Origin of the sequence: Acetoanaerobium sticklandii (assembly GCF_000196455.1) — a bacterium.
Taxonomy (GTDB): Bacteria; Bacillota; Clostridia; order Peptostreptococcales; family Filifactoraceae; genus Acetoanaerobium; species Acetoanaerobium sticklandii.
This window is the reverse complement of the sequence record NC_014614.1, coordinates 421,199-478,869: the sequence shown is the minus strand read 5'-3', so window position 1 is coordinate 478,869 and position 57,671 is coordinate 421,199. Positions and strand designations below refer to the sequence as shown.

Genomic DNA, 57,671 nt, shown 5'->3' with positions numbered 1-57,671 from the left:
CAATAGCTCCTACACCTAGCAGAATCAATACTAGCGGAATAGTTAAAAGCTTTGTTTTTATTGAATTAGATTTATTTTCATTGGATTTTATATTATCACCTGAGTTTTTCTTAAACCTTAGCTTAGCTTTATTTTTTCCTTCTTGCTTATTATCAATTACATCTAATTTTTCTATGTCATTTATTATTTCTGTTGTTTCATCTAACTCATTATTATCAAGATTACTCATATTGTCTGCATTATGTATACTTTCTAGGTTTTCTAGAGCTTTCTTATCATTAAGCTTATCCATTTATTCATCTCCCTTTGTTAAATAATATTTATCTATTTTATATAGATAGGATACCATTTTTACTACAAAAAGTACACGCTAACCTTGAAGTTACTTTATTAAAACAAATATTTTCCAAATGATAATTTTGATATATATAAAAACCATTTTAATTTAATCAGTATATGTAACAAATTATTATTCCTATTTATTTTTTCCAAAAATTTATATACAAAAATAGGCTGAAATAATAAGTTACTACAATATATCAAGGTTCATGATACTCAACCAATAAATTGTAAGCCTTCTTATTACTGTCAGCCTATTTTAATTCATTATTTATTTTGTTTTTTAACTACACTCTAAACTTAGCTACTAGAGACTGCAGCTCTTCAGCTATAGATGCTAGTGATTCTCCTGAGTTTGCTATTTCTTGAATAGTAGCAGACTGCTCTTCCATTGAAGCTGAAGCTTCCTCAGTACCTGCTGCATTTTCTTCTGATATTGCAGATAAGTTTTCAGTAAGAGAAATAATTAAATTCTTGTTTTCCATCAGCTGTACAGATGATGAGTTTAACTTTTCAATTATAGTATTTACTGAATCTATAGCACTCGCAATAGCTTCAAATTTACCTTCTGTATCCTTTACACTTGATGTTTGATCCATAATAGTATTTTGAACTATATTCATAGTGTCTACAGCACTTTGAGACTTAGACTTAAGTTCATTGATTACTTCTTTGATATCAGATGTAAAATTATTAGATTGCTCTGCTAGCTTTCTGATTTCTTCAGCAACAACTGAGAATCCTCTTCCTGCTTCTCCAGCTCTTGCCGCTTCTATAGCTGCATTAAGCGCTAGAAGATTGGTCTGGTCAGCTATGCTTTGAATCATTGTACTTGCAGTGTCAATTTTTTCTGCGCTTTCATTGTTACTCATTATAATCTCATATACTTCTCTTGCTGATTTTGTACTTTCATTAGTCTTATTAATTAGTACGCCAAGTATTTTGAAGCCTTCTTCTTTTTCTTTTTCAATTAGGTTTGCTGCTTCATTCAGTTCTTTTAGATACTTCTCATCTTGCTCCATAAGGTTACCCATGACATTTACATTTTCAGCAGTATTTTCTGTATCCTTAGCTTGGGAATTAGCTCCATTTGCTATTTCTTCTATAGCTCTTGCAACTTCTTCAGATGCCGATGCTGCCTGCTGTGATGTAGCCGTAAGCTCTTCAGACGATGCCGCTACTTGACTAGATTTATCCATTACTTGAGATACAATATGTCTCATAGAATTTTGCATATCACCTATAGCTTCAGCTATATCTCCAATTTCATCGTTGCTCTTAAGTAGCTTTTCATCTATATCATGACTGAAATCTCCATCAGCCATATATCCAACTTGTCCTTTTAAGTTCTTAATAAAATTAAGTACTCTAGTTGTAGTTACAAATAATATAATCCCAAGAAGTAAAATAATTCCAATGCCTATAAGGGCAATCATCATTCTATTTTTAGCTACTGCATCTTGAACATCCTTTACCGAGAAACCGATATTTACTGCTCCAATTACAAAACCGTTTACTTCAACAGGATACACTACATCATAAACATCTACTTTTTCCGCTTCATAATAGAACTCAGACGAAAATACCTCTTTATTTTTTATAGCACTTATTGCACCTTTGTCATCTTTTAAATCTATTCCTATTCTATCTTTATTGCTATGTGCTACAGCTTTATATTCACTATCTATGTAAAGTGCATAAACAATATTCTCATTTGATACTATGTCTTCTACAGCTTTTTGGTATCCGAACTTTTCAGTCATTGCATTGATGTCGTTTGCAAGTAAACCAACTTGAACCATTCCACCATTTGGATTAATTACATATCCATATTTATAATAGTCATCAGTTTCGCTACTTTTTCTTATGTTTTCCATAAGCTCATTTTGCTTACCTGAAAGCATAGGATAAGATATGTGATCAGCTCCAAAATTATAACCCAAGCTGCTTTCTAGATTTGAATAAGTAATATTCCCATTTGCATCGGTGTAGTTGATTTCATCTACGCCCATATCATTTGCTAATTTTATTAAATAATCATTGCTTAGCTGTCCTTGATTAGTAATTACAGTGTTTCCAACACCTCTAATTATTGCTTCTAACATTACATTTGCATTATTTAATGATTGCTGGTTATCAGATACTCTTTTTACAAACTGCTCTGATATAAATATTCCATTCTTTCTCATCTGGTCAAATAAACTTTCTTTTGTGTAATAAGACGATAAAAGACCAATTACAATTACTCCTACCATTATTAGAGCAATAGGCATCATTAGAAGCTTTGTTCTAATAGTCCCTCTTTTACTCGGTTTAGACTTCTGATTATTTCTTGAAGTCGCATTTTTGATAATTTCCATTTACCAATTCTCCTTCCAATTACTTAAGTACAATAAGTTGTTTACCTATTTTGACATGCCTAGATGATGAATTAAACCGTTATCTGTATCTGATAAACGTTTAACTTAAATTTCAAAATAGTAATTATTATTTACCCAATGAAATAGGTATAATTACCCTTAAAAATTATACCATCTTACTAGTTAAAAGTATATCATTTTTGTTGATATTGAATTTAATACAAATTCAGAGTATCTGTTTCTAACAGAAAGACATAAAAATAAATTTATTCAAAAAAATCAGCTATATATAATTACACAGCTGATTTTTAGCGTAACTACAATAAGGCTCTTATGAGCTATCAACAAAATTTGATTTCTTAATCTATAAGTTGATGATTTTTTTATTAGTTATCAATCATATTTATAAATACTTCAGCCACTCTTGAATCAAACTGTGTTCCAGAGCAGTTTTTTAGTTCTTGAATTGCTTCATTTTTTGTAAGGATTTGCCTATATGGTCTCTTGTGAGTCATTACATCATAGGCTTCTACAACTGCAAATATTCTCGCAATAAGTGGTATTTCTTCACCTTTAAGACCTTGAGGGTATCCCTTTCCATCCCAGTGCTCATGATGAGCTAGTATTCCTTTTCCTACATGGGAAAATTTCACAGATGAGCTTACTATCTTAAAGCCAAGCTCTGGATGTCTTTTTATTTTTTCCCACTCATCATGGGTAAGAGGGCCTTCCTTTAGAAGAATTTCCTTATCAAGTCCAGCTTTTCCTATATCATGCAAATCTGATAATAAGACAAGCGCATCTAGATCCTCTTTGTCCAAATTCATTGCATATCCTAATTCCAAACATAGAGCTTTAAGTCTGTCATAATGCTCAAGGCTTTCATATTCATTTTCTAGTATAGCTTTTTTGAATGAGCCTATTACTTTATCATAGGTATATTCGCTTTCATCCATTTTATTTTCATACATCTTTTCTTCGGCGCGTTTAAATAACCTGCTAAAGCTTTCATCTTCATTTATTTTTGTGGCTGCACCAAGAGCAACTAGCGGTCTTATAGGCTCTTCTTTTGAGCTAATAGTTGCTTGCTTTATCTTCGCTAGTATATCTAGACTCTTTTTTGCATCAGTTTCCGGCATGATGATTATCATTTCATCTCCGCCTATTCTGCAAGCTATATGGCTTTCTTCTATATTGCTTTGTATCAGCTTTGCCATTTTTATGATCAGCTTATCTCCAGCTTCATGCCCAAAGGTGTCATTTGTTATCTTTAGGCAATTTAAGTCTGCTAATATGATTGAAAGAGGAAGTGGTTTACTTTGAATTTCCTCTAAAATCTCAGAAAAATAAACTCTATTGTAAAGCCCAGTTAGCTCATCATGATAGGTTTTATAAAGTAGCTCCTGAGTAGAAACCTCTAAGGCCTTAGTTTTTTCTTTGACAGCTTTTTTTAAGCTGGCATTCCAAATAGATATAACTATAATAATAATGCTAAGACCTAAAAGCAGAGTGAGCAAGCCAAACCAGAAATATCTGTTTTCAAACAAATTTTTCCTCTGAAGAGGCATCCACCTTTGCTCTATTTCTTTTCTTTCTTGCTGACTTATTTGAGCTAATCCCTTATTAAAAATAGTGCTCAGCATTGGCCAGTCATTTCTAGTAGCTATAGAAAGACTTGACTCATACGGTGTCTCGACATTTACTACTAGATTTGTTATATTATCTCTTTCTATAGTAGCCGATGCACTCATTATCTCAATAATCATAGCATCAGCCTCACCAAATGCTACCATTCTCATGCCATCACTAGGAGTTTTAACTGTTTTGTATTCAAGCTTTGGAAACCTCTCGTTCAAGAACTCAATAATGTCATAGCCTTCTACTACTAAAATTTCCATGCTTGTATTGGCAAGCTTTTCAAAGGTTAGATTTTCAGAAAAATTCTTTCTAGTTATAATAACATTTGGATTGAGTATATACGGCACAGTAAAATCTAGATACTCGCTTCTCTCTGGGGTTTTAGTTGCCGCAGTAATTCCAGATATTTTTCTTGATTTAGCTTGCTCTATCAGTTCATCCCAGTTATCAAACTCTACCATATTTATTTTGATTCCTAATTTTTTCTCTAGTAGCTTGAAATAATCTGCTGACATACCGACGTATTTATCATTATCCAAAAATTCAACAGGAGGATAATCAGTTGTATATCCAATTTTTATGTCATCTTTATTTTCGTTTAGCCACTTTGTTTCTTCTGCTGTTAAAAATATTTCTTCTTCTGGCTTTTGATTGGAATTAAAGGAATAAATAGTTCCAGCTATCCCTATAACAAAAAGTATTAGTAAAATAGTAATTTTAAATTTATTAGATTTTAAAATGATTAGCCCTCCTCTCAAATTTGATTATTTTACTTAGTTTTTCATATCATCCTCTAGTATTTCTAAAAGTGCAATTACTACCTCTTCGTCTAGCTGAATACCTATGTTTTTTAGAAGTTCTTCTCTTATTTCGGCCTTAGTAAGTATCCTATCTCTGTATACTCTAGCTGATGATATAGAATCATAGGTGTCTGCTACAGCTAAAATTTTGGCCTCTATTCTAATATCCTCACCTTTAAGTCCTTGTGGATAACCTCTTCCATCTATTCTCTCATGATGCTCGAGCATGATATTTGCTGGTTCTTCGAGAAAATCAATTTCTTTAATTATTTCAAAGCCTATTTCAGGATGCTTCTTTATTATTTCGTACTCTGCATCCGTAAGCGGACCTGGCTTATTTAAAATCCTATCACTTATCCCAATTTTCCCTACATCGTGAAGTATGCAGGCAAACCGCAAATCATTTTTTTGCTTGCTTGTCAAATTTAGCTTATCTGCTATTTGAAGCGCAATGTCTCCAACTCTATCGCAATGACCTCTAGTATATTCGTCAGATGCTTCAATTGCATTGGCAAGGACTGTAACCGTTTTAATATAATTTTCATCCCTTTGGGTTAGTAGATTTTCTATATCGTCAAGCATTGAGTTGAAGCTCATAGAAAGTACTGAAAATTCATCATTCGAAGTGACAGTACTTCTGACTTTGAAATCTCCATCGCTGACTTTTTCAGTAGTTAAAATAAGTGACCTAAGGGGTTTTAGTAGATTTCTTGATAGGATAAGCGACATCAAAATTCCAATTATTATTGTTAATAAAACTATAGTTAATATCCTGTCACGAATTAAATTAAGCTCTTCATTTAAATTCGTCTGAGTAAGAGCAACTAGCTTCCAATTATTTATACTGATAGGCACATAGGTAGATACATATTGGATTTTATCTAGAGTAAACAGCTCTTGCTCACCGCTTACAGCTTTCTTAGCGTATATGCTTAAATTTTCTGAAGCATTTTCATTAGATGCCAAAACCTCTAATTTTTCATTTAGTAAAAATATATTGGATTGCTTTGAATAGCTAAGGCCTTCAATTATTTCTGTGAATTTTTCAAGCTCAATATCTAGTCCAATAACTCCCCTGAGTTCATTATCTTTATACACAGCTTTTGAAACAGTCTGAAGTAGCTTACCAGAATTTCCAGCATCTATATAAGGCTCGGTCCAAAAAATTTCCCCATGCTTATCTACTGTGCCTTTATACCAGTCTCTGCTTCTAGCATCGTAATCAAGAGGCATAGTTTCATCAACAGGCGCAATATATATAGAGCCGTCTTCCTCTAAAGCATAATAGAACCAAGTTACATTTTTCATCGATTCAGTTAAACCTAGCCACTTTTCATAAATATTTATAAAATCTTCAGGAATACTTCTTACATAGAGCTTATCATCAGTCTTAGTGTAGTTTATTATCTCTTGATTATTAGCCCATATATTAACTATATATTCCATGTCAAATATGAGCTTCTCGAAATAATACTCATTTATATTTTCTAGTTCAGCCTTATTGTTTCTTTTAATAATATCTATTGCGAGTTTTTCTGAATCCATGTAATTTACATAGCCTAGAAACATACCTGATAGTATAACTAGTGACATCATACTGATGATAACTTTCGTCCTTATGCTTCGAACCATATAGTGCTCCTTTTGTGACAAATTTTATAAGAGTAATTATTAAATTAAAATAATTCTTACAATCTTATCTAAATTTTATCACGTTTTAAGATAGAATAAAAAAATAATATATATCAATATAATCTAATTATTAAACCTTATCTTCCAGAGCATAAACAGACCTATGATTTTTTACTTCCATTTAATCTCAATAGATTCAAAACCATAGGATAAAAATAAGTTTCTAATAATAAGCTTGGTATTTTCTTTTGATTTTTCTATAATTCCACTGTCCAGTGCTTGTTTTTCGATATCCTTTTCAAATAGTTCAAGTGCTTTTAAGGTATCTTCTGTAGTTACCTCGTTAAATAATCCATTCTTTTCATCATAAACCTTATACGACAGTATTTCCTTTGATGTAATCTTTGGATTAGGTAGCTTAATAATCAAGCTCTTTCCAGAAATAGCGATATCTCCTTCATCAATACTGCTAAGATCAACTCCTGCTTTCACTTTGCTTTTTACAGTAAAAATAAAGGATTTTTCAGTGAAAGGTATTTGGAAGTTGTTGAATAGCTTAGCATTTTTAAAATCTATGATTTCATTGAAATACATTTCTACAGTATTTAATTCCGAAATATCCTTTACCTGTTCCAAAACTCCAGACACTGAATACAGCTCTTGCTCGTGAAATTTATTGGTTACAAAAAATGTAACCGAGATAGTTGCTAGTATCACTATCAACATAAGTAGCATTGTTTTATAAATCTTTTTCATTTTTTCTCCTTTTAATAAAATACTAATATATTACTATTATAGTATAAACTAAAGTATCTTGCATCGTTAGAATTATTATTTTAAAAACAACAAGGCACTTAGAACTAAATTCTCAGCTCTAAGTGCCCTTGATTAATCTAATATTATATTTACTAAAGTACTTCTAATTTTTCATTATAGTTACAGTTTTTGTAATATTGTCCCATTTAAGCTCAGCGTCAAATACATCTGCTAGAAAAGCAAGAGGTATAAATGTTCTGCTATTGCTTATAACAGCTTCTGTATCCATTTCTTTTTCTTCGCCATTTATGTTTAGAATCTTACTTCCAATAGTCATAGTAGCTTTTGTATCACCTGACTCTACAGTAACCATTTTTTTGTCTGTATCATAGCTTACTTTTGCATCTAGAGCCACTCCAGCAGCTTTAACTGACATCATAGTTCTGTTATCTTGAATATATGGTGCTACATCAAAAGTCTCTACTCTGTTTATTCCATTTGTAGTTATAATAAAGCTTGGACTTCCAATGATGAACCGACCTACATATTTAGCTTGTCCTTCAGAAGGTTTAGATCCTGTTGCAGTAAATAATACTTCTTCATCTACCTTAATTTGATCTGATTGACCATGATTAAAAATAAGCTCGCCTTTATAATCTCCTAGATACCCAAATTGATCAACAGTTACCTTGATATCATTAATAACTATTTTTGACGCTCTAGTAGATGCTGATTTTACTTCAAATACAAATTTTCCATCTCTATATTCAAAGTTATCAATATCAATATTTCCTTCTGTTACATTAAGCTTTGCATCTGTAAATACTAAACCTTTGTATTCTGGATTTATAGCTATAGTATAAACTCCTTTTAGAAGTGCTCCTCTTTCCATTTCAGTAATTTCTATACCAGCAACATCTTGATCTTGAAATCCAAGACCTATGCTAGTAGCTGTACCTGTCATCATATCTACATTTTTAAGAACTGTTCCAAGTGTAATACTATCCTCTACGCCTCTTCCTTCTAAGTTAAGCACTATATCTCCTTCATATTCTTTTTCAGGAGTGATAGTGAATTTAAGCTCCCATTTACTTTTACCAGGAGTTTTGTCTACATTTAGTTTAACGTAATCTCCATTCATAGTAGATGTTAACTTCTTGTCTCCAGTTAATCTTTTAATTTGTATGCCCTTAGCTTTGTCAATTTCAGCATTTTCAACTTCTAAGTCATATGTTTGTGTATCAACTAAAGAGCCATCTATGAATTCTTCTAGATACACTACTACATCTTTGCTTCCAGGTTTAATAAAGTTAAACTCTGCAATATCAGAGCTTGTCAATTTTGCTCCATAGTCCTTGATTTCAGCAACTACTAATTCTTTATCAGAATCAGCAACATCGCCTCTATAAACTCTAAGAACTAAATCTCCTTTTTCTACGCTACGCTCTATATCAAAATATGGATCTAATACAATTCTGTCTATATTTTTTGTATTTACTAACTTAATAGTTAAATCTCTGCCATCAACATCCGCCATGTTAATTAATCTAGCATTGATTCTTGTGAATTTGTTCCAAGAAACTCCATCAGGCAATCTAAGTGTCAGATTTTGAGTATCCTCCCAAGCATTGTTACTATCTTCCGTAAATGTAACTAAAGCAGCGTGCTGTGCCTCCATATTACCAACCCACACCTTGTCACTTACTCTAACTTTGCTAGCAGGTGTAGCTGCAAATGTTGATTGAAAAGGTATCAGCGTAAGAACAACAGCCATAACTGTAATTAAAGATAAAAGTTTTTTCATTATCCCTTTTCCTCCTTTTTATTTTTAGCCAAAAGGCTTTCTATTTAGTTATACCCTATATACTTTTGAAAATAACTAAAATTGTATTACAATTTTATAACATAAAAAAATGTCCTGAATTATAGGACATTTTACTTTAAACAAAAATTCATAAGAATCATCTATCGTTTCCTTATATCATTTTAAGCTTTTTTCTGTTCTAATTTATCTCTATAGCTTGGTATTAAAAATTTAATTCTTTGCTCTAGCTGAGAATAGTTTCCTTCGAATGTAGATTCTATAATTCCCTCTAAACTTTTTCTAGTGAAGTCATCATCCTTATCAAATGGCTTTCCTACAAAAATCTTTTCATGTTTGGTATCTAATATGCCTTCTTCTGCAAGGAGTAGCTCTTCAAATAATTTTTCTCCTGGTCTAAGCCCAGTAAATTCTATATTTATATCCTCATAAGGCTCAAATCCAGACAGCCTAATTAAATCCTCTGCTAAATCAACTATTTTAACAGGCTCTCCCATATCCAGAATAAATATTTCTCCACCCTTGGCCATAGAGCCCGCTTGAAGCACTAATTGAACTGCTTCTGGAATAGTCATAAAATATCTTATGATGTCAGGATGAGTTACAGTAATAGGTCCACCTTTTTCAATCTGCTTTTTAAATAACGGAATAACACTTCCATTGCTTCCTAGAACATTTCCAAATCTAACTGCTACATACTCAGTTGAATATTTCTTGTTCATATCTTGAATGACTAGCTCAGCAAGTCTTTTACTAGCTCCCATAATATTTGTAGGGTTGACAGCTTTATCAGTTGAAATTAGCACAAATCTTTGAACTTCATATTTCCCAGCTATTTCAGAAATATTCTTAGTTCCTACTGTATTGTTCTTGATAGCTTCAAAAGGGCTATCTTCCATAAGTGGTACATGCTTATGAGCTGCCGCATGAAATACTAGCTGTGGCCTGTATTTCAAAAAAATCTCATCTAGTCTATTTACATCCCTTACAGAGCCTATAAGCACTTTTAGGGGAAGTGTAGGATATTTAGACTTAAGCTCGTTTTGAATATCATATACTGAGTTTTCATATATATCAAATATAATAAGTAATTTTGGTGAAAAACCTGCTATCTGTCTACATAGCTCCGAGCCTATAGAGCCTCCCCCTCCAGTTACTATAACTATTTTGTTTTTTATATCTTCTGCTATTTTAGTATTATCAAGAGCTATAGAATCTCTTCCTAGTAGATCCTCAATATCCACGTCTCTGATTTTTTTGATATCTACTTGTCCGTCTATAAGCTCGTATATCCCTGGAAGAATCTTCATTTTCACACCAGAGTCTTTATATATTTCTATAATTTCTTTTCTTCTCTTATGAGTAATAGAAGGCATCGCTAAAATAATCTCATCTACATCATCTAAAAATTTTACTCCTGAGCTTATATCAGCTACAATAGGAATCCCATTTATTTTTTTCCCTATTTTATTTGAATCGTCATCTACAAATCCAACTAAAACCTTATTCATATCTGGAGTCCTAAGAAGTTCTTTAGCAGTCATAACTCCTGCTTCTCCCGCTCCTATAATAAGTACCTTTGACAGAGGCCTATTTAGTTTATTAGTCTGTAGCTTTCCCATTTCTATACGTCTAAGCACTCTATATGAAAACCTAAGCCCACCAACAAACGCAGCCATAGTAAACATATTTATTATATAAAAGCTTCTAGGCATATTTACATCAAGCAGTAAAAAAGTAATATATGTTGCTATATTAGACCACAAAGCAGCTAGTGCAATCGACATCATTTCATTAATGCTTGCATATCTCCATAAACTTCTATAAAGTCCAAATAAGTAAAAAATCACCAACACAATACCCGTATATATAACAAAATGATCTATAAAAGCAATTTTATATTCTATATTGCTTCCTGTAATATAAAAATCAAACCTAATCTCTAAGGCAAGTAGTGCAGCTAGATTTACCAGTGCAGCATCTGCAAATAGAAGTACTAGTTTTCTTATTAATTTATTTGATAAAATCTCCCTCATATCTTAGTTCCTTTCAAAGCTTACTTATTTTAATTATACATGAATTTACTAGCTTCTTCAAAATAAATTAACCTATTTAAGTTGAATATCTCACTCTAATTAAGATGATAGGAACTCATGAAACAACGGAAAATTAAGTTATTTAATATCAATCCATGATAGTTGCCTTCTAATTGAGGGTATCTAGCAAGAATAAGTTAGTTTCTTACAACATTTCTAAAGGAGGACATACATGAAAAAAATCCTAACTACTATTCTTGCATTTACTTTGTTATCAAGCTTTTCATTTGCTTTTGCTGATTCTACTTCAGATTATATAGTAATAGATGTGCCTTATGTTTCTCAGCTTTATCCTACTAGAGCTGTAGTTGGATGTGAGCCTACTGCTCTTCTTATGGCTTTGAAATCAAAAGGTCTAACAAATGATATAACCCTCAAGGATTTTTTAGATGCCATGCCAAAAACTACCACTGATCCAGCTAAAGGCTTTGCAGGCTCTCCATATTCACCTAGTGAAAAAATAAGAACTACAATATATCCTAAGCCACTGTCTGAGTACGCTAACACATATATGCCAAGTATTACTAGAGACATCTCAGGCTCAGAGCTAGAGGATATAAAAAAAGAATTACTAAGTGGCAATCCCGTAGTTATATATGCCACGATGGGATGGGTAAAGCCTTTTTATAGACAATTTGATATAGAGGGTGAAAAGCAGTGGCTCCTTAGAAACAACCATGCAGTTCTTCTGACAGGCTATGATGCTCAAAATCAAAAATTTTATGTGGCTGATCCCTACAATAAAAAATCCCCAACAAAGCCTTATTTCTACTGGATATTAGAATCTAAGCTTAAGCCTATTTACGACGAAAGAAAATGGGCAATTGCAATTGGCGAAGCTCCAAAACCTCCATATCCCGAGTCACTAGAGGATATTTCGCCAGATGAATACAAAGCTGTATCAATAAATGAAACTAGCTATCAAGGCATCATGTTTGATGAAGATGTATATCTAGATCTTGCCCTTATCGTGCAAAGCGAGTTAGATGCTTCATACAGCTATGACTCGTCCCTAAGAAGCGCTCTTATATCCTCAGGTAACGAGGATTACACTATTAATTTTATTAATGGAAGTGTCTATAAAAATAACTCAAATATAGGAAAACTAAGTGAAAAGAAGCTTAAACTAGATGAAAAGCTATATCTTACTATACAAGATATTGAGCTTCTTTTAACACTTTTAAAATAGTATCCTTTATTTTAATTTCATCATCCTAGATTAAATTAATTTTTAGCACTCTTATATTGCTCTAAATTAAACCTTCTATAAGAGTTTTTCCCGCTTTTTTTAGCAATGTACATTGCAAAATCTGCATAATCTATAAGCTCGTAAACACTATTAGTATCTTCAGCATACACAGCCATTCCAGCACTGCAGTAAATAAAATGCTTATTATCTTGTATCTCAAACTGGGAGGAAAGAATTTTATTTTCTATCTCCTCCCATACTTTCTTTATATCATAATCATTAACTTCATCATATCCATGTATATACACCCCAAATTCATCTCCTGAAATTCTCATAAAAATAGCATTTTCAAAATTTAATTTGGACAACCTTTTCGCAAATATTTTTAGATAAATATCTCCCACATTATGACCATAATTATCATTTATTCTCTTAAAATCATCTATATCAATAAAAGTAAAAATACCTTTTTTCTCTGGCGAGGTTTTTATTAGCATATCAATTTCTTCTCTGTATTGATATCTGCTTACTAGCCCTGTGAGTGCGTCCTTTACTAGTCTGTTGTTTAGGACCTCATTAGCTCTTTTTAACTGCGCATTTGCTTTTTGAAGCTGTCTTTGAGTGTTAAGCAAATCATTGTTTAGCTTTTGAATCTGTTCGAACTGAAATCTCATGATTCTTTCGTTATCGGTTATTACTTTCCCGTCATACATATGAAGAACTTTCATAAAGTTATAAATCATCTTTTTTAAAGCTGGAATAGCAGATTCTATACCTAGCTCCATAACATCTATCCCATGAACTAAAATGGATTTTTCCGATGCTAAAAAGCAAACTGAAATTTGTCTTTTCGGACTTCTTAGCTCTAAATTTTTGCTGCAGTAAAGCATTTCGCTTACATCTTTTGATTTAACAAGCATAGCTTCTAAATCCTGAGTAGCATCCTCTGAAAATAAATCCGTTAATCTTTTCTGATATGGAGAAACTATATATGTCGGCTCATTCCAATATACATTTAAAATCTTACCATTTTTGTCACATTCTAACAAAAATCCTGTTAAATCCATCCCTAGTTCCCTCCATATCAAGCTTTCCTAGCTTACACGTAATCCTTATGTAGCTCTGTATTTTATATCATCGTCACATTTAGATATTTTCTTTTGCCCATTCAATAAGATCAATAGCCTTCCTAGAATAAAAATCTATTGGCCACTTTTCCCATAAGCGCTCTGTTGGAATAAAAGCTTGCCCTCCAACTGCTATTTTTATAGCCGGAAAGTTTTTTCTAATTGAAAGCACAACGCTTTCACATTCTGTAAGATACGGCTGCATGGTTACAGATAGAGCTACTAAATCTGGCTGATGCTCTTTTATAGCATTTAATATTGCATCTTCTGGAAGGGCAGCCCCTAAATAAATAGTGTCCCAACCATGATATTCAAACATATCCGAAAGCATCCTTACCCCTATCTCATGAAGCTCACTGCCCACAGCGCACGACAAAAGAGTCTTACTCTTTCTAGGCCTATTAAATATTTCATCATAAAACCTTGACATTATTGACTGAGTAATTGATGTAGCATAATGCTCTTTATCAACTGTTATTATGCTTTTATGCCATAGCTCTCCCACTTCGTACAATACTTTTGACAATACCTCTTCATAAATATCCACTAGTGATACTCCAGAGGCTCTAGCATCCTCAATTATTCTATAGGCTTCAGTAGTTTGACTCTTTAAAAGGGCATCTAGATACTCTTTTCTAAGCTTTTTATACTTTCCTTTTTCAAATGAATCTGAAAGCTCAATATTTGTAACTGCTTCCTTTGTAACCTTAATAGCTATTTTAAGATAATCCACTGCTTTTTCAAGCTCTTTTTCGCTAAACATCTCTTTTGCATCAGCTTCTAGCACCTCAGCAGTTATAGTATAATGGTCAACCATCATCTGCATTATTCTATCTCTGTCAAAATCCTTCATCAGATTGCAAAGTAGTTCATACACACACAGAGCATAGTTTTCAAAAATCTTCTCATCTGAAAAGTAAACCGCTGTCATCAGATGGCTTATATTGTAAACAACATCATCATACATAAGCTTCTTTCTTCTATTATCTAGCTGTGCTTTGAGTTTTGGGTCTCTTCTAAATTGCTCTTCAAAAATCTTTTGTGCAATATCAATAAATCTTGAATCATTATAGTTTACAAATAGACTCATTTAAAACTCCTCTCAAAATTTATTCACCCTTACTATCTCTTTACTTTATAATACAATAGTACTATTAATTGTCAAAATATTTTTACCCATTCCCTTATTTTATAAAACAACTCCTAGAATACACTCAGCTTTTCAAAGTTTGATATAAATTAAACTAATTCTATCTTATCTTAATAAATTCTTGATATAATAGTATTAATAAAAATTTCAAGGAGGGTTCTATGATAAAAAGGCTTTTTACTCTAACAATTATGATGTGCATACTATTAGTATCTTCTACTTTGTCTTTCGCTTCATCTCACCACTATTATACTAGCCAGAAATTCAGCAATGGAAAAACTGCGAAATACGTGTTACTTAATTTAAATGCTACCGATATAAGTCCTGCAATGGGACTAGCAAACAATAAAATTTTGGCGGCTGATAGCCTTCAAAACATCGTAAACACTAGAGCTATTGAAGGTAAAAAAGCTTTTGCCGCAGTAAATGGTACATATTTTAGTGCATACAACGGAGTCCCTGTTCCATATGGAACAATAATAGATAAAGGAAAGCTTCTTCACATTGGAAACTACGGTGCTGTGCTTGGTATAACCAAGGATAAAAAGCTAGTGATAGATAATTTAAATATAGAAATCACAGGAAGCATAGACGGTGTAGAAAACCAGTACTACACTTGGGGAATCAATCATCCTAGAACTGAGCCTGACGCTATTATGATATTTACTCCTGATTTCGCTAGCTCTACTCAAATGCCAGACGCCCAAAATGTAATAGTGAGAAATGGTAAGGTTTCTCAAAAAAATTCAGGAAATACAGCTATCCCAAGTGATGGATTCGTAATATCCTTCAACCCTTCCATGCACTATCTAATGGAAAGATTTAACATAGGCTCTACAGTAGATTATACTCCAGAGTTTCGCTCAACAAGAGAAAATGCTACTGAGGCCGACTACGCAGTATGGAAGGATGTAGTATACGCTGTAGGTGCTGGTCCAAGTCTTATATTAAACAACACTATAACAGCCGATGGTACAAAAGAAGGTTTCACTGAAGCCAAAATCAACACCCAAAGATCTCAAAGAAGCTTTGTCGGCTATAGAGAAGATGGAAGAGTAATAATCGGAACAGTGGCAAATGCCTCAATTACTGAGCTATCTCAAATCTGCAAGGAATTAAACCTAAAAAGCGCTATGAACCTAGATGGCGGAGCTTCTTCAGCTCTTTTGTACAATGGCTCTTACAAAACAAATCCTGGCAGAAATATAAACAATGCATTGATATTTTTTGAATAAAGCAAGACTAGCAACCTTTTTAGGTTGCTTTTTTGTTATATATTTAATAGTAAATTTTCATATATCAATCTATTTTGTTTTTAAATACTTGTTATAAAAATAACTTTGTTGACATATGACGGACAAATTCATAAAATAATATAGTCTCAAGTGTAAATGATGAACTTTACAATATATTTTCAGTAAATTTCAACACTTCAGAAAAGCAACTATATTATATTTTGAAAGGACGAAACTTAATGCAGCAAACTGTTAAGCTACAACCAAAAGAATCACAGCCTTCTAACCAAAATCTAAAAAAACAAGTCGGAGCACTTGATGCTATTACTATGGTAATAGGTATAGTAATAGGCTCAGGCATATTCTTTAAATCATCACCTGTTTTTAGCAATGCTGGCTCTCCATTCCTAGGAATTATGGCTTGGATAATAGGAGGACTGCTAACTGTAGCTTCTGCTCTTACAATCAGTGAAATAGCTACAGCAATCCCTAAAACAGGCGGACTTTTTGTATACATAAAAGAATTATATAGTGAAAAATGGGCGTTTTTATTCGGATGGGTACAGTCATTCATCTATGTACCTGGAGTTACTGCAGCTTTATCTATAATTTTTGTAACTCAAGCTACTTTCTTCATTCCAATGTCTGATTTTACTCAAAAAATACTAGCTATATCTTTAATCTTTTTTCTAATTTTAGTAAATATAGCTTCTACAAAAATAGGCAGTAAAATTCAAGTTGTGGCAACTATTGCAAAGCTAATTCCTATAGTAATTATAATTGCTTTTGGCTTTATGAAAGGCACTGTAGGAGGAGTTAGCGAGGTTTCTAAGGTTTCACTTTCTGGAGCTAGCCTTGCTGGATTTGGCTCTGCTATACTTGGAACCCTATGGGCATACGATGGCTGGGTAGGAGTTGCAAACATGGCTGGAGAGCTTAAAAATCCATCTAAAGACCTTCCTAAATCTATAATTTTAGGTCTATCTATAACAATGATAATCTATGTCCTTATTAATATAGCTATAATAAATGTTATCCCTGTGGACGCTGTAATTGCTTCACAAACACCTGCCTCAGACGCGGCTGTGCTGATGTTTGGAAAATCAGGAGCTATTCTTATCTCTGCAGGAATAATGATTTCTATATTTGGGGCTATGAACGGCTATTTATTAACTGGTGTAAGAGTTCCATTTGCAATGGCAAGTGAAGGCTTGTTCCCTTTCGCAGATAAGCTTAGTTATCTTCATCCACAATCTAATACTCCTGTTTTAGCTTTCGTATTAGAAGGAGCATTGGCTGTACTTTATGTTATGAGTGGATCTTTTGAAGTTTTAACTACCTTGGCAATGTTTATGGTTTGGTTTTTCTTCGTAATGGCAGTAGCTGGAATATTTGTCCTAAGAAAAAAATTCTCTCATTTAAATCCAGCCTACAAAGTACCATTTTATCCTTTTGTTCCACTAGTTGGAATAGCTGGAGGAATATATATTCTACTTAGCACCCTTGTAACTGATTTCAAAACTGCAGTTCTAGGAATATTAATTACTGCTCTAGGAGTTCCAGTTTACAACCACATCACAAAATCAAAAAGAGCTTAATATTTTAGTTTACAAACCAAATTATCTGTGATATCATACCTATTAATTTAATATTATGCGTAGATGGAGAACGGAATTTATATGCTTTGCTACAGAGAGTCGATGGCTGGTGAAAATCGATGCAATAAATAAATTCAAATCCCTCCTGAGCAGTATTCTTGAATCAAAGTGTAAAGAATACCGGCTAGCCTCGTTACTGGCTTAGGTTTGATAGAACTGAAATGAGGTGGTGTAATTAATACACAAGCAAGGTGGTACCGCGAGATAATCTCGTCCTTGAAAGCTTAGGCTTTTTAGGGCGAGTTTTTTTATGCTAAAAACAAAGGAGGAATACAAATGGAAAAGAACTATGATGCAAGCTCTACTGTATCCAATATACAGTATATTTTTAATTTTGAAGGTGCTCACAAACGAATCGAGCAAGTACTAAGACCAACCAACCTCATTCATAGCACTTTTTTTAGCTCTTACTGCTCAAACAACGTATACATAAAGCCTGAAAATCTTCAAACCACTGGAGCTTTTAAGATTCGTGGAGCCTATAACAAAATCAGTAAACTAAACTCAGAACAAAAATCTCAAGGGCTTATATCATCCTCTGCTGGCAACCATGCTCAAGGAGTTGCCTATGCTTCAAAAGAGCTTGGAGTCACTGCAACCATTGTCATGCCAAAAACCACTCCACTTATCAAAGTAGAATCCACCAAAAAATACGGCGCAAATATAGTTCTTCACGGAGATTGCTATGATGAAGCCTACGAAGAAGCAAAGCGTCTTGAAAGCAGTGAAAACATGCTGTTCATTCATCCATTTGACGATGCTGATGTGATAGAAGGTCAAGGAACTATAGCCATTGAAATATTAAAAGAAGCTCCAAATCTCGATGTAATTATTGTTCCAGTAGGTGGAGGAGGCTTAATTGCTGGAGTAGCTGCCTGCGCAAAAGCTCTAAATCCTAATATAAAAATTATAGGTGTAGAGCCAGAGGGCGCAAATGCCATGTCTTTATCCATGAAAAATAATAAACTCACTTGCCTAGAAAAAGTATGTACGATAGCTGATGGAGTAGCTGTTAAAAATCCTGGCAATCTAACCTATGAACTAATAAAAACCTATGTGGATGAAATAGTCGAGGTATCCGATTTTGAAATAATGGAGGCATTTTTGCTACTGATGCAAAATCATAAATTAGTTGGAGAAAATTCAGGAGTCCTGCCATTTGCAGCCCTTAGAAAAATCAAAGAAAAAAATAAAAACATAGCCTGCATCATCAGTGGTGGAAACATAGATTTTTTAACTATTTCCTCACTTATCAATCAAGGACTTGTATCTATGGGAAGAATATTTTGTTTTTCTGTAAACCTGCCTGATAAGCCTGGAGAATTGGCTAAAATTTCTAATCTACTAGCAAAATTAGGAGCAAATGTAATCAAGCTCGATCACAATCAGTTCAAAGCTTCAAACAGATTCATGGATGCTATGCTAGAAGTGACAGTAGAGACAAACGGTCATAATCATGTGGAGCTAATATACGATGAAATGAAAGCCCTTGGCTATACCATAAAAAGAGTGTACTAAAAAAGGGACCTGCCGGTCCCTTCCTATAAAAATCTAGAATTCTATACTATTTTCCAAGACATTATCCATACATTAGATATAATTAAACAGATTTATATATAAATTAACCAATAAATTTAATACTCAATAGTTTCATTATCCTTTAAAGATATATATAACTGAGCATAAGTCGCTTCATAATAGGGATTTACAAACAAAACTCCAATTCCTAGCATCAAGGTTCCTAAAATATACCAGCCTAAAAATGATAAATCTAAAATAAACATATTCATTTTATGTCCCTGTGTCATTTGAATACTTTGTCTTATTGCCTTAGAAGGTTCAATATTTGGATTTTCAACTAAAATATAAGGAACCATCATATAGGAATAATGCTTTATTATTCCAGGAATTATCAGTAGCAAAAACCATAAGAAATTATATATTCCAGTTAAAAACATAGTAATTGATATATTCATGTATGAACCAGATTTAAATACCCATCCAAGTGATTTTACATCTGGTTCTTCATTAATCCCATCTAGGAAGAATTTTCTTCCTCCTATTTCAATTGGAATTCCAATAAAAAATCTAAATATAAGAAAAAATCCAATCACAAATAACACTATCACAATAGAAAGAGCAAGTATTCCAGGCATTCCCATCAGCTCTGTAAATCTTCCAACAAAGGAATTCGGGTCATCAACTATAATTTGCCCGCCTTGATAATGAGCATCTTGCCCTCCCCTTCCAGAGCTTCCTCCTGAATTGAGGAGCATATTTTGGTTTCCTCCTACTATAAATATCATAAAAGCAACCAAAAAAGCTTTCCAGTAATACATTCTCAAAAAATCCTTAGCCTTTAATTTTAGTTCCACTCTAGTCCACATAAAAATCCCCCATTTAGTTATTATATAAAATATTATATACCCTTATCTATCAATAAATATTCTATGATGATAAGAACTATACTTATTAATTTGAGTTTAAGATGGCCCATGTTTCTCAAAAATCTTTATTAGGAGCATAACAAAAAGACCCATGAATTTTTTCACAGGTCTTTCACTAAAAAATCTATTATCCTATAATATGCAAAGCTCTTTATCTGCTTTATTTAGCACTTCGCAACCATCTTCAGTAACTAGTACTAGGTCTTCTATTCTTACTCCTATTTCTCCTGGTAGATAGATACCTGGCTCTATAGAGAATATCATTCCTGGCTCAACTTTGTCTGTGTTGATAGCAGAAACATCGCCGTAATCATGTACATCAATACCTATAGAGTGTCCTGTTCTATGAGTGAAGTATTCACCGTAGCCTTTAGATGCTATGTAATCTCTAGCTGCAGCATCTATATCACAGAATCTAACTCCAGGCTTAACAGTATTAATAGCTCTTTTATTAGCTTCTAGTACTATTTCAAATACCTCTTTAGCCTTGTCGCTAGCTTCCTTTAAAAACACTGTTCTAGTCATATCTGAGCAATATGAATTCTTTGCACAGCCTATATCTAGAATGATGCTATCCCCTATCTCAGCAACCTTATCAGTATTTGAGTGGTGAGGGTTAGCTGCATTTGCTCCAAATCCTAAAATAGGCTCAAATGAGAATCCATCAGTTCCTAGCTCTTTGTAAATCCCTTGAAGCACCTGCATCAATTCCTTTTCGCTGTGACCTTTAGTTACTTCATTTTTTAGCTTTTCCATTGCTAAATCATTAAGTCTTGAAGCCTCTCTCATAAAGTCTTTTTCTGCTTCATCCTTAATCATTCTCACTCTGTCTACGATTAATGAACCATTTACATATGAGCTTCCTGCTTTTAGCTCCATTAATCCAATTAAAAATCTAGCTGGCCAGTTTTTGTCTACTCCTACTGACTTGTCTTTTAAAACAACCTCTGATAGTATTTCTACAGCATTGTTTGTATCGTCAAACCAAACTATCTCTACTCCTAAATCCTCAGTTATAGGGAAAAGCTTGTTTACAAACAGCTTATGCTCACCTCTTGTGCTGATATAAAGAGCTAGCATTCTCTCTCCTGGATGAATCCATTTACCTGTTAAGTAAAAAATTGATGCTGGATCAGAAATTATCATCTGCTCCAGATTCTCTGCCTTCATTTTTTCTAAGATACTTTCTAGTCTGTTTAATTTCATAGTCTTATCTCTCCTAAAAAAATAATTCAAAATAATAAGTAAGCTTAACTTTTCAAAATCATAAACCAAATTTTATTATAATATCAGTATACCCATACAGCATGAATATTGCCATATGGGTATACATTTTTTTAAATTTTATGATACTAGAGCATCCTCTGCATCATCACTGTCATCTTCAAGTAAAGTAGTAAGCTTTTTGTCAAATACAAACAGCATCACAGCAGCTACAAATAATATTGCAGGTATTACTGAATACGCTTGAATAACTGAGAATTTTGAAGCAAATTCATATAGATATCCGTATGATTTACCTGCTATAAAAGTTGCAAATATCCATACTCCCATAAGTACTGACACCATTTTATTAGGAGCATATTTAGATACAAATGAGTTTCCTAGAGGCGAGAAGAACATTTCTCCTACGCTTAGAAGTAAACCAAAAGCAATCAGCCAAAATAGGCTTGCCTTAGATGCATCACTTGCACCTACTCCTCTTGAAAACTCTGCAAACACTAGCATTAAAAATGCCGCTCCTAGAAGTCCAAGTCCTATACCAAGCTTTTTAAATAAACTAAGGTCTCCTCTTGCAGTCTTTGATAATTTAAACCAAAGCACACCAAGAACTGGCCCTAAAGCTATACAAGCCATAGAGTTTAGTGAGTCAAACCATGAAAGTGGAACATTAAAACCACTTACATTCATATTAATAAACGCTGCACCGTAATCATAGGCAGCTAGATATGTAAGATACCAAAATACCCAGAAAATAACTGAAAAAGTTGAAATTAGTATAATTGCAAATACCTTTTTCTTTTCAGACTTAGTAAGAGGTTTATTTTCTACTACTACATCTTTATCTACTTCTTTTCCTAATTTAAATGGTTTCTTACCAACTTCTCCTAAAAACTTACTTCCAAATAAGAACCATACTAAATCAATTGCACAAATTGCAGCACAAACTTGAAATGCTGCTCTAAAGCCTTGTATATCACCATGTGCAAATGTCTTAGTTACTAGCAATCCTACAGCTGTAGTCCCAATAAATGCTCCTATATTAACAAAAGAGTACTGAGTTGAAAAAGCAGAATCAAGCTGCTCTTTATCATCAAATAAAGCACCGCTAATAGCTGCAACATTGCCTTTGAATAACCCTGTTCCAATAGCTACAAGAGTAACCATTATATTCATACCTACAGCATCAGTTGCTGACGCTCCTATCCAGTATCCAGCAGCCATAAGAGCTATACCAACTGGTACGCAATACCTTGCTCCTATAAATCTGTCTGAGATATATCCACCAATAATAGGTGCCAAATATGTAAATGCAACAAGGTTTGACTGGATATATGCAGCCTCTACTTTTGTTAATCCTAACCCTCCAGTAGCAATAGTTGCTGCAACAAACACATAAATTAAGTATTTTGCTGAATAATATGCCATTCTTTCAAACATAAATGCAACACTGCATACGTAGAAACCAAATGGTCTTTTGTTCTTTACTACCATATCGCTCATTTACTTCCCTCCATCAGTATGATTTCATATAAAATGATATTTCCTAGAAAAACAGATTACAAAATCGTTTTCCTAAAAGCTAAAAACAATTGTGTGAAAAGTTAAAACTATCACAGTTGTTAATCTAGACTAAATTATATATTGTATAACTATAATTTTCAACTATAATTTTAATAATACTGTAAATTTTCTATATATACAGTAAATATAGCTAAGTTTTTTACAGTAAGATTGAAATAAGACAAACTTATATGGTATTATTATCCTATATTTATTATTAACTAATTGGAGACAAAAAATGGAGATACTAAGCGAAATAGCAGATAAGATAAAAGAACTAAGAAAAGAAAAAGGATATACACTTAAAGATTTAGCTGATAAGACAGAGCTTTCTGTAAGTTTTCTATCCCAAGTTGAAAACGGCTCATCCTCACTTGCAATTACATCACTAAAAAAACTAGTTGATGCATTTTCAGTTCCTATGACCTATTTTTTCTACAGCATGGAGACTCATAACTATCATGTAAAAATCGATGAGCAAAAATCTTTTAAAATGGAAGGTCTTCCTTCTGAATTTGTAAGATTGAGTGGAGATTTTTCTGGCAGAAGCTTGGAATCAATGATAGTAACTATTCCTGGAGGTCAAAAGCACGGACATAAGTACAACCACCCTGGCGAAGAATTTGCCTATGTATTAGAGGGTGTATTAATCGTGGAAATAGAAGACAAGGAATACCTAGTTCAATCAGGTGACTCTATACACTATCCATCTACAATGCCTCACCAGTGGAGAAACCCTCTAGGATCTCCTGTGAAAATTCTTTCAGTCATAACTCCAGCTGTATTTTAGTACATTAAAATATTGCCTCAAAAAAATCTTATAAATACGGCTGATGAATCATCACTTTTTTTCAGTCTTGGGTATCTTATGCATTCAGAATCATTTGACTCAATATCTCTAAGAAGATTATAACATCCAACTAATCCATTTTTTTCTACAAAATTAATAATTTTATATTTATCAACTTTAAGATATTTTTGAAATAATATTGAAAAACCATCAGACATTAAAAGACATTTTGCCTCTTGATCTAAACAAATTTTTCCTTTTTTCGCCATATCTACAGCTATATCATCGAACTCTAATGACCAATAACCTTTTGGTTTATTTTTCATTAACCTATGCTCTACCAACATACTTGTAGCCTTGTCTCTAGCTTCATCATGAGTTAGTCCATTAATAATTTTCTCATTCGTCATTAAATCTATAACTTTATCATCAAATGGTTTTAAAGCCTCATCACTAATATGAACTAAATTTGTTTGTCCGTTCTGAATCAAAATCTCACAATCTCCTAATAAAAAGTATTCTATATGATTACTATTCCATCTTATTAATGCTATCGTTGCTGATGGGAAATCTATTGGACTAATCAATAAATCTTCTTCTTTCTTAACTAAAAATCTATATTTATCATATATAGATTCTATTCCTAATTTAATAATAGTACTTAGGTCAAAATTATAATTCTTAATATTAGAAATAAGATATTCATTCCATTGATATACAAACCAAGATGCATCAGTTTTATCCTTAAGCAAGTTTCTACCACTCAAACCTGTCGCTCCGTCAATGACCCATGCCCAAGAATCTCCAATATATGATATGTCTTCATTATATTTTTTTAATGATTTAGAAATTGAATCTTTCTGAATAACTTTCATTTTCTTCTCCTTAATAATATGCTATCAAATAAAACTTAATCCTAATATTATCATAACAATCCCCATTATTCCTGTAAATAAATTACTCATAAATCTATTCTTACCATGAAGTATTGTCCCAAAACCTCCTAACACAATTAATAAACTCCCTGCTAGCACAACAATAAGCCTAGCAGCATCTCTTACATCTTGACCGTTCGCTATTTGAATTGAGCCAATTGTGAAACTGATTATCGCAGTGAAAAATCCCAGAAACTCTAAATTATTGGTTTTCTCATTCTCAAGTTTTTCTCTTGCTTCAATGATATCAGTTTTTACTCCTTCTACTTTGTTTTCCAATAATTTTTTTATATCGCTAAATTCATTTTTACTTTTTTTAAATTCAACATTCAAGAGTTGCGTCTGATAATCTCCAATGCTGAGAGCATAGCCAAGTTTATCTTTATCTTCCTTATCAATTGCATTTCGAATATTTTTTTTGGCTTCATCATATTTTCCATCAATACAAAGAAGCCTACCGTAAGTTGAATAAAATTTGGCAAAATCTTCTTTATTAATTATCCTCTGAGCTATTTCAATTGCATCATATAATTCCTTTTTATTTTCTTCATTATTAATATCATATAATTCTTCCTCAAATGCCATAGCAACTACAACTGCATAGCTATGGAGTACTCCAATATTATTAGGAAGATTATTTTTAGCTTCTTTTGCTAAGTTAATAGAATCTTTCAAATCTAAATTATATCCTATTTTTCTTAAAGATATTATTTCCCTTAAACACATTGATTTAAGATGAGGGAAAGTATATTGGGTTTGAAAATCTTTGGTATAACTATCAATTAGCTTATGATATTTGCTATATTCTTTATTTCTTCTATACAGTGTACAAAGGCTATAAAATGAAGCATATTTTACTTTATAGCTAAAATTACTATCTAATAATATTCTGTCAAAAACATTTTCTAAATATTTATCTATTTCAAGTTTTATTAGATTACCTATTTGAATTTCAAACTCCCTTTCTTTTTCGTCAGATATAAATTCAAAATATGCCTCTACATATTTAATAATATCTTTGCTTTTATTGCTAATTTTATTTTTTATAATTTTTAATATTTTATCTATATCATTAGTCCCTGCTGATGACTCAACTAAATCTTCCTTGTTTATCCAGTTTATAAATAATGAAATACTACCTAAAAGTTCTAATGTCATATTGTCTAATTTTTCAGACATAATAGCTTTCATGTCAAAGTTAAAAATTTTTTTATCAGTAATAAATATCCTTTCATCATATTTAATACTATTAAATTTAACAAATTCTAAGATTGAATTATTTCTATTATTCTCAAAATAGTATCTTCCTAAAATATCACTATTGTTTAACTTTGTAGTTACAAGAAAAAAGATATCAGTTTTACCACCTTTAATAAGATTTCTAGCTATTCCTAAAAAAAATATTTCATCAACATATTCATATTTTAAATTAAATTCTTTTTCCAATTTTTTACAAACTAAATTATTGTCTATAATATCTTCAAGCATAATTGAATCTGCTATCGATGGATATAGATTTTCTTCTCCTATAATACCATCTGATTTTATCTTTTTAACAACTAGACAATTATCACCAGTAAATAATGCTATAGAAATATCAAATTGATTGGCTAACTTTGAATTACTTATTTCATCTAATTTGCCATTATTATGCAGTAATTCTCTTAATGATGTATAATTATTTTCACTCTTTAAATCTATTATACTATTTGTATGGATACAATCTACATAGTTAAGCATTTGAATTTCTAGTTCAAGTTTATTATTATTTTTGATAATATCAAAAAGCCTCAGTCTTTTTTCTGCTAGCATTTCCTTAATATTATTATCAGTACAATACTGTCGGAACATTTCTTCAGTTAAAGCTAATATCTTCTCTTCAACCATAAAATTATTATAATGAATTCTAAAACTAATATCCTTAGCTGAAATACTATGATATAGATTATCATAAATAATTACATAAGGCAGTTCTAAAATCTTTCCATCTAAATTAATATTAAGTAATTTTTCATTGTAATAATATTCACAATATTTCTTAAAATCCGCTGAAATTTTGTTTCTCAAAACTTCTCCTCCCCATAAAATATACTTTTTTTTTCAAGAAGTATATTTCTTATCTAAATTATTTCTAATGTATATTTATCTATATCTAAATGTTCCAAATTTCTTCATTACCTCGTCCATATTTTCATCACTTAAAATATTTGGTGTTCCTAAGGTTTTTGTAAGGTAATAAACCTCTGAGACAAATTCCAAATGCTCAGCTGTAGAAAAAGCTCTGTCAACATCTTCCCCTAGAGCAATAAGTCCGTGATTTGCGAGAAGAACAGCGTTTGAGTCTCCTATTGTCTCAAGAGCTTTTTTAGCTAGTTCATCAGAGCCATAAGTGGCATATCCGGTGCATTTTACTCTATGCCCAGCCATTCCTATTAGGTAATGTACAGCAGGAAGCTCCCACCCCATGCAAGCTATTGCTGTTGCAAATTTAGAATGCGTATGCACTATCCCGCTTACGTCAGCTCTATTTTTATAAAATGCTAAGTGCATACCTGCTTCACTCGATGGTCTATTCTTTCCTTCCACTAGGTTGCCATCGATATCTAGGATTACTATATCTTCAGGTGTAGTTTCATAGTAATCAAGCCCACTTGGACTTATAGCAACTAGATTCTGCTCTCTGTTATATACACTGATATTCCCTCCAGAGCCTGTAGTTAGTCTCCTATCAATTAGCTTTTTCCCATACCTTACGACTTGCTCTTTTTCATATTCCATCATCTTTATATTCACCTGTTCCCCTAAATCAATTTTTTAATTTTATCTATCAAAGCTACATAATCCTCGCCTGTCTTGATTTTATATCTATCTTTAATTAAGCTCTTTCCTAAAAGAATTAAAAATTTATCCATATACACTCTAGCTTCTATGCTTTCAATGGATTCAATCTCTTTAACCTTTGAATCTCCTATTGTCCTTCTTATTACTTCTGTTCCAGCCATTCCAGCAGCATCCTCTAGTATGCTAGCTATCATCCATTTTTTATATAGAGGATTTTTTGCCATAGGGTCAATTACTTTTTCATCATAGGCTCTGCCAAACTTCTCAGTAAACTTTTCCACTATTTCAGCTATAGTAGTCTCTAGGTAATTAAGATAAGCTCTCTTTTCGACTTCATTACTCATAACTATGTCTGAATGAATATAAGAAAAAAATAAATTTCCAACCACATTGCCAAGGTCATAGCCTATAGGTCCATAAAATGCAAACTCAGGATCTATAACTTTAGTTTTTGACTCAGTCACAAAAATCGAACCACTATGAAGGTCTCCATGAAGTAAGCTCTGAGGATTGTTCATAAACTTATACTTGAGTTTTCCTGCCTCAAATACTAGCTCTTCATCATTGTAAATTTCTTTTTTTACAAACTCACTGCTTTCATCAAGCACAATATTTGTTCCAAAATGATTTGTGTATGGGTCTGTAAATACTAATTTTTCAGTAATATCACATAGTTCTACATTAATATATTTTTTTACATCTTCTTTTTTCTTCCAAGGATTCATTACTATATCCATAGTAGAAATCAAAGTGTTTACCATGAATGTTGTGATATCCTCAGCAAAGTTCTTATATATCTTATTTTTCATAAGTCCATGTCTTAGGTTTTCATATTCAGATATATCTTCCATAGTAAGCGCGCACATTACTTCATCATAATGATAAATTTTTGGAACATAGTCGCTTGCAACCTCTCCATAAAATTTTAGCACCTCGGCCTCGATTCTGTTTCTATCTACATCAAGAGGTCTTCCAGAGCTTCTAAGCAGTTTATCTGCCTGCTTTATAACTACAGACTTCTTTGATTTTATATCCTCAGCTCTAAAAACATAATTGATATTCCCATCACCTATTTCACTGACCTTTATATCCTCTATATTTTCAAAAAGCTTGAGCTTTTCAGCTACATATACCCTTATAGCTTCTTCATCCATCCTAAAATGCTCACTAAATCTATCCATCAGTCACCCCTAATAGAATTTTTTTACATCCGATTTAAAATATCTTTTTAAGTCATAAGGTGAATATATTCCTTTATTTGTAACTACTCCGCTGATTAAGTGAGGCGGCGTAATATCAAACGAAGGATAGTAGCCCTTTACTCCATCTAAGGTATTTTTTATCCCTCTAGCTTCTAGTACTAAAGCTGGGTCTCTTTCTTCTATCTTTACTGTATCTACAGTAGGATTATCAATATCTGGTATTCCTGTCACAAAGTATGGAACCTCGTGATATTTAGCAGTGATTGCAAGCTGATAGGTTCCTATTTTGTTTGTGATATGACCATCTAGGCAAATCACATCTGCAGCTGATGTAAATAAATCAATCTTATTAGTTTTCATAACAAAAGCAGGCATATTATCAGTGATAACAGTGGTATCAAAGCCTTGATCCTGGCTTACGCTAGCAGTTAGCCTTGCTCCTTGAAAATAAGGCCTAGTTTCAGGAACAATAACTCTTATATCCTTATTTCTATTTTTTGCTTGTTTTAACATCATACCTACAATAGTTTCTCCAAAGCATTGAGTCATAATTGTCCCTTTATTTGGAAACATATCAACTAGGTAATTTCCTACTACTTCCATATTCTCATATCTTCTATTTAGTGAATCTATAGTAGAGTTAAATATCTTTTCATCAACTTGCTCTCCGTTATCAAGCGCTTTTCTTGCAACCTCTAGGCATCCACTCGTAATAAGCTTCATCCTGTTTACAGTAGTCGGTCTAGCGTGAGATAGTGTGTATGCAGCTTTTTCGAGATACTCAAGCTGTTTTTCCTTGCTTTCATTTCTAATTTCATATGCAGCTAGAGCCATTCCCATACCTGCAGCCGTATATGGTCCAGCACTTTGAGTTACCATATCTGCTATAGCCTTGGCTACCTCCTCATGCGTACTGCAGGTCACAAAACTAATCTGTGTAGGATAAATTCTCCTATCGAGAATCTTTACCTTACCGCCCTCATACCAAGCTACATTTTCATATTTTAAGATAAAACCTAGGCCTTCATCTTTTCTAATCATATTTATTCAAACCTCCAAGTTATATAAAAAATTAATTCTCTTTTTCAAGAATTTCTAAAATCCTTGATTCATATTTTATTATTAACTCGGCTAGAATCATTAATTGAATTGAGACTTTATTATCCAAAATATTCTTCCTACAAAATTCTAAAACAGTTCTTCCAATCCCTTCATTTATATCTATGTCTATTATTAATCTATTCCCAGCAATTCCTAACTCCTCTTTTTTTATTTTATCATTATTTATCACTTCTGAATCTAAATCTAAAAAACTAATTCCAAAAAAATCAGGTTTTCCACCCCTCTCTAATAATCTAACATATCCTAAGACAATTGTTTTAATATTGTTATTTAATTTATAATTATTTTCCTCACAAAATTCGCGTTCCATTGCATTAATTATCAGTGAGTAAAAATCTGTACTTTTATTTATATCCTTATAATTAACTGATCCTGAACCAGATGGAGCGTATCGTCCTGAATTAGCTTTTGAGTATTCTCCTTGTTTACCAATTAATATATGTTTTCTATTAACTACAACTAAGGTTGATGCCCCTATGTAATTTGAACATGAGCTGTGCTCTAGGTCAAATAAAACATTGTCTTTATTTAGCATTAAACATTCTCCTCTAAAAGGTTCTTCTATAGAGTGATTGGATTTGATCTGTTTGTATACAATTTCATTAGTACATTGCCCCTCAAAATATCTTGTTTTTTGCATATTTATTGCTGTACTCTCTAAAAATAAATCACTTGCCATTCTTACAAGTTTTCCATTAAATATAACTTTGTCACTTAAAAAAGTTCTCCTCATTATACTTGGAACAAAACTTTTTATTTCATCTGCTATTTCAAATTTATAGTCAATGATATTTATATTTATGGTACTGCGTTCCAATAACATTATATTAATATAGTCACTCATCACGAACTTTTCTTGAGTTTTCCCATTATGAAAAGTCCTTATCCTGTAACCATTATTAAGATATTTATCACTTAGTTTAATTTTTTCTATTATCTCTTTCTTATTATAACTATCGAGTATAATAGTATATTCATTTGATGTCTTTAAATATTTAATTATTGAATAAATCATAGTCAATCCAGTTGAAAGTATAGTAAATAAGATTGGTACTTTTTTATAAAAATCCTCCTTTAAAAATTCTATTCCAAATATATTTTCATTATAAAATAGATTTATTAAAGCAAATAACCCTATGCAAAAATTAACAAAATATCCTTTATTTATACCAAAAGCCATTATAGAACTTTGAATTTTTCCATAAAGTCTATGCAATCGTATATTTAATTTAGTTAGAAACTTATCAAAAATTTTATCCACAATAATTATCTCCTTTAATTTAGTCTCTTATCTCATAATTCAAACTTTTTTATTCTTTTCCTATCTTATTATAACTATAACTTTCCTATTATTGTTCTACAATAACTAAAATAGTTCTAGTTACAAAGTTATTTATTTGTAACTAGAACTATAACATATATGTCTTCTGACTTTAATTTAGCTTTATTTCAAGTATATTATAATCATAGTCTAAAAAAAATTATATGAATCTAAGCTATTAAGAAATCCTTCAAAATCATCATATGCCTCTTGAATCAATCTTTCATCTTGAGAATCAAGCACCTCTTTAAAATTACTCACTTGAGCCGCAATTATATCTCTATTTATTCCCAATAATTCTTGGTATAGCCTATCAGCCCTTGCCAATATAGCAATATTTTTTTGTTTATCCCTTGGATGTACTTTCAAATAACTTAGCTTCTTCAATCTTTCCTGAATTTCCTGTTCTGTCATATAACCAGGGCTTTTTTCAATAATATATGATTTTACTAATTGTGTAGAAAGAACTTTTGCCTCAACTTCGAGCAAACCATTTCCATCATATGTAAACCTTATATCTACTTTTTCTTTTCCTTTGTCATTTGGAGGAACTTTTATTTTAAATTCTCCTAATTTTAAATTATTTACTAAATCTATACTTTCACCTTGAAATACTTCTATCTTGATTTCTTTCTGTTTATTATGACTTGTAGAATAAGTTCCTACTTTACTACAAGGTATACAAGTATTTCTTTCTAAGATAGGCGAAAATATACTTTCATTTTCATTACTATCTAGAGAAGAAATGCCTAAAGTATAGGGGCAAACATCAGTCATAAAAAGCTCTGATACGGCTTCATTTTTTTCTTTCAAAGCAGCTTGAACAGCTATCCCAAGAGCTATAGCCTCATCTGGATGAATAGTAACAAAAGGTATTTTGCTAAACATTACTCCTATGACACTACGAATAATTGGCATACGTGTAGCCCCACCAACCAAAATTATGCTATCAATATTTGATGTATTTAGCTTTGCATCTCGAAGTGCTCTTTCGATGGGCTTTTTCAATCTTAGAATCAATGGTGCTACTAGCTTTTCAAATTGATTTCGGCTATATTCCAAAACCCTAGATGTTCCTCTAAAATTATACTCTATCTTACAAATTTCTTTATCAGATAAAAGTTTCTTACAAACCTCTGCCAATTTTTTTAACTGTCCACCTTCTAAAACTGATATATATTTTATATCAATATTTTCTTGCTCACATATAGCTTTGAATATGGCTTCATTAAAGTCTTCTCCACCTAAAAATACATCTCCTGCAATAGATCTAACTTCCATAACTCCTTCAAACATTTCCAGAATCGAAACATCAAAAGTGCCTCCACCTAAATCCAGTACCATAAATTTCGCTTCGGCATCTGCATTATGTAATCCATATGCTAAAGCTGCTGCTGTAGGTTCAGTAATTAATTTAACTACATTTAACCCAGCCATCTTCCCAGCATTAATAGTTGCAGTTCTTTGAAACTCATTAAAATATGCAGGAATACTTATGATTGCATCACTTACTTCTTCATTAAAATAGTTCTTTGCATCTTCTTTCAATGTACTAAGCACAAGGGCTGAAAGCTCAGTAGGAGAAAATGTATGCCCTTTAATATTATATATCTTTTCTGTCCCCATAAACCTTTTAAAACAAATAACTCCATCATTAGAATTATTTACTAACCATTCTTTTGCTGGCTGTCCGACTAATACTTTATTATCATTGTCAATTGCAATAGCCGATGGAGTAAGAAAAGAGCCATAATTGTTTGGTATTAGCTGTGGTTTCCCATCATTCCAAAATGATACTAAACTATTTGTAGTTCCTAAATCAATCCCTATTGTTGGCATGAACAAAAAACTCCTTTTTAATATATTTATATAAGTAATATATAATTGCAATGATAATTATAAATGGATTGGATATTAAAACTGATATAACAACCATAGAGTATATAATTATAATTCCCCACCTTAATATCCTATTAAATAAATACGAAAACCCCCGCCACTTAGGTTTTGAAAGTAAATCAAACTTTTTCAAAAATTCAACTTGGTTCTTTTCAATATAATCTAAACCAGTCAAGTTCATATATTTTTTGTACAATCTTCTAGTAGCCCTTTTTTTATTTCTCTTACACCCTAGCTTCATTGATAAAATAATATACAAATTGCTTTCCTTATTTTTTCTCATTTTTTTTAATATCTTTTTACAAATACAAAAAAATTCTTTCTCTATAAATAAATCAAATAGATACAGTAATATATATTTATCAATACTTTTGTCCTTTAAAAGCTTTGAAATTAATAGCTTAAACTTAAATCTACTTACTAAATTTACATTTACTTCAGCTTTTAATATTCTTTCGCTCCAATATCCTAAGTATCCATTATCTTTAATTTCTAAATAAATACTTTTTGCTTTTTCAAAATCACAGTTGTTAATACTTAAATGGAGCTCTGATATCTTCTCATACAAACCCTCAATATTTTGATTTGAACTAAAATTTTTACCAAATTTTTCTGTAAATGAAAAACTCAAAAACCTATCGATTATCATAATACAATTAGTTATTCTTTTATATTCATCTTCATATTGTAATGAAGAATAAGTATTATGAGCCACTACATATTCCTTTATAAAATGCCATACTTCACAAGGCAACACTGGCATTTCTTCTATAAAATTAAGCAACGATATAAAATCTTGATAATCTAAGCTAGCACTAATATTTCTATTAGAAAAATACTCTATCCAAGAGTCCACACTCATCCTAAACTCAAAATTCTCTAGCTTATCTTCTAAACATTCTTTGTACAGATAATGCTTATAATCCTCATAATCAATTTCTAAATCAGTATCATCTACTATAGATTCATAAGTAAAATCATGATTTACTTCATCATTATGTTTTATGTCGTCATTTTCATTTTGTATATACTCATTTTCTAATCCTTCAGTTTTAATAATTTCTTCTTCATACTCATAAGTATCCAAATCTATGTGATTTAGCGCAGCAGTATAGGCTTCTCTTAATTCTATAAACTCTTTGTGATGAATATCAGTATCCAAAGCTTTAAGTTTTTTAGAATATGCTCGCTTTATTATTTTTTCTTCTGACGTTGCTTCTATCCCCAAAACATCCCAAATACTCATCATTTTTTTCTCCATTCAAATTATGCTGTAATAATTATAAAGCCTACTTATTTGATTCTAAGTAGGCTTTGGGATTACATAATAACTATTTTAATGAATTACTCAGTTGCTATATCATAATCAACTAACCCATTAAATACTTTTAGCAACACGTACTCAGGATTCTCATCATCAATCACTTCCACTATTGAATTAACTTCATATCCCAATTGTTTAAAATACATAACCATTTCCATAGAAATCATTTCCATATATTCAATATAATATGCCCACTCATCTGGCTTATTTATCATTTCATGGACTTTCTTATTCGTGCCATCACCTTCAAAGCTCAATACCACAGCGCCTTCTTCATCAGAATATGCTATTGAAAAACTCTCAAAATAGTCTTTGACAGGTGAATCTTTAAGTATACTCTCAAAATCTTCTAATTCGGCTGCAAATTCAGGATCTAAATCTGTAGATGGAGTGTCTAAATACACCCATCCATCCTTATAAGAAACATCATATCCTAATGCTTCAGCCATAAAACGAAGTGGCACCATAGTTCTTCCGTTTACAATTTTTGCTGGCACATCTAAATTAACTGCGTAACCATCAACATAAGCAGTATATTTATCTACTGTAACCGATGCAGAAAATTCTCCTAAATGAGCAGTTGCAGTCTTAGTTGCTTGATTCCAATCCACAGTAGCTCCTATAGCTTCAAGTACGCCCCTTACAGGAACGAGAGTTCTTCCATTTTCAATAATAGGAGTTCCATCCATACTAATTTGCTCTCCATCTAATATAACTCCCTTGGAAAGCGTATTAGCTTCTACCACTGTTGGTGAAAACCCCAATAATGCAAATACTAAAGTCATAGCAAATAAAATCTTTTTCATAAACCCATTCCCCCTAACATAAATCTATTTTCTAGTAATTCTTTGACTTCCACTCCATATATTTCAAAATACTCTGTAAATGAAAATCCCTAGTTGATTATACTATAATTTTCCAACAATATAAATATGAAACAAAGACAATCGAGAGAGATGGTTCTTTTTCATCACTTCAATCATGAGGGACGGTTCTTTTTGACCACTCTAATGTAATTCTATTGTTATCTTAAATTGTTTTTTAATAGAAAAATACTCATTAAGAGCGGTCCATTTTGATTCTTATGCAAAAATCAAAAAGAACCGTCCCTACTGATTTTGATTTCGTGGAGGGACTCGAGGGCGAGAAGGATTTCTCTATCTTCTCCCTGCTGAGCTAGGTCTTTTTGGTTTACGTAATCGTTTACTCCGTCTTTTACATCCTTGCTATATAGCACTACGTTGTTTAGAACTGAGCCTACCTTTACTCCTCTGAGCTTTCCTATTACAAATAGCGATGAGGTCTCCATATCTGAGCCTAGAACATTTTTCTTGTTCCAAAATTCCATTTTTTCTATCTCATCATCTATATAAAACGAGTCATGGCTTCTGGTTATTCCTACATGGTGCTCATAGCCTAGTTTCACAGCGTTGTTTTTTAGGGCTGTCAATATTTCAAAATCAGATACTGCTGGATAGTCTTTATTGACATACATAGCAGATGCCCCATCTTCTCTTACTGATGCCATGCTGATTATAAGGTCCCCTATGTTTATATCCTTTTGAACTGCTCCTGCGCTTCCTATTCTGATGAAGTACTCTCCCCCGCAGTTTATCAGCTCTTCTAATGCAATCACAGCTGAGGCTCCTCCTATTCCCGTAGAAGTAACAGTAACCTGCATCCCTTTATAGCTTCCTGTCAAAGTCTTAAACTCTCTATTATTTGCTATGACTACAGCATCGTCCAGAAAGCTTCCTACTCTATCTACTCTTTGAGGATCACCTGGCAGTAGCACCATCTTACTTACTTTATCACACTGTATATGTGGCTGAATCATAAATTTCCCTCTTTCTAATCAATTATTGCATCTATCAAGGCTTCTGATAAAGTAGGATGAATAAACAGACTCCTTTTTATAGCTTCTACGCTCACTTTATTATCTATCCAAAGCCCCACATTTCCTACCAAGGCTCCTGCATCAATAGAATTTATCCATATTCCTTTGACTATCTCATCTTGTATAATTATCTTCATAAACCCATCATCATAGCTAGAATCAAGTCCTCTAAAGGTATCCTTAAAATATAGCTTTTTTACTACGCAGTTCTCAAGCTCGTGCTCTTGGCAGCCTGCTCCAGCTAGTTCATTTATGGTAAATATACACCTTGGAAGTGAGCTGTACTGAGTTGATATCTGCTTGCCCTCCCAAATATAATCAGCTAGCAAAATCCCTTGCTGAAGTGCAATATGAGCCATCCCATGAATCCCATTTATATCTCCTACAGCATAAATAGAAGCCTTGCTAGTCATGAGATTTTCATCTACCTTAATAAATCCACTTTTCATATCTAGCTTTAGCTCTTTTATCCCTTTTGGAATATTAGGCTTTCTGATTCCAGTCACAAGAATGCTTTTTACTTTTAGACTTTCACGATTCGAAAAGTTAATTACAGCTTCCTCTTCTATCTTTTCAATAGCCGTAACCTCAGTATTTAAAATCAGCTCTACTTCATTATTAATAAGCCTAGCTTTGATATTTTCAATCAAATCCTCATCATTGCCCTGTAATATCTGAGCTTCCTTTTCTATTACTTTGACCTTTACTCCTAGCTCGCTAAGCATAGAGGCAAACTCTATCCCCTCTACGTTTCCTCCTAGTATAGTCATTTCCTCAGGTAGTTGCTTCATAGTAAGCAGGCTTTCATGACTGAGTATCATCTCATGATCTATAGGGGCAAATCCTTCTACTGTAGAGGCAGTAGTTCCGGTAGCTAGGATAATATTTTCTGTCTCAATCAGAGCTTCATTTACCTTAACTCTAGTTTCACTTACTACCTCTCCCTCACCTATATATACATCTATATTATTTTTGCTTAGCTTATCACTTATAAAGCTCTCTATATTTTCCAAGGATTTTATCCCTGCCTTAAAAAGCACTTCCTTGTCTGAATTTAGCTTAAGCAGATTTTCATTTTCCAGTGCCTTTGCTTTTTCATAGCTTTTAATCTTATCCATTATCTTCTTAACTGGAAGGCAGCCCGTTGCAAAAGCAGTCCCTCCTAGCTGAGCTTTCTCAACTAAAGCAATTTTTTTGCCTTTCTTGCTTGCAGATAGAGCAAAATACAGTCCAGCAGCTCCAGAGCCTATAACTACAGCATCATACCTCACTTTAGTTCCCCTTTCTCTTCATCAGCTTCTTTTGTGCGACCATAAATAGTACTAGCACAGTTGCAACATAAGGAATCATCTGAGTAAACTGCGAAGCTATTCCTAGTGACTGCATCCTGATTCCCAGCGCATCAAAGAATCCAAAAAGCAAGGATGCTCCATAAACCTTTATAGGATTTGACCCACCAAAAATAATAGCCGCTAGTGAGATAAAGCCTTTACCTGCACTCATATTTTCAGTAAATAGAGTAAGATATCCCAGCGAAAGATGAGCTCCTGCTATCCCACAGAAAACTCCACCTAAAATAGATGAAATGTACTTTATTTTCTTAGGATTAATCCCTGCCGTCTCTATAGCCTCTTCATGCTCTCCTACCCCTCTTATCCAGTAGCCATAAGGAGTCTTGTAAAGCAAAATATATAAGTAACACAAGTATCCAGCTTACATACACCAAAATCGAGTGATTGTTAAATATCTTATCCAGCACCTCAATTTTATCCAAAAATGGAAGATGTAAATCCGGAAGCGGCTTGATATCTGGTGAAGAAAAAGCACCTTTCACGCCAAAAATACTTCTAAGTAAAAAAACTGTAAGTCCACCTGCAAAAATATTAATAGCGATACCTATAATAAACTCATCTGATTTTAATTCAATAACAAAGAAGCCAAATAAAGCCCCTATAACAATTCCAGAAATAATAGCAAGAACTACACCCATAAAGGAAGATGCAAAAAAGTAGCTTCCTAATACTCCGAAAAACGCCCCTATAAGTATCATACCCTCCATACCTATATTGAGTATCCCTGCATGCATGGTAAGAAGACCGCCTAGAGCTGCTAAAATAAGGGGCGTAGCTGTTCTGATGGTATTTTGTAGTAGAGCCAAATCAAATATATCCTTCATTATTTCACCGTCCTTGCTTTATTTAGCTGTCTTCTTTTTAATATCTCCTTAAATCCACTCTCACCTGCTATAAATAAAATGATAACCGACTGAATAACTAAAATAAGCTCAGAAGGAACTCCTGTATTTAGCTCCATAGCATTTGACCCCGTCTTTAAAACCGCAAAGAACAGCGACATCAACACTATCCCCACAGGATTGTTCTTAACTATAAGAGATACTAGCATCCCATCAAAGGCCAATCCTTTTGAAATATTTTGCAAAAATCTATAATGAGTCCCATATACCTCAAAAGCCCCTGCTATACCACATAAAGCTCCAGAGATAATCATCGCCCAAATCATATACTTCTTGTTGTTTATCCCTGCATACCTAGAAAAAATACTGTTTTCTCCTACTATATTAAAATTATAGCCATATGAAGTCTTTTTCATTAAGTAATAAATCAAAACTGCAATAATCATAGTATAAAAAATACTGGTATTTAGCTTGCTCATAGCTACTAGCTTTGGAAACTTAAAGCCCTCAGCTATCATATCAGTTCCACCCATTTTCCCTTGAGATGCCTGAAATGGATAGTTTACTAGATATCCAGTAAACATAATTGCTATACTGTTAAACATTATCGTAGTAATAACCTCATCTATGTTGTAATACACTTTCAAAAGCGCTGGTATAAAAGCATAAAGCCCGCCTACTGCCATAGCCGCTATCACTGCTAATACTATCCCTGCCACCACAGGAAGATCAGTAAAAGTAAACCCTACATAAGCAGCAGCAAAAGCTCCTAAATAAAGCTGACCCTCACCACCTATATTAAAAATTCCACTTTTAAATGAAATAGCTGTAGCAAGTCCAGTCAGAATAAGCGGTACTGTTTTTGCTAAAGTAGTTGCAAACAAATACTTTGAGCCTAGAGCTCCACTTACTAGAGCCATATAGCCCTGCACTGGATTCTTTCCATTTAATATCATAATTCCAGCTCCTAGAACAAGAGCTAGGAATATAGCAAGAAAAAGAGAACCCAGATATTCTAATTGTTCATTAAACTTTCCTCTCATGCCTACACCACCCTAATTCCTATTTCCAGTCATATAGTAACCAATGTCGAGCTTCGAAATCTCTCCATTTTTAAATTTCCCAGTAATATTTCCTTCATAAAGACAGATAATCCTATCAGATAGCCTAAAAATCTCATCTAGTTCAGCAGACACAAGAACTATAGCGCAGCCCTCGTTTCTCTTTTTCACTATCTGCTCATGGATAAACTCTATAGCCCCTATATCCACCCCTCTAGTCGGCTGAGAGATAAATAAAATCGGAGTATCAAAAGAAAACTCTCTAGCTATTATCACCTTTTGCATATTTCCACCTGAAAGCGAACCCATTTTCACCTCTTCAGATGCAGTTCTCACATCAAACTTCTCAATTAAATCCTTGGCATACTTTTTTATGCTCTTTCTCTTTAGCTGAATACCCTTTGTAGCAAATTCCTCGCTGTGCTGTTTGCCCATGAGGATATTGTCCTCTATACTAGAGTCCTTGCTCATGCCTGTTGTCAATCTATCCTCAGGGATATGAGATGTTCCCATTTCTCTTATTTTCTTAGATGATAAATTCGTAGCCTCTTTATTTTTTATATATACCTTGCCCTTTTCTACTTTTCTAATTCCTGTAAGAGCCTCTATAAGTTCACTTTGTCCGTTTCCTTCTATTCCAGCTATTCCTAGAATCTCTCCAGCTCTCACTCCAAAAGATATACCCTTTATAGCGTCAAATCCCCTGTTGTCCTTCACCCATAAATTATCCACCTGTACTAAAATATCGCCATAGGCATCGTTTTTATCTATGTGCTCAAATAGTACCTCTCTTCCAACCATCATCTCAGCTAGTATCTTCTCAGTGACATCCTTTGTATTTTCTACTCCTATGAGCTTTCCTGCTCTCATAACTCCTACTCTGTCTGATATCTCAATTACCTCATTTAGCTTATGAGTTATGATAATCACAGTCATATCCTTTTCCTTTACGAGCTTTTTAATAACTGCAAACAGCTCCTTAGTTTCCTGAGGAGTAAGCACAGCTGTAGGCTCATCTAGAATCAAAATATCTGCTCCCTTATATAGAGCCTTTAATATCTCCACTCTCTGCTGTAGACCTACTGAGGCATCCTCTATCTTTAGCTTTGGATCTACCTCTAGTCCATATTCCTTTGATAGACTAATTACCTTTTTATTTGCTTCATCCTTGTCTAGAAATACCCTGTTTTTTCTAAGCTCTTTACCTAAAACTATATTTTCTGCAATAGTAAATGATGGCAGTAACATAAAATGCTGATGCACCATCCCTATCCCGTTTTTTATAGCTGTAGATGGACTAAAATCCTCAATCCTCTTGCCCTTAATCCATACCTCTCCCTCTGTAGGCTGATGAAGTCCATACATAGTCTTCATCAGAGTAGATTTTCCCGCTCCATTTTCTCCTACTAAAGCATAGATTTCTCCTTTTCTTACATCTAGAGTTACGTTGTCGTTTGCAAGCACTCCTGGAAACCTCTTAGTAATACCTATTAACTTAATAATCTCTTCGCTCATACCTAGCTCTCCTTATATAAACCTAGAAAAAAAGAAGAAGCGAGCTTCTTCTTTTTACCATCCTAGTATTAGTTTGCCTCTGGAACCTCTATATCTCCTTGGATTATCATAGCTGTAAGCTCTTGTATCTGATTCATAGTCTCATCAGACACTAACTTTGGCATATCCTCAGTTCCATAAGCTATTCTTACGCCGTTCTCTTTTGCTCCATACTCATAAACATTACCAGATTCAAACTCACCCTTTTGGATTTTCTCTATAGTTTCATAAATAGAGATGTCCACACCTTTAATCATACTTGCAATGATTGCATCTGGATTGATGTATCTTTGGTCAGAGTCAACACCTATAGCAAACTTGCCTGTATCCTTTGCAGCTTCAAACACACCTTCGCCAGTTTTACCAGCAACTTGGAAAACTATATCAATATCTTTTGCATATAATGCAAGAGCACTTTCCTTACCTTTTGCAGGGTCTTCAAAATCTCCAGCAAAAATAGTCTCAACTTGGATATCTGGATTGATATACTTGGCTCCAGCCTCATACCCTACTTGGAAATTTCTGATTACTGGTATATCCATACCCCCAACCATACCTATCTTTCCAGTCTTAGATTCCATAGCAGCAAGTGCTCCTGCTAAGAAAGAACCTTCATTTTCCTTGTAGTCTATGCATGTAATATTTTCTACATTTTCAATAACATTGTCGATATAAACGTACTTCTTGTCAGGAAACTCAGCTGCTACCTCTTGGATTACATCATAAAACTCAAATCCTACTACAACCACTACATCACTTGCAGTAGATGCCTGAACTAGCTGGTCAGTATATAGAGTAGGGTCATTCTTACACTCTAGTACCTTGCCTTCTACTCCTAGCTTTTCAATTGCCATCTTTAGACCTTCGTTACTTGAATCATAAAAAGATCTGTCACCTAAGCCTCCAGCTACTACTAGAGCTACCTTAAGAGCACTAGCTTCCTCTGCTGCTGGCTCTTCACTTTGCTCAGCTGGCTGATTGCCTGCGCAGCCTACCATCACCATAGCCATAATCAAAAACATACTTACAAACCCAAATATTTTCTTCTTCAAATCCTTCTCCTCCTTATGTATATTTTAGCCAAATCGGCTTAATACCGCTCACTTTCCCTTTCATCAATCAGAGAGTCAATATCCAGAATCTCAATCTTGTCCCTATATACACTTATGTAACCCTTGTCGTGAATATCCTTAAGTATCCTGTTTATACTTCGTCTAGTCACCACAAAATGCTCGCTGAGATGATCCTTGCTGATATAAAACTTGTTGTGCTCTTTCTTTACTCTGCTCTCATAAGAAGTAATTAGATAATCGCAGATTCTAAACTTAAGTGAATACAGGGTATCAACTATAGCCTTCTTTGAAAGCTCGTAGCTAGTCTTACATAGACTTTTTAATATATAAATCGCTACCTCATTATCACTGTTAATCCACTTCTCAAAATAACATTTTTTCAGCCTTATAAGTCTTACTCTGTTCATTGCCTTTATCTCACATACATAGGGCAAACTGTGAAATATCTCTAGCTCTCCAAAATAGCTTCCCTCTTTATATACAGACTGGGAATAGGTTTTCCCCTTCTCCGAGGTATGGTAGATATTGATACTTCCTTTTAGAAGCACACAAAAATATTCATAAACATCATTGTATTTGCAAATGACCTCATCCTTTTCAAAATCCAGCACTTCCCACTTATCTAAAATATCTGGCTTTGAATTTAAAACAAGCTTGAACATAGGATAATCTTTTCTAAATAACTCCTTCAACTCTTATCCTCCTCATCTGCTTAATTTCATTATAGAATTAATAAAAGGGTTTCTAAAGGACATATGTCCCGAATGGAAATTAAAAAAAAGGTCCAAAATTTTACTTAATAACTAGACCTTTAGTGTATTCATTTGATATCTATAGCAGTTATGCCATAAATCCATCTCTAATCCGTATCCAATAATTTCAAAATGTAATATATACATAATACTATATATAGCTAGTGAACTGAGTATTTAATATATCCTCTTTTCATTAAAACACCCCTAAATTTATATCATATCCTACCAAACTACTAAATAAGTCATCTCTCTATTTCAAACGATATAAATAATTAATATCACGGTTCTAATCGAACTGCTCTATTGGGAGTATGCATATTTGAAAGTTCCCAAACCATGTTATCTTGATTATTTATTTGAATAACTCGATTATTATCAGTATCACAAATAAGCCAATCTCCATTCTTTAATTCTCTTGCATAGTTCGGAGACCATAAATCTCTACTATAAGTTCTAACAATTTTCTTATTTATTGGGTTGATTTCAACTACTCTGTTATTATGTTCATCTGCAATCAAATAATTCTTATTTATAGTTTCTTGTATAGAATTTGGACAATTAAAACCTTTCATTTCCCATATAATATTTTTCGTATAATAATCAATTTCATATGCTTTTCCTCTAAAATCAACAATTAATATATTCCCATCCTCTTTTTGCCATACCCCTCTTGGATAGTAGAATTCTGGATTCGATTCCCATATAAGCTTGCCTTCGACATCAATTATTACCGCTTTTCCTTTATCTTCATGCCCTACTAGTAATAAATTTCCCCCTTCTGCTGGAACAATATCTCTCATGTATCCGTCGTATATAATATTAGCTTCCCCAGTTACCTTATTTAGTTTTTCAACTCTACCATAGCTATATGCATTGAAAACAATTTCATTTAAATTTATTGGAATTATTCCAAAATAAGTTTTATCTTTTTGTTTTTGCTCCCATACAACATTTCCAAACTTATCAATTTCAAATACTGCCATTCCCATATCATCTGTTATAAATGTATTATTTTCTGGTAAATCTATATACAACAAGTTTGGAGGGGTTGTAATTTGTCTATATATAGGTTTTGTTCCTTCATCAATAGAAATAAATCGTGCTTTTTCATTAGAATCTACAATATGCGTAGCTCCTTTCAATGCTACATTATAGAAGTAATTATCCATATGAATGTGTTTTGAAACTAAAGGTTTTGCATTTACAAAAACAATAAAACAAAGTAACAGTATTATTATTTTTTTTGCATATTTTCCCTCCTGATAATTAATTTTTTAAAATTAATTATCATTACTATACTTATTTTTTGAATATTTTCTTACCAAATAATTTCCTGAATCAGCAACATAAATATAATTATCATCCACATAAATAGCTGTAGGCATATTCAATATTGATGCATTCTCTGAATCATATCCTTTAAAATCATTTCCAATTATCGTTCTAATTTTTCCATTTTCAATAACTCTAACTCTGTTATTGAACGAATCTATTACATATAATACTTCCCCATCATAAAAAAGATTAAGGGGAGTATTTAAAAGTGAATTTAAACTATTGATATTCTCTCCAAAATAACTTCCATTCCCTTGATAGCCAGTATATTTCACCTTTCCTACTAAAGGATGTAGCATTCCATATTTATCAACTTTAGATACTATATTGTTCCACGAATCTGAAATAATTATTTCATCATTTTTAATAATTACATCATGCGGACGAGAGAGATAGGTATTAGTTGCTTTTTCTCCAAATTCAGGCTCGCCTGTAGCACCATTCCCTGCTACGGTACTAACTATTCCATTTTGTACCTTTCTAATTCTATTATTATAAGTATCTGCAATATAAAGACTCTTTGTTCTATCATCAAAAGTGATTCCTCTTATAGATTGAAATAATGCCTCCTGCGATTCACCATCTTTATATCCATACTCATCTCTATTTAGTCTACCTGCAAAGATTTCAACTACTCCCTTACTATTAATCTTGAGTATATGGTGTTGCTCAGCTATATAAAAATTTCCATTTACATCTGATGTTAATCCTGTTGGATAGAATAATCCAGTTTCTAATCTATTCGCTCCAAGTGTTGCTATTTCACTTTTTCCATTTCCAATAAATCTTTCAGTCAAGCCTGTATTTAAATTATACTTCCATACAATAGAAGCTTGATTATCCAGCAAATATAAATGGTCTCCAGATTTTTCAATTTCTACAATAGCTCCAAACAATTTTTTTGCTCCAACTAAAATATTCTTTTTTTTAGTTAATAAATTTAATGTATATACATTTCCTGCATCAGAATCAGTAACAAGAAGTTCATCATTTTTTCCCAACGATATATTAGATACATTTGCATACCCATCACTAAACACTTCTTTAGAAAAATCCCATCCTAATTTATATATTGTAGTATGTTCTCCTAAATAAATATCTCCTTTGTGAATGAATAATGCAGAAGAATGGTTATTTAGTGAAATTTTATCTACGAAAATATCTTCTTTAAACAATACTAATTCATTTTTAATACTATCTAAAACCATAGCTTTATTTCCCTCACGAATCATGGATGATGGATATTTAAACCTATATTTATTAAACAATGCTCCATGTTTATTGTTAATAATTTTTCCAGATGCTGTAAGAATAGTTAGGCTACTATCTGATTCTAAATAAACATTTTTGACCCATTCTCCATGGTTCCATAATACTTCAATATTATCTTTTTTAATATCATATTTGCATAATCTTCCATTTCCCATATCAGAAAAAATCAGATTACCATCAGAATCAAAAATAATCCCTCCCGGCTGATTTAGCATGAATTCACTAGGGTCTTCATTATCATTTTTCCCTGCAATTAAATTGCCCACCACTATATCAGATATATTATCTGAACATTTTCGTATAACATTAGAGTGAGTATCTGAAATAAAAATACTTCCATTCTCATCCATCATTGCACTTTCTGGATATGTTAAAGACGTACTTAGATATGAAGTCTTTATATTTTTTTCTATTCCTACTATATTACTCTCATCAAGAGGATAAGGAGACATATTAAAATAAGCCCACTCACTCTCAATTCCCTTAGTTTTTATATCAGTATATGGAATTACTCTCCATTTATATTCTCCAGGTAATATATTCGGCAATATTAGAAAATCTTCTCTAGTTTTATATATTTTCTCATATTTCTGCGTCAGACTAGATATTTCAATATTATAAAACTTAATATTTTTATCGCTACTCCAACTAAATGATATTTCACTAGGTTCTATAGTTCCATATGGATTATATAGAACTGGTTTAAACTTAATATAATTTACAGATTTTGAATATTCTCTCCCTGAAGCAGCTACTTTAAACTCTATATGGTCACCAGAAAAATCATCTTTAATTACAAAGTTATTTCCAACTACCCACTGTGAATATACTTGAATGTCATCTTCATAAATTGTCAACAAATATGATGCTTCTTCGTTAACAATATTCCAAGTTAAATATATTTGATTATCTTTCAAATCAAATTCTAAATTATATAAATCATGCTTCTCTTTTAAACTTTTCGCTGATAATAAACATATCATTAAAATAATTAATCCTAATAAAATTTTTTTCATTTATTATTCTCGCTTTCATTAATATATACCTCTAATGTCAAGCTGATTTAATCTCGTCCAGTCTTGATTAGATTGTATAAACCTTCATAAGTTCATTATTATTCTAAGAAAATAAGAAAGCCTTGAATTTCTATATATTATTGCCATAATTATTTCTATTTTACTTTCCACTAAAATTTTCTATTATTTTGTACAAACAATTATTTTTTTGCCTAAAGCTATACACAGTCTTTCTATTTATCTTATATGTAATTGTAAATATTAATATCGTGATTGAAATTAATATTATATTTAATACTACCTCTGAATCATATTTTAAGTCATTCGCTAAAAATCCTTTTACATTAAAAAATATTAAAGGATGAATTAGGTAAATTGAATATGAAATATTCCCTAAAAATCTAAAAACAGAAGTAAGAAAAATGCTTTTATTTCACAAAAAAAAGTTGCTGAAGTACACATTCATTTCCAATAGACCATGCTCCAATAGCTATATAACTAATTGGATCTACCCATGCAAAAAGAAAGAAATAGTTTAGAAAAATAAGTTTATAATTACTAATAACATAAGAGTAAGTTAATGGTATTAATAAATGATAACTCATTACAGCTATAGCCATAATTCCTCTCAAATAATCTAGCATTTCAATTCTATAAGAATTAACCTTTTGTTCCAATATATTTATCTCTTTTAGGGAGATACTACTATGCTTTTTTAATTTTATTTTTAAAAATAGTTGTAATGTTATTTAATTCTTCAATCTTCATGATAAAAATGGCAATAAAATATACCAATACTCCTAAGAAAATTGAAGCTATTAAAGAAAAACCAAAATTTATTGAATTAGACATAAGCTCAAAGCTTTTTTTCGCTATTGTTCCCATAATAAGGGATGCAATTAAAATTTTTATAAGTGAAATAATTAGTTTTCGGTTCTGAAAATATCCAATTTTCTTTTGAAGACTAATATATAATAATAATGCAGTTATAGATCCAGAAATTGATGTCGCAAGAGCTAGTCCTCCTACACCCATGTATTTTGATAAAATTATATTTAATATGATATTAATTACTACTCCAAAAGTTGCATTTAGCATCGGTGTTTTTGTGTCCTGAATAGAATAAAATCCTCTTGATAATATTTCTCTTAATCCATATCCCCACATTCCAAATGAGTAATAAAATAAAGCCAAAGATGTCATTACAATGGCTTGCTCATTAAATGCTCCTCGTCCGAACAATAATGTAATAATCTCTTTGCTAAAGAATATAGCCCCTACTGTAATTGGAATAACAACTAAAGATATAATGCTAATTGCCTCCATAATAGTTTCTTTAATTCCTTTTATGTTATTTATACTAGCATAGTTAGAAATGATAGGATACATTGAGGTAACTATTGATAAAACAAAAAGACTCTGAATAAATATATTAAGTCTATCTGCATAATTAAGAGCAGATATTCCCCCAACCGATATTGAAGATGCAATTGTTTTATCAACAAGTGTATTAATTTGATTTGCCGATGCGCCTAAAACAGATGGTAAAGCTATATATAAAACTCGCTTTAATTTATCGTTATTAAAGTTAACATACAAACTATATTTAAACTTTTCTTTATATATAAATGGTATTAGCATTATAAATTGTGAAGCACTAGCGACCAGTGTTCCTATAGCTAGTATTTTATAATTGCCTTTCGAAGCAAAAAAAATAGATATAATTACTATTATATTAAATGGAAACCCTGCTAAAGCAGGAATTACATAATTTTTTTTAATTTGTAAGTATCCACTAAAAATTGAAACTAGTGCTGTAAAGTACATCCCAAATAAGCTAATTCTAGTAAATTCTACTGATAACATCAATGTGTCACCATAAAAGCCTAATGCAAATATTTTAACAATATTTTCTGTAAATATTAAACCAAAAGAAAAAATAATAGTTGTAAGAACAAGAATTGCATTTGTAAAATTTGTAGTAAACTTTGAGCCTTCTTCTTCTCCTTCTTCTAAAACAATTTTTGTTTGCATTGGTATATATGCTGTCACAATCCCTATCCCTATAAAACCAAATATAACACTCGGAATTGTCAATGAAATTAAGTAAGCATCTGTAATGCCAGATGCTCCAAAGAAATATGAAAGAAAAATATCTCTTCCAAATCCTAAAAGTTTGGAAAACAATGTAATTATCATTATCAATAATGCTGTTTTTTTCATAAGTATCTCCTAAAGAGTATCTAAGTTTGTACTTTTTATTAGTATCTCGGCAATTATAAAATCTAATTCATCATCTATATCAATAGATTTCTTCTTATCTATTATTAAAGCAAAGCTTTTATCTTTATAAATATTATTTGTCTTTAATAAATACTCCGTTTTTATTATATAAATAGCTCCATTTATTCTATAATATTTTTCAAGTTCTTGTCTTGGTAATCCAACTATATTTGAATTAATGAAGTTTTCCATAGAATTATTTTTTGAAAGTGTATTCATCCATAGAGGAGAGTGCTCCACTTCACATACACTAACAATCATATTTGCAGATTTATCTTTCAATACTTTATATCCTTCAATAATATCTTTACCCGTTCTAAGCGGCGATGTTGGCTGGAGTAATGCAACAGTATCAAATTCTTTACCATCTTTTTTGTATTTATGTAATACATCTCTTACTACATCCCAAGATGATGCAGTATCATTTGAAAGTTCACTATTTCTCATAAAAGGCACTTTTGCACCATACAGTTTAGCAATCTCTGCATACTCTATTGAATCGGTTGAAACCATGACTTCATCGAACATTTTACTATTAATTGCAGCTTCAATTGTATATGATATCAATGGTTTTCCATTTAATAATTTTATATTCTTATCTTTAAGCCCTTTTGAGCCTGACCTTGCTGGAATAATTGCAAGATTTTTCATATTATTTAGCCTCACAATCATAAAATTTCTTTTTTAAATTGATCTTATTATTACCTAAAAAATCAACTATAATCCTTACAATCTTGTCAGATGTATTACCCTCTCCATATGGATTAATCGTATTTTTTGCTATATTTAAAAATGAATCTGAAATAGCAATCTCTACTGAATTCATTATCTGTTCTTTTTTAGGTTCACAATTAATAATGCTTGATGCTTGAATTCTTCCTTTTTGCCTATCTCCTATATTAATAGTAGGCACACCAAAACTAGGTGCTTCAACTATTCCGCTAGATGAATTACCTATTACCATAATGCAGTATTTAAGTGCACTTAAATATCTTTTTAATCCAAGTGATGTATAAGCATATATATTTGAAGTATTACTAGCATAATAATCAATCAAAGTATTTATTACTCTACCATCAGCGTCTGCATTTGCCTTAGTAATGATAAAATTTATATCATCTTTGTTCTTACAAGCTTCTAATAATTCTATTATTTGGTCTTTAGTAGTGGAATTTTCAAGAGTAACAGGGTGGAATGTAACTACTGCATATTTTTTATCTAAAGAAATACCAAGTTGTAACTCTAATTCTTCTTTTGTAAATAACGGTTCATTTATAATATTTTCTATTCCTGTAGCTCCAACTTTAAATACTCTATCAGGAGCTTCCCCGAGTTGAATTACTCTATTTCTATACTCATCTGTACTTGCAAAATGTAAATAGCTTAACTTTGTAATTGCATGACGAATAGCTTCATCTATTGCTCCTTCAGTCGTTTCTCCTCCATGCATATGAGCTATAGGGATTCTCTGATTCATAGCTGTCATAGCTACAGCCAAAGTTTCATACCTATCACCTAAAACTATTAATAAATCAGGTTTTAATTTACTAAAATAATCTGCAAAACTTATCATAGCAAGGCCCATAGACTTAGAAATAGAAGACGGCGTGTCTGAACTAAGTAAAATTTCTATTTTTTCATCTATATAAATTTCATCTGCTTCTATTTCTTTGTATGTTAATCCAAATTCCGGTGATAGATGTGCACCTGTAACTACCAGTCTCACATCAAAATCTTCTATTTTGTTTAATTTTTTTATAACAGGTTTTAATAACCCATATTCTGCCCTAGTAGCAGTTAATACACTAATAATTTTTTTCATATCTCAATCAACTCATCTTCTTCAAAATCTCTTATAGCCTTAGTTCCAATAATTTCAAACCATTTCATTGGACTGATTCCATCTCCAGGTCTTTTTACAGTAAGATTAGTTTCAGTTAAAATATCGCCTTTTTTAATTGATTGATTTGCTACTATACTTTTACGAGCTATAGCTATATTTTTCTTTTCTGAATCAGCAGGTTCTTTAATCCCTGTTCCCATTGATAATTCAATGTTTCTAATAGCATCCACCATGGTTTTAAGCTCACTTGGCTCAAGGCTTGCTTTATGGTCTGGTCCATCCATAGTTCTATCTAAAGTAAAATGCTTTTCAATTACCTTTGCGCCTAGTGCTACTGCTGCTATTGGAACTTCTATTCCCATAGTATGATCAGAATATCCTACCTCATATCCAAATTTTTCTTTTATAGCTAACATTGCATTTAAGTTTACATCCTCATAAGGAGTAGGATATTCTGTCGTACAATGAAGTATTATTAGTTCACTTGCTCCATGGTCCTTAAGTATATTTACAGCATCTTCTATTTCCCTCATTGTACTCATACCAGTTGAAAGAATCACTTTTTTATTCAACTTTGCAATTTTAATTAAGTATGGAAGATTAGTAATTTCTCCTGACGGAATTTTCCATACCTTCATACCTAGTTGATTCAAAAAATCTATACTTTCAAAATCAAAGGCTGTTGAAAGAAATTCTATACCTATTTCTTTGCAATAATTATTTAGTTCTATAAAATCATCAAATGATAATTCTAATTTTTTTAACATTTCGTGTTGAGATTCCGAGTTCGCTGTTTGTTTTTTCTGATAATCTGCTTTCACCGCATTTTTAGAAACAATCTGACTAGCTATAAACGTTTGGAATTTTACACAATCTGCTCCTGCCTCTTTAGCTTTATCTACTAGATTTTTAGCTAATTCTAAACTTCCATTGTGATTTACTCCTGCTTCTGCAATTATATAACTATTCATAGTCATTCACCTCACGACACGGATTCCCGTATGCTTTTTTGTTGTTTCCTATAATTTTTGTAACAATACTACCCATGCCAATAACACTATTATCGCCTATCTTTATCTGTTGTTTTATTATAGCACCTGAACCCACATGAGAATTCTTACCTATTTCAACTGCTCCACCGAGTATCGCTCCTGGCGCAATATGCACAAACTCTCCTATCTTGCAATCATGTTCAATAATTGAACCTGTATTAATAATGGCTCCATTACCAATTATCGCTCCTGCATTTACAATTGATTTTTTCCCTATAAATATCCCTTTACCTAGTTTTGTAAAGTTACTTACATTAGCTGAAATATCAATTATGTTAGGTATGTTAAATCCAATTGAACTTATCTCGTCATATAACTTTATTCTTAATCTTGGATTCCCTATACTTCCCATAGTTATAAATGCAAACTCATACCCATCTTTAAATAAATGTGCTAAATCTGTGTCTGCGCCAATTATCGGTATTCCAATTATTGAATTACCAATGTTTTCAAACAAATCTACTATTGCAATTTCATTGTACTCATTTAATAATAGCAGAGTATCAAGTACTGACTTGCAATGCCCTCCTCCACCTATAAGTAATATTTTTTTATTCATCTTTTTCTAACCTTCTTCTCATTTCTTCCATTTCATCTATTTGACCCATATCTAACCAATTGTTTTCACTTATAGGATATACTCCTACTTTCTCACCATTGTTTTTATATTTTTCTATTATATCTGGAAAGCCAATAAATTCATTCTCATTTAACTCTTCTATTACTTTAGGTTCAACTATGTACATTCCCGTATTAGTAAAAAATGAAAGAACTGGTTTTTCTTTCATTTCCTCTATTTCTCCATTTTTATTTATCTCTACAACTCCATAAGGAATTCTAATAGTTTTTAAAGAGCAAACCATAGTTATTAGATTATTATTGTCCTTATGAAATTTATATATTTTTTCATAATCCTCTTCAATTAAGATGTCACAATTCGATAGAATAAATGTCGAATTTATCTTTCCTTTTAATAAACTAAGCCCACCACCTGTACCTAATGGTATATCTTCATCTACATAATTAATGATATAATCTTTTTCTATTTCATTAAAATATGCCTTTATCATGTTCTTCTTATGATTGACTACTAAATGAAATTCTTTACATCCATATTTATTAAATCTATTAATAATATGCTCTGATATTGGGATTTCTCCTATTGGAATAAGTGGTTTAGGTAATATTTTAGTGTAGGGATAAAGCCTAGTTCCTAATCCTCCAGCCATTATTACAACAGGTATATCTAGTTCTTTCTTATTTTTAATTTCTTCATCGTTCCATAGCACAATAGAAATTATATTATTTTCATTATCTATTATAGGTAATGCTTCTATTTCATTAATTTTCATATAATCTTTCGCTTTATTTTTATCCTCAATAAGCATTGTTTTAGGAGAATAATTTGCTATATCTCTAACATTAGCATCTAGATTACCTTTTTTAAGTATCCACCTTCTTATATCCCCATCGGTAATTGCTGCAACAAATTTATCATCTTTTGTTACAAAAAGTATTTTCTTTGCAACTAAATCTAATTGCGACATAGCATCTATCATACTTTTATCTTCATCTATAAGAAAATCTTTAATATTCATAGTTCACCTCTTTCAAAAGGTTTTTAAAATCTTTCTAAATACCTTTTAAGCAATTTATTACCATAGTAACATCTTCAATACTTAGGTTTGAACTACAAGGTATATTAATAATATGATTCAAATAATCTTTTGCTTTATTTATCTGATATACTTGAACATCTAAATAAGGTTTTTGCTCATTAATCAATCCCCATATAGGTCTTGTCTGGATTTTATGTGAAGCTAAATATGATATAAGTTCATCTCTGTTTAACTTAAATGAATCTTTGATATATAAACCATAAAACCAATAGTTGGGTCTAATATCCTCATTAAAATTTAATATTTTTAGTCCATCTAGATTATTTAACTCTTTTTTATAATATTCATAATTTCTTTTCTTTGTTTTTATAAAATCTTCTAATTGTTCTAATTGAGCTAATCCTAGTGCTGCTTGAAGATTTGTCATACGGTAATTAAAGCCTATTTCATCATGAGTATAATAAAGTTCATCACTCTTAGCTTGCGTTGTTAAGTGCTTAGCTCTAGATAATAAATCTTCATTATTAGAAACTATCATTCCTCCGCCGCCAGTAGTCATTATCTTATTCCCATTGAAAGAATATACTCCTATATCGCCAATAGTACCAGCATGCTTTCCTTTATATTTTCCTGATATATAATAGGTTCCTATAGCCTCTGTAGCATCTTCAATTACTTTTAAATTAAAGGTATGTGCTATTTCCATAATACTTTCCATATCTGCACTATTACCAAACACATGAACTACTAAAACTGCCTTTATATGTTTTTTAGTAGTTTTATTCATTAATTTATTGTTCTGAAACACACACTCGTTTTCACAAAATGTTCTAAGTTTATCTACATCCATTGTAAGAGAATCATCACAATCCATAAATATTGGCTCTGCTCCTACATATCTTACTGGATTAACAGCAGCTATAAATGTAAGTGTTGGAACTATCACTTCATCATCTTTTGTTACATCACAAACAATAAGCGCCGTATGAAGTCCAGCTGTACCATTTTGACAAGACACTGCCCCTTTGCATTTAGCATACTCTGCTATTTTCTCTTCAAATTCATTTATATATGGTCCACCAGTTGATACCCATTCAGTTTCTACTGCATGAGTAACATATTTCAGCTCATTTCCTTTAAGATTAGGTACTGATAGAGGTATAAATTTATCGCTCATATATATCGCCTACTTTTCATTCCAAATAGGAGTTTTTAATTTCCATTCACCAAATATATTTTTTTCAAATATATCTTTATTATAAACTTTATTAATTATTTCCCAGAATTCGGACTCAGTATACCCTGCAAAATTTATAAAGTCTCTTACAGAATTCACATCTAAAGCATGGTCATGTTTTTTTACTAATTCTATTGCTTCTTCTCTCGATAAAAGACCATATCTTACAAACCTAGCAGCATAGTCAGTAGCTGATGCATGCCCAAATTTCGGATATTTAAGCCAAGAATGTACTAGGTATGCCCTACTATCTATTTGATCAAAATTTTCTATGTGGTGTGTTCTGTTCCATTCATGAGTTAAATCATGAAAGCCTCTTGTCTTTGCAAAAATATAATTTGAATAACTATTCCAAGGTATAAAATACGATACATACATAGGGTCAAGTTTATTAAGCTCATCAATTGATGGCGCTTTCGTAAGATCTAATACCTGTTTTGTAATTCCATCTATTTCAAGAAGTTCATTTGCATCAATATCAGAAGCAACACCGTTGTTTAATTGATTTCTAGCCGAATATGTCTCCTCATAATCTGAACCCCCATATTCAAAACTTACGTTTTCTCCATAAACCAATAGTGGTGTATTAAATTTTAATGCCATATGCATAGGATAAGTATATATTAATCTATCTATAAACCAAGTTGGTTTTCCATATTTTTCAAAAGTATATCTCATTAGTTTTTTCTGAGCCTTAATGTCAGGCTTTAAGCTTATAATAGGGCAACCAAATTCTTCTGAGATATTCTTTAAATTATGTTTACCCGCTTCAGTCATTTTAAAATTATCTTCAACACTAAATAATATCGGATTCATTTTCATAACTTCTTTCATTAAATAAACCTGATAATGACTATCTTTTCCACCGCTTACGGCTATAGCACAATCAAATGAATCTCCATTCATCCCTCTATATTTATCACATAGAGCTTCTAATTCTTTATATCTTTTGCCCCAGTCTATCCCTTTTCTTCTTTCATAAGACTGACACGCTGAACATATTCCTTCTTCGTTAAATTTAATCCCCGGTCTAGTATCTGGCATTACACATTTTTTACAATATTTCATAAATTTCTCCTCCAAACTAAATATTATAAATATCAGTTTTATATTTATCTAGATTTCCTTTAAAAAATTCTACTGTTTCAGCTATTCCTTGCTCAAAAGTATAATTTGGTTTCCAATTTGTAAGCTTCTTTATTTTTTCGTTAGAACCAAGTAATCTATTCACTTCACTTTTTTCAGGTCGTAGTCTTTGATTGTCACATATTATTTTTGCATTAGGGTTAATCTGTCTTATAAGTTCCTGTGCAAGTTCACCTATTGATATTTCTTGTTGCGTTGCAATATTTATTTCCTCGCCTATAGTTTTATCCGATTTTGCGATTTCTATAAATCCATTTGCAGTATCTTTTACAAAGTTAAAATCTCTAGTTGGAGTCAATGAACCTAATTCAATCTCTTCTTTTCCTGCTAGTAATTGAGTTATTATAGTAGGTATTACAGCTCTTGCTGACTGCCTAGGCCCATAGGTATTAAATGGTCTTACAATAGTAATTGGCATATTAAAGCTACGATAAAAAGATTCTGCAAGTCTATCTGCTCCTATTTTAGTCGCAGAATATGGAGATTGACCTTGAAATGGATGAAGTTCATCTATCGGAACATACTGAGCTGTTCCATAAACTTCTGATGTAGAGGTTATAAGTAATCTTGATATATCTATATCTCTAGCTGCTTGTAATACATTTAGAGTTCCTTTTATATTAGTATCTACATACGTATCGGGAGAATGATAACTAAAAGGTATAGCTATAAGCGCTGCAAGATGATAGACTTCTTCCATCCCTTTCATTGCTTCTCTTACCCCATTAGAATCTCTAATATCTCCAGTAAAAACTTCTACCTCTTTCATAATATCTGCAGGAAGGGTATCTAGCCATCCCCATGTATTAAATGAATTATAGTATGCAAATGCTTTAACCTTATGGCCTTGTCTTATCAATTCTTCTGTTAAGTGGCTTCCAATGAAGCCGTCTGCTCCAGTTATTAGTAATTTTTTCACAACAACTCTCACCTTCTTATATTAAAATTAAATTGTATTATCAATAAAATTAATCATATTATTAATTGAATTATTTATTACTTCAAAATTTAAATGATATTGCTTTTTTTCTTCAATATTTATTAAAATCTTACTCAAATCTTGACATTTACTTGCTATATTTAAAGAAGAATAATCAGTATCATATTTTTTATCAAATGGATTTAAAACTATAACTGGTGTTTGCATAAATAAAGCTTCTAATCCGCAAGTGGAGTATTGAGTAAGTAATAATTCTGAAATATTTATTAAATCCCTAATGTCACAATTTTCAATTAAACGTATTGAATTTGTATGTATTTTAGCAAGCATCTTTTCCATATATGAATAATCTTCATTTGGGTGAGGTTTTATTATTAATAAATACTCATTGTTTAAAGTAAAGACTTTTAATAATTCTTCAAAGATATAAATTTCATCCTCTGATACATGGCTAGCCCAAGTTATAATTTTTTTATTCAAATCAATACCATATCTTTGTTTAAAATTAAAAATATCAGTATAATGATTTTTTAAATTATCAAAAGTAGGCAAGCCTGAAACAACAATCTTTTTAGCCTTTACTCCTTGATTAATCAAATTTTCTCTAACAAAATTGTTGAGAACAAATATATAATCCCCATAATAATCAGTATTCGTATCCTTTAAAGAAAACACACGACTATTTCCGAGCAAATCTTCAATAGAATAGTTTGTAATTCCTAGATTCTTAGCTGCTAATATGGATGCTCTTTCAAACCTTGGTGAATTTGTAGTTAAAACAGCATCTGGATTTTCAATTTTTAATATTGCCTCCATTGTATTTATAGGAAGAAATATAAGCCTATTCTGTTTTCCATACGAATCAACTATATCATCTTCCCCATACTTTAATATATAATCTCTAATATTGCATCCATAATATATTGA

At 31.9% G+C, this 57,671-nt stretch carries 44 protein-coding genes, 1 pseudogene and 1 other annotated feature (2 of these 46 running past the window's edge); of the genes and pseudogenes, 5 read left to right on the top strand and 40 right to left on the bottom strand.

What is annotated here, in order from left to right; all coding sequences use genetic code 11:
• From CLOST_RS13410 to CLOST_RS02140, 7 genes are all read right to left on the bottom strand, one after another.
• On the bottom strand, positions 1–292 hold the 5' end (the start) of the coding sequence (locus CLOST_RS13410) for a methyl-accepting chemotaxis protein (protein ID WP_013360630.1). 1,940 nt of this gene lie to the left of the window's left edge; 292 of the gene's 2,232 nt are visible here — the first part of the coding sequence; its start codon is at positions 290–292; its stop codon lies off the left edge, out of view.
• Between the two features lie 334 nt (positions 293–626).
• The gene (locus CLOST_RS02165) at positions 627–2,699 is read right to left on the bottom strand and encodes a methyl-accepting chemotaxis protein (RefSeq protein WP_013360629.1); all 2,073 of its coding nucleotides are present in this window, start codon (positions 2,697–2,699) and stop codon (positions 627–629) included.
• Positions 2,700–3,085: 386 nt separating this feature from the next.
• Positions 3,086–5,095 (bottom strand): diguanylate cyclase, encoded by a 2,010-nt coding sequence (locus tag CLOST_RS13405; RefSeq protein WP_013360628.1) that lies wholly within the window; start codon positions 5,093–5,095, stop codon positions 3,086–3,088.
• Between the two features lie 15 nt (positions 5,096–5,110).
• Positions 5,111–6,769, bottom strand: coding sequence for an HD domain-containing phosphohydrolase (locus CLOST_RS13400; protein ID WP_013360627.1), 1,659 nt, complete (start codon positions 6,767–6,769; stop codon positions 5,111–5,113).
• Between the two features lie 171 nt (positions 6,770–6,940).
• Entirely contained in the window at positions 6,941–7,525 is a 585-nt protein-coding gene (locus tag CLOST_RS02150) for a DUF4230 domain-containing protein (RefSeq protein ID WP_013360626.1), read from the bottom strand.
• Between the two features lie 163 nt (positions 7,526–7,688).
• Positions 7,689–9,329 (bottom strand): copper amine oxidase N-terminal domain-containing protein, encoded by a 1,641-nt coding sequence (locus tag CLOST_RS13395; protein WP_013360625.1) that lies wholly within the window; start codon positions 9,327–9,329, stop codon positions 7,689–7,691.
• A 182-nt stretch (positions 9,330–9,511) separates the two neighbouring features.
• Positions 9,512–11,383, bottom strand: coding sequence for a polysaccharide biosynthesis protein (locus tag CLOST_RS02140; RefSeq protein ID WP_013360624.1), 1,872 nt, complete (start codon positions 11,381–11,383; stop codon positions 9,512–9,514).
• 232 nt (positions 11,384–11,615) lie between these two features.
• Here CLOST_RS02140 and CLOST_RS13390 point away from each other — a divergent pair, with 232 nt between their 5' ends.
• Positions 11,616–12,632, top strand: coding sequence for a C39 family peptidase (locus CLOST_RS13390; protein ID WP_013360623.1), 1,017 nt, complete (start codon positions 11,616–11,618; stop codon positions 12,630–12,632).
• Positions 12,633–12,667: 35 nt separating this feature from the next.
• Here CLOST_RS13390 and CLOST_RS02130 read toward each other — a convergent pair whose 3' ends face one another.
• Both CLOST_RS02130 and CLOST_RS02125 read right to left on the bottom strand, forming a co-directional pair.
• Positions 12,668–13,699, bottom strand: coding sequence for a GGDEF domain-containing protein (locus CLOST_RS02130; protein WP_013360622.1), 1,032 nt, complete (start codon positions 13,697–13,699; stop codon positions 12,668–12,670).
• A gap of 79 nt (positions 13,700–13,778) precedes the next feature.
• Complete coding sequence (locus CLOST_RS02125) at positions 13,779–14,849, bottom strand: cobalamin B12-binding domain-containing protein (protein WP_013360621.1); 1,071 nt, start codon at positions 14,847–14,849, stop codon at positions 13,779–13,781.
• A gap of 221 nt (positions 14,850–15,070) precedes the next feature.
• Between CLOST_RS02125 and CLOST_RS02120 the strand changes: the two genes are divergently transcribed.
• The 3 genes from CLOST_RS02120 to ilvA all read left to right on the top strand — a co-directional run bounded on the left by CLOST_RS02120 (position 15,071) and on the right by ilvA (position 19,320).
• Positions 15,071–16,144: a phosphodiester glycosidase family protein gene (locus CLOST_RS02120; RefSeq protein ID WP_013360620.1), complete on the top strand. Its 1,074-nt coding sequence runs from the start codon at positions 15,071–15,073 to the stop codon at positions 16,142–16,144.
• Between the two features lie 239 nt (positions 16,145–16,383).
• Positions 16,384–17,742 carry an APC family permease gene (locus CLOST_RS02115; RefSeq protein WP_013360619.1) on the top strand — a complete coding sequence of 453 codons (1,359 nt, stop codon included), beginning with the start codon at positions 16,384–16,386 and terminating at the stop codon, positions 17,740–17,742.
• A 51-nt stretch (positions 17,743–17,793) separates the two neighbouring features.
• Positions 17,794–18,023 (top strand) — a binding site (T-box leader).
• A 55-nt stretch (positions 18,024–18,078) separates the two neighbouring features.
• The gene (gene ilvA / locus CLOST_RS02110) at positions 18,079–19,320 is read left to right on the top strand and encodes a threonine ammonia-lyase (RefSeq protein WP_013360618.1); all 1,242 of its coding nucleotides are present in this window, start codon (positions 18,079–18,081) and stop codon (positions 19,318–19,320) included.
• A gap of 116 nt (positions 19,321–19,436) precedes the next feature.
• Here the strand turns inward: ilvA and CLOST_RS02105 are convergent, their stop codons facing one another.
• The 3 genes from CLOST_RS02105 to CLOST_RS02095 all read right to left on the bottom strand — a co-directional run bounded on the left by CLOST_RS02105 (position 19,437) and on the right by CLOST_RS02095 (position 22,973).
• Positions 19,437–20,189, bottom strand: a complete 753-nt coding sequence (locus CLOST_RS02105; protein WP_013360617.1) for a DUF975 family protein — start codon at positions 20,187–20,189, stop codon at positions 19,437–19,439.
• A 192-nt stretch (positions 20,190–20,381) separates the two neighbouring features.
• A complete protein-coding gene (locus tag CLOST_RS02100; RefSeq protein WP_013360616.1) occupies positions 20,382–21,455 on the bottom strand; it encodes a M24 family metallopeptidase in 1,074 nt (357 codons plus the stop codon).
• A gap of 138 nt (positions 21,456–21,593) precedes the next feature.
• Complete coding sequence (locus CLOST_RS02095) at positions 21,594–22,973, bottom strand: peptide MFS transporter (RefSeq protein ID WP_013360615.1); 1,380 nt, start codon at positions 22,971–22,973, stop codon at positions 21,594–21,596.
• Positions 22,974–23,271: 298 nt separating this feature from the next.
• Here CLOST_RS02095 and CLOST_RS02090 point away from each other — a divergent pair, with 298 nt between their 5' ends.
• On the top strand, positions 23,272–23,823 hold the full coding sequence (locus CLOST_RS02090) for a helix-turn-helix domain-containing protein (protein WP_013360614.1): 552 nt from the start codon (positions 23,272–23,274) through the stop codon (positions 23,821–23,823).
• Between the two features lie 17 nt (positions 23,824–23,840).
• On the opposite strand, the gene CLOST_RS02085 is transcribed toward CLOST_RS02090, so the two are convergent.
• From CLOST_RS02085 to CLOST_RS01945, 28 genes and pseudogenes are all read right to left on the bottom strand, one after another.
• A complete protein-coding gene (locus CLOST_RS02085; RefSeq protein WP_013360613.1) occupies positions 23,841–24,698 on the bottom strand; it encodes a hypothetical protein in 858 nt (285 codons plus the stop codon).
• A gap of 24 nt (positions 24,699–24,722) precedes the next feature.
• Entirely contained in the window at positions 24,723–26,825 is a 2,103-nt protein-coding gene (locus CLOST_RS02080) for a hypothetical protein (RefSeq protein WP_013360612.1), read from the bottom strand.
• 75 nt (positions 26,826–26,900) lie between these two features.
• Entirely contained in the window at positions 26,901–27,539 is a 639-nt protein-coding gene (locus CLOST_RS02075) for an L-fuculose-phosphate aldolase (RefSeq protein ID WP_013360611.1), read from the bottom strand.
• 20 nt (positions 27,540–27,559) lie between these two features.
• Positions 27,560–28,780 carry an S-methyl-5-thioribose kinase gene (gene mtnK, locus CLOST_RS02070; protein WP_013360610.1) on the bottom strand — a complete coding sequence of 407 codons (1,221 nt, stop codon included), beginning with the start codon at positions 28,778–28,780 and terminating at the stop codon, positions 27,560–27,562.
• Between the two features lie 9 nt (positions 28,781–28,789).
• Positions 28,790–29,842 (bottom strand): S-methyl-5-thioribose-1-phosphate isomerase, encoded by a 1,053-nt coding sequence (locus tag CLOST_RS02065; RefSeq protein ID WP_013360609.1) that lies wholly within the window; start codon positions 29,840–29,842, stop codon positions 28,790–28,792.
• A 31-nt stretch (positions 29,843–29,873) separates the two neighbouring features.
• Complete coding sequence (locus tag CLOST_RS02060; protein WP_013360608.1) at positions 29,874–31,184, bottom strand: hypothetical protein; 1,311 nt, start codon at positions 31,182–31,184, stop codon at positions 29,874–29,876.
• A gap of 210 nt (positions 31,185–31,394) precedes the next feature.
• On the bottom strand, positions 31,395–33,083 hold the full coding sequence (locus CLOST_RS02055; RefSeq protein ID WP_013360607.1) for a molecular chaperone HscC: 1,689 nt from the start codon (positions 33,081–33,083) through the stop codon (positions 31,395–31,397).
• On the bottom strand, positions 33,064–34,392 hold the full coding sequence (locus CLOST_RS02050) for a J domain-containing protein (protein WP_157858278.1): 1,329 nt from the start codon (positions 34,390–34,392) through the stop codon (positions 33,064–33,066). The genes CLOST_RS02055 and CLOST_RS02050 overlap by 20 nt, the downstream gene beginning before the upstream one ends.
• A gap of 95 nt (positions 34,393–34,487) precedes the next feature.
• Entirely contained in the window at positions 34,488–35,273 is a 786-nt protein-coding gene (locus tag CLOST_RS02045; protein ID WP_013360605.1) for a copper amine oxidase N-terminal domain-containing protein, read from the bottom strand.
• A 287-nt stretch (positions 35,274–35,560) separates the two neighbouring features.
• Complete coding sequence (locus tag CLOST_RS02040) at positions 35,561–36,304, bottom strand: nucleoside phosphorylase (RefSeq protein WP_013360604.1); 744 nt, start codon at positions 36,302–36,304, stop codon at positions 35,561–35,563.
• Between the two features lie 14 nt (positions 36,305–36,318).
• Complete coding sequence (locus CLOST_RS02035) at positions 36,319–37,635, bottom strand: dihydrolipoyl dehydrogenase family protein (protein ID WP_013360603.1); 1,317 nt, start codon at positions 37,633–37,635, stop codon at positions 36,319–36,321.
• Position 37,636: 1 nt separating this feature from the next.
• Positions 37,637–38,450, bottom strand: a pseudogene (locus CLOST_RS02030) (ABC transporter permease).
• A gap of 89 nt (positions 38,451–38,539) precedes the next feature.
• Positions 38,540–39,601, bottom strand: coding sequence for an ABC transporter permease (locus CLOST_RS02025; protein WP_013360600.1), 1,062 nt, complete (start codon positions 39,599–39,601; stop codon positions 38,540–38,542).
• Between the two features lie 12 nt (positions 39,602–39,613).
• Entirely contained in the window at positions 39,614–41,134 is a 1,521-nt protein-coding gene (locus CLOST_RS02020) for an ABC transporter ATP-binding protein (RefSeq protein WP_013360599.1), read from the bottom strand.
• A gap of 68 nt (positions 41,135–41,202) precedes the next feature.
• Complete coding sequence (locus tag CLOST_RS02015) at positions 41,203–42,225, bottom strand: BMP family lipoprotein (protein WP_013360598.1); 1,023 nt, start codon at positions 42,223–42,225, stop codon at positions 41,203–41,205.
• Positions 42,226–42,263: 38 nt separating this feature from the next.
• On the bottom strand, positions 42,264–42,938 hold the full coding sequence (locus CLOST_RS02010) for a Crp/Fnr family transcriptional regulator (protein WP_013360597.1): 675 nt from the start codon (positions 42,936–42,938) through the stop codon (positions 42,264–42,266).
• 341 nt (positions 42,939–43,279) lie between these two features.
• Positions 43,280–44,170 carry an NHL repeat-containing protein gene (locus CLOST_RS02005; RefSeq protein WP_013360596.1) on the bottom strand — a complete coding sequence of 297 codons (891 nt, stop codon included), beginning with the start codon at positions 44,168–44,170 and terminating at the stop codon, positions 43,280–43,282.
• Between the two features lie 111 nt (positions 44,171–44,281).
• A complete protein-coding gene (locus CLOST_RS02000; RefSeq protein WP_013360595.1) occupies positions 44,282–46,624 on the bottom strand; it encodes an NHL repeat-containing protein in 2,343 nt (780 codons plus the stop codon).
• Between the two features lie 705 nt (positions 46,625–47,329).
• Entirely contained in the window at positions 47,330–48,847 is a 1,518-nt protein-coding gene (gene murJ, locus CLOST_RS01990) for a murein biosynthesis integral membrane protein MurJ (RefSeq protein WP_013360593.1), read from the bottom strand.
• 9 nt (positions 48,848–48,856) lie between these two features.
• Positions 48,857–49,558: an acylneuraminate cytidylyltransferase family protein gene (locus CLOST_RS01985; RefSeq protein WP_013360592.1), complete on the bottom strand. Its 702-nt coding sequence runs from the start codon at positions 49,556–49,558 to the stop codon at positions 48,857–48,859.
• Position 49,559: 1 nt separating this feature from the next.
• Entirely contained in the window at positions 49,560–50,729 is a 1,170-nt protein-coding gene (gene neuC / locus CLOST_RS01980; RefSeq protein WP_013360591.1) for a UDP-N-acetylglucosamine 2-epimerase, read from the bottom strand.
• Positions 50,726–51,721 carry an N-acetylneuraminate synthase gene (neuB, locus tag CLOST_RS01975; RefSeq protein WP_013360590.1) on the bottom strand — a complete coding sequence of 332 codons (996 nt, stop codon included), beginning with the start codon at positions 51,719–51,721 and terminating at the stop codon, positions 50,726–50,728. The genes neuC and neuB overlap by 4 nt, the downstream gene beginning before the upstream one ends.
• Positions 51,714–52,361, bottom strand: coding sequence for an acetyltransferase (locus tag CLOST_RS01970; RefSeq protein ID WP_013360589.1), 648 nt, complete (start codon positions 52,359–52,361; stop codon positions 51,714–51,716). Before CLOST_RS01970 ends, neuB begins: the two co-directional genes overlap by 8 nt.
• The gene (locus CLOST_RS01965) at positions 52,354–53,400 is read right to left on the bottom strand and encodes a sugar phosphate nucleotidyltransferase (RefSeq protein WP_013360588.1); all 1,047 of its coding nucleotides are present in this window, start codon (positions 53,398–53,400) and stop codon (positions 52,354–52,356) included. Before CLOST_RS01965 ends, CLOST_RS01970 begins: the two co-directional genes overlap by 8 nt.
• Positions 53,401–53,434: 34 nt before the next feature.
• On the bottom strand, positions 53,435–54,598 hold the full coding sequence (locus CLOST_RS01960) for a LegC family aminotransferase (RefSeq protein ID WP_013360587.1): 1,164 nt from the start codon (positions 54,596–54,598) through the stop codon (positions 53,435–53,437).
• 9 nt (positions 54,599–54,607) lie between these two features.
• On the bottom strand, positions 54,608–55,726 hold the full coding sequence (locus CLOST_RS01955; RefSeq protein ID WP_041487076.1) for an N-acetyl sugar amidotransferase: 1,119 nt from the start codon (positions 55,724–55,726) through the stop codon (positions 54,608–54,610).
• A gap of 16 nt (positions 55,727–55,742) precedes the next feature.
• On the bottom strand, positions 55,743–56,723 hold the full coding sequence (locus CLOST_RS01950; protein ID WP_013360585.1) for an NAD-dependent 4,6-dehydratase LegB: 981 nt from the start codon (positions 56,721–56,723) through the stop codon (positions 55,743–55,745).
• Between the two features lie 27 nt (positions 56,724–56,750).
• Positions 56,751–57,671, bottom strand: the 3' portion of a protein-coding gene (locus CLOST_RS01945; protein WP_013360584.1) for a CDP-glycerol glycerophosphotransferase family protein. Its footprint extends 267 nt past the window's final position; only the last 921 of its 1,188 coding nucleotides appear in the window; its start codon lies off the right edge, out of view — the gene reads right to left on this strand; it ends in the stop codon at positions 56,751–56,753.

Coding starts and splice junctions, on each gene's coding strand:
- CLOST_RS02115 (WP_013360619.1), top strand. CDS start 16,384: ATGCAGCAAACTGTTAAGCTACAACCAAAAGAATCACAGCCTTCTAAC.
- CLOST_RS02020 (WP_013360599.1), bottom strand. CDS start 41,134: ATGAGCGAAGAGATTATTAAGTTAATAGGTATTACTAAGAGGTTTCCA.
- CLOST_RS13395 (WP_013360625.1), bottom strand. CDS start 9,329: ATGAAAAAACTTTTATCTTTAATTACAGTTATGGCTGTTGTTCTTACG.
- CLOST_RS02045 (WP_013360605.1), bottom strand. CDS start 35,273: ATGAAAAAGATTTTATTTGCTATGACTTTAGTATTTGCATTATTGGGG.
- CLOST_RS02130 (WP_013360622.1), bottom strand. CDS start 13,699: ATGGATTTAACAGGATTTTTGTTAGAATGTGACAAAAATGGTAAGATT.
- CLOST_RS01965 (WP_013360588.1), bottom strand. CDS start 53,400: ATGAATATTAAAGATTTTCTTATAGATGAAGATAAAAGTATGATAGAT.
- CLOST_RS02055 (WP_013360607.1), bottom strand. CDS start 33,083: ATGCCAACAATAGGGATTGATTTAGGAACTACAAATAGTTTAGTATCA.
- CLOST_RS02065 (WP_013360609.1), bottom strand. CDS start 29,842: ATGATTAGAAAAGATGAAGGCCTAGGTTTTATCTTAAAATATGAAAAT.
- CLOST_RS02095 (WP_013360615.1), bottom strand. CDS start 22,973: ATGAGCGATATGGTAGTAAAGAACAAAAGACCATTTGGTTTCTACGTA.
- CLOST_RS02040 (WP_013360604.1), bottom strand. CDS start 36,304: ATGATTCAGCCACATATACAGTGTGATAAAGTAAGTAAGATGGTGCTA.
- CLOST_RS01985 (WP_013360592.1), bottom strand. CDS start 49,558: ATGAAAAATCTTGCAATTATTCCAGCAAGGTCAGGCTCAAAAGGGCTT.
- CLOST_RS13390 (WP_013360623.1), top strand. CDS start 11,616: ATGAAAAAAATCCTAACTACTATTCTTGCATTTACTTTGTTATCAAGC.
- CLOST_RS02090 (WP_013360614.1), top strand. CDS start 23,272: ATGGAGATACTAAGCGAAATAGCAGATAAGATAAAAGAACTAAGAAAA.
- neuC (WP_013360591.1), bottom strand. CDS start 50,729: ATGAAAAAAATTATTAGTGTATTAACTGCTACTAGGGCAGAATATGGG.
- CLOST_RS01955 (WP_041487076.1), bottom strand. CDS start 55,726: ATGAAATATTGTAAAAAATGTGTAATGCCAGATACTAGACCGGGGATT.
- CLOST_RS02000 (WP_013360595.1), bottom strand. CDS start 46,624: ATGAAAAAAATTTTATTAGGATTAATTATTTTAATGATATGTTTATTA.
- CLOST_RS02165 (WP_013360629.1), bottom strand. CDS start 2,699: ATGGAAATTATCAAAAATGCGACTTCAAGAAATAATCAGAAGTCTAAA.
- CLOST_RS02075 (WP_013360611.1), bottom strand. CDS start 27,539: ATGATGGAATATGAAAAAGAGCAAGTCGTAAGGTATGGGAAAAAGCTA.
- CLOST_RS02150 (WP_013360626.1), bottom strand. CDS start 7,525: ATGAAAAAGATTTATAAAACAATGCTACTTATGTTGATAGTGATACTA.
- CLOST_RS02100 (WP_013360616.1), bottom strand. CDS start 21,455: ATGAAATTAAACAGACTAGAAAGTATCTTAGAAAAAATGAAGGCAGAG.
- CLOST_RS02085 (WP_013360613.1), bottom strand. CDS start 24,698: ATGAAAGTTATTCAGAAAGATTCAATTTCTAAATCATTAAAAAAATAT.
- CLOST_RS13400 (WP_013360627.1), bottom strand. CDS start 6,769: ATGGTTCGAAGCATAAGGACGAAAGTTATCATCAGTATGATGTCACTA.
- neuB (WP_013360590.1), bottom strand. CDS start 51,721: ATGAATAGTTATATAATTGCAGAAGCAGGAGTAAATCACAATGGAAGT.
- CLOST_RS02140 (WP_013360624.1), bottom strand. CDS start 11,383: ATGAGGGAGATTTTATCAAATAAATTAATAAGAAAACTAGTACTTCTA.
- CLOST_RS02125 (WP_013360621.1), bottom strand. CDS start 14,849: ATGAGTCTATTTGTAAACTATAATGATTCAAGATTTATTGATATTGCA.
- murJ (WP_013360593.1), bottom strand. CDS start 48,847: ATGAAAAAAACAGCATTATTGATAATGATAATTACATTGTTTTCCAAA.
- CLOST_RS02105 (WP_013360617.1), bottom strand. CDS start 20,189: ATGTGGACTAGAGTGGAACTAAAATTAAAGGCTAAGGATTTTTTGAGA.
- mtnK (WP_013360610.1), bottom strand. CDS start 28,780: ATGGATAGATTTAGTGAGCATTTTAGGATGGATGAAGAAGCTATAAGG.
- ilvA (WP_013360618.1), top strand. CDS start 18,079: ATGGAAAAGAACTATGATGCAAGCTCTACTGTATCCAATATACAGTAT.
- CLOST_RS01970 (WP_013360589.1), bottom strand. CDS start 52,361: ATGAATAAAAAAATATTACTTATAGGTGGAGGAGGGCATTGCAAGTCA.
- CLOST_RS02025 (WP_013360600.1), bottom strand. CDS start 39,601: ATGAGAGGAAAGTTTAATGAACAATTAGAATATCTGGGTTCTCTTTTT.
- CLOST_RS02120 (WP_013360620.1), top strand. CDS start 15,071: ATGATAAAAAGGCTTTTTACTCTAACAATTATGATGTGCATACTATTA.
- CLOST_RS01960 (WP_013360587.1), bottom strand. CDS start 54,598: ATGAGCGATAAATTTATACCTCTATCAGTACCTAATCTTAAAGGAAAT.
- CLOST_RS02050 (WP_157858278.1), bottom strand. CDS start 34,392: ATGATGAGTATTTGGGATGTTTTGGGGATAGAAGCAACGTCAGAAGAA.
- CLOST_RS02005 (WP_013360596.1), bottom strand. CDS start 44,170: ATGGATAATTACTTCTATAATGTAGCATTGAAAGGAGCTACGCATATT.